53 protein-coding genes and 2 riboswitches (2 of these 55 running past the window's edge) are annotated in these 56,816 nt (G+C 61.3%); of the genes, 41 read left to right on the plus strand and 12 right to left on the minus strand.

Annotated elements, in window-relative coordinates; genetic code table 11:
* Positions 1–922, plus strand: the 3' portion of a protein-coding gene (locus D3F01_RS07740) for a phospho-N-acetylmuramoyl-pentapeptide-transferase (protein WP_005931988.1). Its footprint begins 23 nt before the window's first position; the window shows 922 of its 945 coding nt (coding positions 24–945); its start codon lies beyond the left edge, outside the window; its stop codon occupies positions 920–922.
* Between the two features lie 225 nt (positions 923–1,147).
* Positions 1,148–2,476 carry an MATE family efflux transporter gene (locus tag D3F01_RS07745; RefSeq protein ID WP_242887631.1) on the plus strand — a complete coding sequence of 443 codons (1,329 nt, stop codon included), beginning with the start codon at positions 1,148–1,150 and terminating at the stop codon, positions 2,474–2,476.
* Between the two features lie 50 nt (positions 2,477–2,526).
* Here D3F01_RS07745 and D3F01_RS07750 read toward each other — a convergent pair whose 3' ends face one another.
* Both D3F01_RS07750 and D3F01_RS07755 read right to left on the minus strand, forming a co-directional pair.
* Entirely contained in the window at positions 2,527–3,042 is a 516-nt protein-coding gene (locus D3F01_RS07750) for a cob(I)yrinic acid a,c-diamide adenosyltransferase (RefSeq protein ID WP_097773716.1), read from the minus strand.
* A complete protein-coding gene (locus D3F01_RS07755) occupies positions 3,039–3,635 on the minus strand; it encodes a histidine phosphatase family protein (RefSeq protein ID WP_242887633.1) in 597 nt (198 codons plus the stop codon). The genes D3F01_RS07750 and D3F01_RS07755 overlap by 4 nt, the downstream gene beginning before the upstream one ends.
* 133 nt (positions 3,636–3,768) lie before the next feature.
* On the opposite strand from D3F01_RS07755, the gene D3F01_RS07760 reads away from it, so the two are divergent.
* From D3F01_RS07760 to D3F01_RS07770, 3 genes are read left to right on the plus strand one after another with little or no spacing between them, the layout of a single operon-like run.
* Complete coding sequence (locus tag D3F01_RS07760) at positions 3,769–4,356, plus strand: 5-formyltetrahydrofolate cyclo-ligase (protein WP_242887634.1); 588 nt, start codon at positions 3,769–3,771, stop codon at positions 4,354–4,356.
* Positions 4,340–4,954: a cyclodeaminase/cyclohydrolase family protein gene (locus D3F01_RS07765; protein WP_242887691.1), complete on the plus strand. Its 615-nt coding sequence runs from the start codon at positions 4,340–4,342 to the stop codon at positions 4,952–4,954. The genes D3F01_RS07760 and D3F01_RS07765 overlap by 17 nt, the downstream gene beginning before the upstream one ends.
* Positions 4,955–4,966: 12 nt before the next feature.
* Positions 4,967–5,812, plus strand: a complete 846-nt coding sequence (locus D3F01_RS07770) for a bifunctional 5,10-methylenetetrahydrofolate dehydrogenase/5,10-methenyltetrahydrofolate cyclohydrolase (protein WP_117504874.1) — start codon at positions 4,967–4,969, stop codon at positions 5,810–5,812.
* Positions 5,813–5,862: 50 nt separating this feature from the next.
* Here D3F01_RS07770 and D3F01_RS07775 read toward each other — a convergent pair whose 3' ends face one another.
* The 3 genes from D3F01_RS07775 to D3F01_RS07785 form a co-directional block, all read right to left on the minus strand.
* Positions 5,863–6,600, minus strand: a complete 738-nt coding sequence (locus D3F01_RS07775) for a hypothetical protein (RefSeq protein WP_227613156.1) — start codon at positions 6,598–6,600, stop codon at positions 5,863–5,865.
* Between the two features lie 208 nt (positions 6,601–6,808).
* Positions 6,809–8,563 carry a hypothetical protein gene (locus D3F01_RS07780; RefSeq protein ID WP_097770549.1) on the minus strand — a complete coding sequence of 585 codons (1,755 nt, stop codon included), beginning with the start codon at positions 8,561–8,563 and terminating at the stop codon, positions 6,809–6,811.
* Positions 8,563–9,483 carry a MoxR family ATPase gene (locus tag D3F01_RS07785; RefSeq protein WP_097770548.1) on the minus strand — a complete coding sequence of 307 codons (921 nt, stop codon included), beginning with the start codon at positions 9,481–9,483 and terminating at the stop codon, positions 8,563–8,565. Before D3F01_RS07785 ends, D3F01_RS07780 begins: the two co-directional genes overlap by 1 nt.
* A gap of 465 nt (positions 9,484–9,948) precedes the next feature.
* Between D3F01_RS07785 and D3F01_RS07790 the strand changes: the two genes are divergently transcribed.
* The 4 genes from D3F01_RS07790 (at position 9,949) to D3F01_RS07805 (ending at position 13,600) form a co-directional block, all read left to right on the plus strand.
* On the plus strand, positions 9,949–10,191 hold the full coding sequence (locus tag D3F01_RS07790; protein WP_156070594.1) for a hypothetical protein: 243 nt from the start codon (positions 9,949–9,951) through the stop codon (positions 10,189–10,191).
* Between the two features lie 227 nt (positions 10,192–10,418).
* Positions 10,419–10,973 (plus strand): ECF-type riboflavin transporter substrate-binding protein, encoded by a 555-nt coding sequence (locus tag D3F01_RS07795; protein WP_117533212.1) that lies wholly within the window; start codon positions 10,419–10,421, stop codon positions 10,971–10,973.
* Positions 10,974–11,058: 85 nt separating this feature from the next.
* Positions 11,059–12,780 (plus strand): ABC transporter ATP-binding protein, encoded by a 1,722-nt coding sequence (locus D3F01_RS07800; protein ID WP_242887637.1) that lies wholly within the window; start codon positions 11,059–11,061, stop codon positions 12,778–12,780.
* The gene (locus tag D3F01_RS07805) at positions 12,770–13,600 is read left to right on the plus strand and encodes an energy-coupling factor transporter transmembrane component T (RefSeq protein WP_005931939.1); all 831 of its coding nucleotides are present in this window, start codon (positions 12,770–12,772) and stop codon (positions 13,598–13,600) included. The genes D3F01_RS07800 and D3F01_RS07805 overlap by 11 nt, the downstream gene beginning before the upstream one ends.
* 113 nt (positions 13,601–13,713) lie before the next feature.
* Here D3F01_RS07805 and D3F01_RS07810 read toward each other — a convergent pair whose 3' ends face one another.
* Positions 13,714–15,666 (minus strand): glycerophosphodiester phosphodiesterase family protein, encoded by a 1,953-nt coding sequence (locus D3F01_RS07810; protein WP_242887639.1) that lies wholly within the window; start codon positions 15,664–15,666, stop codon positions 13,714–13,716.
* A 181-nt stretch (positions 15,667–15,847) separates the two neighbouring features.
* On the opposite strand from D3F01_RS07810, the gene D3F01_RS07815 reads away from it, so the two are divergent.
* The 18 genes from D3F01_RS07815 (at position 15,848) to D3F01_RS07900 (ending at position 33,482) form a co-directional block, all read left to right on the plus strand.
* The gene (locus D3F01_RS07815; protein ID WP_242887642.1) at positions 15,848–16,585 is read left to right on the plus strand and encodes a formate dehydrogenase accessory sulfurtransferase FdhD; all 738 of its coding nucleotides are present in this window, start codon (positions 15,848–15,850) and stop codon (positions 16,583–16,585) included.
* Between the two features lie 181 nt (positions 16,586–16,766).
* On the plus strand, positions 16,767–17,687 hold the full coding sequence (locus tag D3F01_RS07820) for an FMN-binding protein (protein ID WP_242887644.1): 921 nt from the start codon (positions 16,767–16,769) through the stop codon (positions 17,685–17,687).
* 22 nt (positions 17,688–17,709) lie between these two features.
* Entirely contained in the window at positions 17,710–18,354 is a 645-nt protein-coding gene (locus D3F01_RS07825; protein WP_097770542.1) for a ferredoxin-like protein, read from the plus strand.
* Between the two features lie 12 nt (positions 18,355–18,366).
* Positions 18,367–20,523: an aldehyde ferredoxin oxidoreductase N-terminal domain-containing protein gene (locus D3F01_RS07830; protein ID WP_117535776.1), complete on the plus strand. Its 2,157-nt coding sequence runs from the start codon at positions 18,367–18,369 to the stop codon at positions 20,521–20,523.
* A gap of 26 nt (positions 20,524–20,549) precedes the next feature.
* Complete coding sequence (locus D3F01_RS07835) at positions 20,550–21,467, plus strand: hypothetical protein (protein WP_242887646.1); 918 nt, start codon at positions 20,550–20,552, stop codon at positions 21,465–21,467.
* Between the two features lie 429 nt (positions 21,468–21,896).
* Complete coding sequence (gene glp, locus D3F01_RS07840) at positions 21,897–23,135, plus strand: gephyrin-like molybdotransferase Glp (RefSeq protein ID WP_117533204.1); 1,239 nt, start codon at positions 21,897–21,899, stop codon at positions 23,133–23,135.
* The gene (gene mobB, locus D3F01_RS07845; protein WP_005931907.1) at positions 23,125–23,643 is read left to right on the plus strand and encodes a molybdopterin-guanine dinucleotide biosynthesis protein B; all 519 of its coding nucleotides are present in this window, start codon (positions 23,125–23,127) and stop codon (positions 23,641–23,643) included. The genes glp and mobB overlap by 11 nt, the downstream gene beginning before the upstream one ends.
* Before the next feature lie 18 nt (positions 23,644–23,661).
* Positions 23,662–24,681, plus strand: coding sequence for a molybdopterin-binding protein (locus D3F01_RS07850; RefSeq protein ID WP_154277329.1), 1,020 nt, complete (start codon positions 23,662–23,664; stop codon positions 24,679–24,681).
* A gap of 72 nt (positions 24,682–24,753) precedes the next feature.
* Positions 24,754–25,251, plus strand: a complete 498-nt coding sequence (gene moaC, locus D3F01_RS07855) for a cyclic pyranopterin monophosphate synthase MoaC (protein WP_117504897.1) — start codon at positions 24,754–24,756, stop codon at positions 25,249–25,251.
* Positions 25,244–26,224 (plus strand): GTP 3',8-cyclase MoaA, encoded by a 981-nt coding sequence (moaA, locus tag D3F01_RS07860; RefSeq protein ID WP_242887648.1) that lies wholly within the window; start codon positions 25,244–25,246, stop codon positions 26,222–26,224. The genes moaC and moaA overlap by 8 nt, the downstream gene beginning before the upstream one ends.
* Positions 26,225–26,228: 4 nt before the next feature.
* Positions 26,229–27,161: an MOSC domain-containing protein gene (locus D3F01_RS07865; RefSeq protein ID WP_097773733.1), complete on the plus strand. Its 933-nt coding sequence runs from the start codon at positions 26,229–26,231 to the stop codon at positions 27,159–27,161.
* An 88-nt stretch (positions 27,162–27,249) separates the two neighbouring features.
* Positions 27,250–28,137, plus strand: coding sequence for a molybdate ABC transporter substrate-binding protein (gene modA, locus D3F01_RS07870; RefSeq protein WP_242887650.1), 888 nt, complete (start codon positions 27,250–27,252; stop codon positions 28,135–28,137).
* Positions 28,138–28,157: 20 nt separating this feature from the next.
* Complete coding sequence (gene modB / locus D3F01_RS07875; RefSeq protein WP_097770533.1) at positions 28,158–28,832, plus strand: molybdate ABC transporter permease subunit; 675 nt, start codon at positions 28,158–28,160, stop codon at positions 28,830–28,832.
* Entirely contained in the window at positions 28,829–29,875 is a 1,047-nt protein-coding gene (locus tag D3F01_RS07880) for an ATP-binding cassette domain-containing protein (RefSeq protein WP_242887653.1), read from the plus strand. Before modB ends, D3F01_RS07880 begins: the two co-directional genes overlap by 4 nt.
* A gap of 123 nt (positions 29,876–29,998) precedes the next feature.
* Positions 29,999–30,424, plus strand: coding sequence for a bilirubin utilization transcriptional regulator BilQ (gene bilQ / locus D3F01_RS07885; protein WP_097770531.1), 426 nt, complete (start codon positions 29,999–30,001; stop codon positions 30,422–30,424).
* Position 30,425: 1 nt separating this feature from the next.
* Positions 30,426–31,553 carry a bilirubin reductase gene (gene bilR / locus D3F01_RS07890; protein ID WP_098925126.1) on the plus strand — a complete coding sequence of 376 codons (1,128 nt, stop codon included), beginning with the start codon at positions 30,426–30,428 and terminating at the stop codon, positions 31,551–31,553.
* 27 nt (positions 31,554–31,580) lie between these two features.
* Complete coding sequence (gene bilS, locus D3F01_RS07895; protein WP_117476952.1) at positions 31,581–32,084, plus strand: flavodoxin family protein BilS; 504 nt, start codon at positions 31,581–31,583, stop codon at positions 32,082–32,084.
* Between the two features lie 119 nt (positions 32,085–32,203).
* Positions 32,204–32,279: riboswitch (cyclic di-GMP riboswitch) on the plus strand.
* Positions 32,280–32,404: 125 nt separating this feature from the next.
* A riboswitch (cyclic di-GMP riboswitch) is annotated at positions 32,405–32,480 on the plus strand.
* 132 nt (positions 32,481–32,612) lie between these two features.
* The gene (locus tag D3F01_RS07900; RefSeq protein ID WP_242887656.1) at positions 32,613–33,482 is read left to right on the plus strand and encodes a CAP domain-containing protein; all 870 of its coding nucleotides are present in this window, start codon (positions 32,613–32,615) and stop codon (positions 33,480–33,482) included.
* Positions 33,483–33,592: 110 nt separating this feature from the next.
* Here D3F01_RS07900 and D3F01_RS07905 read toward each other — a convergent pair whose 3' ends face one another.
* Complete coding sequence (locus D3F01_RS07905) at positions 33,593–34,105, minus strand: hypothetical protein (RefSeq protein WP_242887659.1); 513 nt, start codon at positions 34,103–34,105, stop codon at positions 33,593–33,595.
* On the minus strand, positions 34,102–34,566 hold the full coding sequence (gene rnhA / locus D3F01_RS07910; RefSeq protein WP_035393761.1) for a ribonuclease HI: 465 nt from the start codon (positions 34,564–34,566) through the stop codon (positions 34,102–34,104). The genes D3F01_RS07905 and rnhA overlap by 4 nt, the downstream gene beginning before the upstream one ends.
* Before the next feature lie 403 nt (positions 34,567–34,969).
* On the opposite strand from rnhA, the gene D3F01_RS07915 reads away from it, so the two are divergent.
* The 11 genes from D3F01_RS07915 to D3F01_RS07965 all read left to right on the plus strand — a co-directional run bounded on the left by D3F01_RS07915 (position 34,970) and on the right by D3F01_RS07965 (position 49,102).
* The gene (locus D3F01_RS07915) at positions 34,970–36,772 is read left to right on the plus strand and encodes a ribonuclease J (RefSeq protein WP_098925128.1); all 1,803 of its coding nucleotides are present in this window, start codon (positions 34,970–34,972) and stop codon (positions 36,770–36,772) included.
* A 49-nt stretch (positions 36,773–36,821) separates the two neighbouring features.
* Positions 36,822–38,831: a DHH family phosphoesterase gene (locus tag D3F01_RS07920; RefSeq protein ID WP_242700830.1), complete on the plus strand. Its 2,010-nt coding sequence runs from the start codon at positions 36,822–36,824 to the stop codon at positions 38,829–38,831.
* Positions 38,828–39,931, plus strand: a complete 1,104-nt coding sequence (gene glf, locus D3F01_RS07925) for a UDP-galactopyranose mutase (protein ID WP_242887662.1) — start codon at positions 38,828–38,830, stop codon at positions 39,929–39,931. Before D3F01_RS07920 ends, glf begins: the two co-directional genes overlap by 4 nt.
* Positions 39,932–40,156: 225 nt before the next feature.
* A complete protein-coding gene (gene rplI / locus D3F01_RS07930) occupies positions 40,157–40,612 on the plus strand; it encodes a 50S ribosomal protein L9 (RefSeq protein ID WP_097770524.1) in 456 nt (151 codons plus the stop codon).
* A gap of 83 nt (positions 40,613–40,695) precedes the next feature.
* Positions 40,696–42,099 (plus strand): replicative DNA helicase, encoded by a 1,404-nt coding sequence (gene dnaB, locus D3F01_RS07935; RefSeq protein ID WP_005931854.1) that lies wholly within the window; start codon positions 40,696–40,698, stop codon positions 42,097–42,099.
* Positions 42,100–42,119: 20 nt separating this feature from the next.
* Complete coding sequence (tilS, locus tag D3F01_RS07940) at positions 42,120–43,562, plus strand: tRNA lysidine(34) synthetase TilS (RefSeq protein WP_242887665.1); 1,443 nt, start codon at positions 42,120–42,122, stop codon at positions 43,560–43,562.
* Positions 43,549–44,094: a hypoxanthine phosphoribosyltransferase gene (hpt, locus tag D3F01_RS07945; RefSeq protein WP_097770522.1), complete on the plus strand. Its 546-nt coding sequence runs from the start codon at positions 43,549–43,551 to the stop codon at positions 44,092–44,094. The genes tilS and hpt overlap by 14 nt, the downstream gene beginning before the upstream one ends.
* Positions 44,095–44,189: 95 nt before the next feature.
* A complete protein-coding gene (gene ftsH / locus D3F01_RS07950; protein WP_242887693.1) occupies positions 44,190–46,256 on the plus strand; it encodes an ATP-dependent zinc metalloprotease FtsH in 2,067 nt (688 codons plus the stop codon).
* A gap of 18 nt (positions 46,257–46,274) precedes the next feature.
* Positions 46,275–47,366 (plus strand): hypothetical protein, encoded by a 1,092-nt coding sequence (locus D3F01_RS07955; protein WP_242887668.1) that lies wholly within the window; start codon positions 46,275–46,277, stop codon positions 47,364–47,366.
* 59 nt (positions 47,367–47,425) lie between these two features.
* Positions 47,426–48,241, plus strand: a complete 816-nt coding sequence (locus tag D3F01_RS07960; RefSeq protein ID WP_242887671.1) for a hypothetical protein — start codon at positions 47,426–47,428, stop codon at positions 48,239–48,241.
* 15 nt (positions 48,242–48,256) lie between these two features.
* Entirely contained in the window at positions 48,257–49,102 is an 846-nt protein-coding gene (locus D3F01_RS07965; RefSeq protein ID WP_242887675.1) for an HAD family hydrolase, read from the plus strand.
* Positions 49,103–49,178: 76 nt separating this feature from the next.
* On the opposite strand, the gene D3F01_RS07970 is transcribed toward D3F01_RS07965, so the two are convergent.
* Positions 49,179–50,510, minus strand: coding sequence for an MATE family efflux transporter (locus D3F01_RS07970; RefSeq protein WP_242887676.1), 1,332 nt, complete (start codon positions 50,508–50,510; stop codon positions 49,179–49,181).
* 264 nt (positions 50,511–50,774) lie between these two features.
* On the opposite strand from D3F01_RS07970, the gene yfcE reads away from it, so the two are divergent.
* The 3 genes from yfcE to D3F01_RS07985 all read left to right on the plus strand — a co-directional run bounded on the left by yfcE (position 50,775) and on the right by D3F01_RS07985 (position 52,801).
* On the plus strand, positions 50,775–51,323 hold the full coding sequence (gene yfcE, locus D3F01_RS07975) for a phosphodiesterase (RefSeq protein ID WP_097770517.1): 549 nt from the start codon (positions 50,775–50,777) through the stop codon (positions 51,321–51,323).
* Positions 51,324–51,549: 226 nt separating this feature from the next.
* Positions 51,550–51,807 (plus strand): cation transporter, encoded by a 258-nt coding sequence (locus D3F01_RS07980; protein ID WP_154277343.1) that lies wholly within the window; start codon positions 51,550–51,552, stop codon positions 51,805–51,807.
* A 52-nt stretch (positions 51,808–51,859) separates the two neighbouring features.
* Complete coding sequence (locus D3F01_RS07985; protein ID WP_242887678.1) at positions 51,860–52,801, plus strand: 2-dehydropantoate 2-reductase N-terminal domain-containing protein; 942 nt, start codon at positions 51,860–51,862, stop codon at positions 52,799–52,801.
* Positions 52,802–52,864: 63 nt separating this feature from the next.
* Here the strand turns inward: D3F01_RS07985 and D3F01_RS07990 are convergent, their stop codons facing one another.
* From D3F01_RS07990 to D3F01_RS08000, 3 genes are all read right to left on the minus strand, one after another.
* Complete coding sequence (locus tag D3F01_RS07990; protein WP_242887680.1) at positions 52,865–55,369, minus strand: ATP-dependent DNA helicase; 2,505 nt, start codon at positions 55,367–55,369, stop codon at positions 52,865–52,867.
* Positions 55,370–55,428: 59 nt separating this feature from the next.
* Positions 55,429–56,514: a hypothetical protein gene (locus tag D3F01_RS07995; RefSeq protein ID WP_098925150.1), complete on the minus strand. Its 1,086-nt coding sequence runs from the start codon at positions 56,512–56,514 to the stop codon at positions 55,429–55,431.
* Positions 56,515–56,722: 208 nt separating this feature from the next.
* A protein-coding gene (locus D3F01_RS08000) for a uracil-DNA glycosylase (protein ID WP_242887682.1) crosses the window boundary here: on the minus strand, positions 56,723–56,816 show its end. It continues 473 nt past the right edge of the window; the window shows 94 of its 567 coding nt (coding positions 474–567); its start codon lies off the right edge, out of view; it ends in the stop codon at positions 56,723–56,725.

Raw genomic sequence — 56,816 nt, forward strand, 5'->3', positions numbered from 1 at the left:
CCCGCGCACCGTGGATGCGCTGGGCTTTCTGCTTGCATTTGCGCTGACCGCGCTGATGGACTCGGTGTTCCACGATAAGCTCCCCCACGACCATGGCCGCGCGTTTGCCGTGAACGGCGAACTCTCCAAGGGCAAGGCCCGGGGCTCCGGCCTCATCTTCGTGCTCTGCATCGCACTGGTCACGCTGGCCGTGGTGCCTTTTAAGGCAGAGTACGTCATCTACACCGTCCTGCTCATTGCGTCCATGCTCTCCGGCTATTTTGACGATGCCGCCGAGACCGCCTGGAACGAGTACAAAAAGGGCCTGATCGATCTGGTCATCGCCGTTGTGGCGGGCGTGACCTACCTGAACTTCAACGGCACGGAGGTCAACTTCCTGAGCTGGAGCTTCAGCCTGCCCTATGCCGTCTACCTCATCCTCATCATCGTCCTGATCTGGGCCAGCATCAATGTGGTCAACTGCACCGATGGCGTGGACGGCCTTTCCGCCAGCCTTGCCGTGGTCAGCATCGGCACCTTCCTGCTGGCCTACTGGGAAGAGCTGGGGGATTACGCCACCGCAGGCATCGTGTTCATTGGTGCCTTGCTGGCCTACCTGTGGCAGAACGCCAAGCCTTCCACCCTGCTGATGGGTGACGCGGGCAGCCGCGCCATGGGCTTCTTCCTGGCCGTTCTGGCCCTCAAGAGCAGCCATCCCTTCGCCTTCCTGCTGGCCGCGCTGGTGTTCATCGTGGACGGCAGTCTGGGCATCCTGAAGATCAGCTTCAAGCGGTTTTTGCACATCTCCATCCTCAAGAACACCCTGACCCCGCTGCACGACCATGTGCGCAAGCGTCTGGGCTGGAGCGATGAGCAGGTCGTGGCCCGCTGGCTCATCCTGCAGGCTGTGGCATCCGCCTGGCTGCTGCTGTTGGTGCGGTAAAGCACAAAAAGAGATGCAGCGCCCGCACAGGAAAGCTCCTGCGCGGGCGTTTTGCTGTTCTGGTCCGGGAGGAAAGTTCCAGCTTCCGGTACAGCGTTTCCAGACAGGCTGGGGCACGAATTTCCTGCATGAGTTCACCTCATTTCTTTTGTTTTATTGTGCCATGTGTCACAAACAAATGCAAGCAAAACCTTTATAATAGGGACGAAAGTGGAGGAAAAACCAATGGATTCTATTTTTGATCTCGATCATCTGTACCGCACCTATTTCAAGATGGCGCTGCCCTCGGTGTTCGGCCTGATGGTGAGCGTGGTGTATAACCTTGCCGATACCTTTTTCATTGCGCAGTCCAACGATACGGCGCTGATTGCGGGTGTTTCACTCTGTGCGCCGGTGTTCACAGCCCTCATGGCCTTTGGCAACATCTACGGCCAGGGCGGCAGCTCACTCATTTCCCGCCTGCTGGGACAGGACGACCGTGAGGGCACCGGCCGGGTCAGCTCGTTCTGCTTCTATGTGGCCCTGACCACGGGCGTGGTGTTGGCAGCCCTGATGATGCTGTTCCGCGTCCCGCTGCTGGGCATTCTGGGTGCGACTGCTGAGACGATGCCGCACGCACAGGCCTATTACACCGTGCTGGCCATTGGTGCCCCGGCCACGGTGCTGAACTTTATCCATTCCAACCTCGTCCGCTGCGAGGGTATGGCCACCCAGTCCATGATCGGCAGCATCGGCGGCACGGTCATCAACATCATCCTCGATCCCATCCTCATCACCACAGTGGGCTGGGGCGCAAGGGGCGCGGCCATTGCCACCATTGTGGGCTACCTGTGCAGCGACCTGTACTTCCTGTGGCTGCTCCACAAAAAGAGCCGCTGCCTGTCTGTCAAGCTATCCCAGTGCCACGTCACGGGCAGGGAGCTGCAGCAGATTTTGGGCGTGGGTGTTACTGCCGCGCTGAGCAACCTGATGCAGAGCCTGACTGTCATTGTGATGAACCAGTTCCTGTTGCCCTACGGCAACGACAAAATTGCCGCCATGGGCATTGCCAGCAAGGTGAGCATGATCGCCCAGCTGGTGCTGGTTGGCTTCTCGTTCGGCGGCATCCCACTGTTCGGTTACCTGTACGGCGCAAAAAAGCGGGACGTGATGCGCAAGCTCATCCGCTTCTGTCTGACCTTCCTCGTCTCCATTGCCGTGGTGCTGTCCCTCATCCTCTGCCTGAATTCCGGGGCGCTGATGCGGCTCTTCGTGCAGGATGCCGGGATGATCGCCACTGGTGCGCAGATGCTCCGCTGGCAGGTCTACACCGCAGCCTTTGGCGGCGTGGTACTCCTGCTCACGGTGCTGTTCCAGGCAACTGGTAAAATCATACCGTCCTTCCTGCTCTCCATCAGCCGTCAGGGCGTGGTGTTTCTGCTGGCACTGGTGGTCTGCGTACATCTGTTCCAGTATCAGGGCGTGCTGATGGCTCAGGCTGTGGCCGACATCCTGAGCGCTGCGCTGGCCCTTGGCCTGCTGGCGGCCAGCCGCGATATCATTGCAAAACAGTAAACACAAAAACGCCCGGAGGGCCGCTGAAAGCTGCGGTTCTCCGGGCATTTTTAGTATTCGATGCCTTTGCGCGCCTTGATGCCCTTCTGGTAGGGGTGGCGGCGGCATTTCATCTCAGTGGAGTAGTCGGCGGCATCCAGCATCCACTGCGGGGCCTTGTGGGCGGTCAGCACGCATTCCTGCGCGGCGGGACGCTCCAGAACGGCCCGCCGGAGCAGGTCTTTGTCCACCATGTCCAGCTCCCAGGCCGAACCGGCTTCATCTAAAATGAGCAGGTCGGCAGGCTCGGCCAGTGCGGCGGTCAGGTTTTCGTTCTGCACGGCCCGGGCAGCGGCCTTTTCCGCTTCGTTCATCTGGAACACGAACTTCTGCCCGCCCTTGCCCCGGAAAATTTTTGCCCCCAGCTGGGCCAGAAGAGGGATCTCGCCGCTCTGCCCGCCCTTGAGGAACTGCACGATGACAACCCGTTTGCCGCTGCCCAGTGCGCGGAGGGCAAGGCCCATGGCGGCGGTGGTCTTCCCCTTGCCGTCGCCCCAGTAAAGATGCAGCAGGCCCTGTTCCATCATCCGTTCTCCTTGGTGTACTGCACGGTCTCCACCAGGTGCAGGATGTGCTGTTCCGGCCAGTCCCGGGCATCCAGCACATAGCCGCCCGCGTTGGGGCCGCACCAGTTGTGAAAGCTGCGGCGGGGCACGCCAAACCGCTCCAGTGCGGCCATCTGGATGCCGCCATGGGCCACGATGACCAGCCGCTCCTGCCCTTCGGCAAGGGCCTTGTCAATGAGGTCAGCCAGCGTTTTGCACACCCTGTTGCAGAAATCGCTCCTGCGCTCCCCGTCCGGGTGGGCAGCGTGCTCGTTTTCCTGCACCCATGCCAGATATTCCGGGTCCTGCTCCACCTGTATGAAGGTCTGGCCCTCGAACCGGCCGAAGTTCATCTCCTTCAGCCCGTCCACCGGAATGAGCTTTGCCCCGGGAAAGAGCACCCGCGCCGTCTGGGCGGTGCGCTGCAGCGGGGTGACATAGACCACCTCCGGTGCAAAATCTGCCTGCCGCAGCTGGGCGATGCCTGCGGCGGAAAGGGGGATGTCCCGCTGGCCCTGATATCGTTTTTGCGCGTTGTACTCCGTCTGGCCGTGACGCAGCAGATAAATGAGCATAATCGTTCTCCTTTTTGGTTTGTTCTGCACCATTATAGCCTATTTTGCAGTTATTTTCCAGCCATGCTCTTGCAATTCTTCCGCATTTCAGATATATTGAGTGGGTATGAAATTTCAGGGGAGAGAAGTGTCAATGGAGATCCGGGACCGGAAAGCAGCGCAGCGCCGGGCGGGCATCATGGCCCGCAGGGGTCTGCCGCAGGCAGAAAGAGCGGCGGCCAATGCAGCCATCTGTGCCCGCCTTCTGGCCATGCCCTGCTTCCAAAAGGCAGAGAATCTGCTGCTCTACGCCGCTTTTGGCGGGGAGGTGGATCTTGCTGTGCTGGCAGAGCAGGCGGCCCGGCTGGGCAAAACGGTGGCCTATCCGGTCTGTGGGGAAAACTTTACCCTGACCGCCGCCGTACCGGGGCCGGACGGCTGGGAGGTGGGGGCTTACGGCATCCGCACACCGGTTCTGGAACGGGCGGCGCTCATCCGGCCGGAGGCGCTTGATCTGGTGCTGGTGCCCTGCACTGCCTTTGATGCGGCCTGCCGCCGGGTGGGCATGGGCAAGGGCTACTATGACCGCTATCTGCCCAGGTGCCGGAACGCCGTGGCGCTGGGCGTGGCCTTTGAGGCCCAGCGGGTGCCGGAAGCGGCTGCAGATGAACAGGACCGGCGGCTGGATGGATTTGTAACAGAGAGGAAAGTATATCGTGGAACTGATGAATTTGAGCTGTGAAGGTTTTCTGGAGGAACTGGCCAGCAAGGCGGCGGCTCCGGGCGGCGGCGGCGCTTCGGCGCTGGTGGGCGCGGCCGGTGTGGCGCTGGGCAGCATGGTGGGCAGCCTGACCGTGGGCAAAAAGAAATATGCTGCCGTGGAAGCGGACATCGCTGTCCTGAATGTCCGGGCCGAGGCCCTGCGCAAGCGGCTGGAAGCGCTGGTACAGGCCGACGCGGAGGCCTTTCTGCCTGTTGCGGCGGCCTACAAGCTGCCGAAAGAGACCCCGGAACAGCAGGCCCACAAGGCCGCGGTGCTGGAAAAGGCACTGGACAGAGCCTGCGCCGTGCCGCTGGAGGTGATGACTGCCTGCGGTGAGGGCATCGCACTGGCCGCAGAGTACGCCGAAAAGGGCAGCGTGCTGGCCCGTTCTGATGCCGGATGCGCGGCGCTGTTCTGCAAGGCAGCCATGCAGGCGGCGGGGCTGAACGTGAAGGTCAACACCCGCCTGATGGCAGACAAAGCCCATGCGGATGCGCTGGAGGCCAGAGCGGAACAGCTGCTGGCCGAGTTTGTGCCGCAGGCTGACAGGGTCTATCAGACTGTATCAAATGAGTGAGGGGAGAAGAAAATGGCTCAGATCTTGAAGGGTGCGCCCGTGGTGGCCGCCATGAACGAAGCAAACGCCGCGCGCTGTGCTGCGCTGAAGGAAAAGGGTATCGTGCCCACACTGGCTGTGGTACGGGTCGGCGCGCGGGAGGATGACATTTCTTATGAAAAAGGGATCGTCACCCGGTGCGGTAAGGTTGGCGTGGAGGTGCGGCAGTTCCATCTGGCGGAAGATGTTACGCAGGAGGAACTGCTGGATGTGATCCGGCAGATCAATGGGGATGCATCGGTTCACGGGTGCCTGATCTTCCGGCCCCTGCCAAAGCGGTTCGATGACCGCAGGGTCCAGGAGGCGCTTGCCCCGGAAAAGGACGTGGACGGCATCACGGACGGCTCGATGGCCGGTGTGTTTACCAACATGCCCATCGGTTATCCGCCCTGCACGGCGCAGGCCTGCCTTGAGATCCTGAAATACTACAATGTGCCGCTGTCCGGCAAACGGGCCGTGGTCGTGGGCCGCAGCCTGGTGGTGGGCAAGCCCGCTGCCATGATGCTGGACCGGGAAAACGCCACCGTGACCCTCTGCAATTCCCGCACCCGGGACCTGCCCGCCCTCTGCCGGGAGGCCGATGTGCTGGTGGTCGCCATGGGAAGGCGGGGAGCCATCGGGGCCGATTGCCTGCGGGAAGGTCAGGTCGTGGTGGATGTGGGCATCCATGTCAACGAAGAGGGCAAGCTCTGCGGCGATGTCCGCTTTGATGAGGCAGAACCCATCGTGGAGGCTGTCACCCCGGTGCCCGGCGGTGTGGGCACAGTGACCACCTCTGTGCTGGTGGGCCATGTGGTGGATGCCGCATCCGCACAGTAAAACAGAAAACAACAGGCGGTGCCGGAAGTTTCCGGCACCGCCTGTTGTTTTTATACGGTTGCAAGCACGGCAAGGATGCTCTGCCAGCGGGGGTTCTGCACCTGCTGCGCGGCACGGCGGGGCGCGGAAGGCGAAACCGTGCGGGCAGGACGCTGGACGCAGTCAGCCGGTTGTGCAAAGGGGGAGACGAGTTCGGCCTGCCAACGGGCGGCCAGTGCCATGGCTTCAGGGCTGGATTGCAGGGTGCGGCGCTCCGTTCCGGCCAGAAAATCGCCCAGCCAGCAGAGAATGGCCGCAATGGGCAGGCAGTCGGCGGCACGGGTGGACCAGTAGTTCCACTCGCCGCCCCGGCCCACAAAGCTCTCCACGGTGATCATGGCACCTTCCCGGGCAGACTGAGGCAGGCAGGAGCAGGAGGTGCCTGCCGCGCGGCGCAGCTCCCGCAGAATGATCTCAGTACGGCCTGCATCCAGGGCATCGTCCCGGATGCAGGCGGAAAAGTCCGCGCTGTCCAGCAGGTTTTCGGCCCGGGTGGGGAATTGCCCTGTCATCTCGCCGGATGCGTTGTGGCAGAGCTGCCAGCCCTTGCGGAACAGCTGGAAGTTCAGGTTGCGGCGGCCCATGGTGGAGTAAAACACCCGGGCGCGGCCATTGGGAGACTGCCGCAGCTCCAGATAGGCATCAGCGCCGCCCAGGTCCTGTACCTTGACGGTCAGGAGCAGGGAAGAATTGTTTTTTTGTGCGGACATGGCACGGTGCATCTCTTCAAAATAGCGGCTGGCATCCATAGCGGGTCTCCTCTCTGGTTTTGGATGATGTGTCGGAAACCATCCATCGGTTGTTCTCTGCCTGCATTATAACATATACGACAACAAAATACAACTATAAGTTTGACAAAAACCAAAATATTTTGGAAATTCGGGGATGCTGACAAACGGATTGGTTGTAAATGGAAAAGGCTTCTCCCGTTGGAGAAGCCTTTTGTGGTGGCAGGATTCAATCGCCCAGCTCCCGGATCTCATTCTGGATGAGCCGCCCAGCGGCGCGTGCCAGCTGATCCATGCCCCGGATGCGGGCGAGATTTTTGCCGTAGATGCGTTCTGCATCGTGGCTGGAGCTGTCCTCGCCCATGAACACGGCAGAGACACGCAGACCCCTGCGCTGCAGGTCGCGCACCTCAGCGGCGGCATCGTCCACGCCGTAGGAGCCGCCGTAATCACAACCCAGCGGTTGTTCCGGGCTGGGCGGCACACGGCGGCTGTCGTTGGGGGAAGCATCCGTCAGCAGGATGAGCAGATGCCGGGGCGCGGGACCGGGGTCAAAGCTGACCAGATCGCCTGCCGCCCGCAGGGCAAGGCCGTCACGGTTCCAGCCCGATGCAAAATACTGGTCGATCCCCTGCAGGCTTTTGTCCGCAAAGCCCTTGAGCACCCGCAGAACCGTATAGCCCCGCAGGCTGCAGAAGCTGCTGACCCGCACCGGGATGCCGCAGGCGGCAAGGCTCTGGGCCAGGATCGTGCCCTGCGCCGCAATGACCTCCTGACAGTGGAGCCGGGAAGCCGACGCGTCCAGCAGCAGGTCCACGGTGAAGGAGGGCTGATTCTCCTCCTCGGCACAGCGGAACACCCGGCTGTCGTTCAGAAGGGGAGCACGCCAGACCCGCTCCGGGTCCAGAGCGCCGCTGCGGGCGATCCGGGCATTGGGCTGCTGGTGGACCAGAATGCAGTTGCGGATCTGCTCGGTGAGCCGGAGCACCACGCTGCGGTGAAGCGCCCGGTTTTTGGCGTAGTAGGCGCGGTTGCGGTCGGCCTGCAGCTGAGCCTGCTCGGCCAGGTGCTTTGCCTCCGGTGTGGGGGCCTGTTCCGGGCTGGGCACGCCGGAGGCAAACCAGAGACGGCACCCGAGGTGCGCCCCGGTGCAGAGCGCCTGCTCGGCCTTGCGCAGACGCTCGGGCGGATAGAGGGAACGGCCAAAGCAGCTTTCAATGTAGGCGCGGTCCTCGGCGGCATTCTGCCGCAGGGTGATGTGGGCCAGCCGCTTGTCTGCCGTGGGGCCGGAGCCGCCCGCCTCCACGGAACCGGAGTGCTCCACGGTCAGACGGTCGGTCTTGATCATCTGGGTGGGCAGCGTTTTGGTGGCAAGAGAGGCCAGCAGCCCCTCCAGATGCAGATGAAGCCCCACTTTGTGCCGGATCCTGCCGTCAAACAGGGCAAACCTTGCAAACAGGCCCAGCAGCTCACCCTTGAGCTGGCCGGGCTGGGGCGGTTGGGAGGGAGAAAGTGCCTCTGCCAGTCGGCTCTCGTAGGGGGTCATCACAGGGGGATGCCTGCCCTGTACGGTGCGCCAGCGGTCAGCCTGCATGGTGTAGACCAGTTGATTTTTTGCCATCCACTCCTGCCGCGAAAGCTTGTACTGGATGCCGAAAAAATAGTCCGCGTGGGCCCGGCGCAGCTCGGAAAGGACCGGGCGGCGGGGCAGCTCCAGCAGATAGACCGCGCTTTCGAGGTAGAGCCATGTCAGATCGTCCAGCTGGCTCTCCCGGAGATCGCCGTCCCATGTGGCAAAAAGGTCGCGGAGCAGGTCGTCGCCATAGTATTTGTGCACCAGCCCCACGACACAGTTCATATAAAAATCGATCGTGCCGTCGGTGTTGCGGGCCAGGAAAAGCGGCTCAAAGCCGTAGGCTCCCGCCGCCGCCCACACCTGATTGGCGGCCCGCCGCTCCTCGGCGGTATAACTCCGGGCATCCATCAGCGGAACAGCTTTTCAGCCGTCAGGCTGGCCGGGATGCGGGCGGCGATCACGTCCCGGATCAGCCCCTGCTCGTAGGAATCAAAGGCCTTGTTGGTGATGCCCATGTCCAGCGCAGGCCCCGCAGCCACGCCCCGGCGCATCAGGCGCAGAGCGTCCAGCATTCCGCGCAGATCCAGCGCTTTGGTGGAAATTTCGGCGCTGTCGCATTTCTTTTGCAGGTCGAGGAAGAGCAGAGCAAACTGGTGCACATATTTGTCCGTCAGGTCGGCAAACTGGGCCCGCAGCAGCTTTTCAAGGTTTTCCTCCGTGATGGTGGGCATCTGGATGACTGCAAAGCGGGAAGTCAGGGCCTCGTTCAGCTCCCGGGTGCCCGCGTAGCCATAGTTCATGGTGGCGATGAAGCGGGTCTCTTCGGCCAGCGGGATGCGTTCGTAGCCGGGCACATCAATGGCGCGGCGGAAGTCCAGCACGGCGTGGAGGACGGCCAGGGCCTCGTTTTTGGCCATGTTGATCTCGTCTAGCACGCCGAAGCCGCCGCACTGGGCACAGCGGTAGACCGGCCCGGGCCGGAAGGTGACCGCCCCATCCACAAAGGTGTCCATGCCGATGAGGGAGGCTGCATCCATGTTCACATGGAATGAGATGTCCCATGCGGGGCGGCCAAAGGCGGCGGCAAGATTCTCGGCCAGCACATTTTTGCCGGTGGCCTTGCCGCCGGCCAGCAGCAGGTTTTCGCCGCAGAGCAGGGCCGCCAGTGCCTGCTCCCAGACCTCCCGGCCATAATAGGTAAAGCCGGAAGCCGGGATGCGGGGGCGCAGGGCCTCGGGCAGAGCGTGGGCGGCGCGGTATTCTTCCACAGCGCGCAGCAGGTCGGGGCTGATGCCCTCCTGCCGTAATGTTTCCATCAGATCAGACATCCAAGACATCTCCTTGCGGTTGGCTTTGCCAAACCGATTTTTCAGCCTTATCATAGCACAACCGCTCCGGTTTGTGTAGGGGGCGCGGGGGCATTTTTTGCCAGATTTTTGCCCGGGAAATGCCGCAGGGTGGAACGGATCTGTGTGCTGCCGTGCAGACGAAGGAGTTTTTCGTGCCCGGGGATCGTGCGGCAGCGGATATTTTGTGGAAAGCTGTCGAAATGGCAGGTGTTCCGCGTTGTGGGTATCCACTTTTGGCTCAGAATGGTAAAAATTCCGGAAATTCGATTGACAAATCCGAATATTTATCGTATAACCTATATATGGGAACAATTCCGGAGGGAATGCGGAACTCGTGCCCCTGCCCGTTCCTGTCGGAGGAACCACGGTCTGGTTCTGGTGCCGCGCACTTGGTTTGGTGCAGACGGTAAGTATAGATTGATTTGAAAGAGAGGAATCCCCGTTATGATGAACAATGAGATCAAAATGCCCGCTAACTTTGCTGCGATCGATGAGAACGAAATGGTGTACCTGCAGGGTGGTGCAGCCACCGAGGCTACCGCTTGGGACGTGTTCCTGAACGTTGGCAAGCTGTTCAACTACATCGCCCGCGTGTTCTCCGCAGGCAGCTCCATCGTCAACAATATCAATGTTATCGTGACCACCTTCCAGACCCTGAGCACCTTCAGCCTGACCGCTAAGAACTAAGGTTTGGGCCAAAACCGAATCAGCATTCACAGGGCATCCGCTCCGGCAGGCGCGGGTGCTCTTTTTTGCTGCACAGGGCGGGAAGGCATTCGCCCCCAAATGCAGGAAAGCAGCCTTTTTTCTGCAAAGCGGGCGGATTGTCCATTGACAAGGTTCAAGAGGGTGTCGTATACTAACGATGCCTTGCAAGAAACCCCGCATCCGCGGAATAAAAGAGGAGAGAGAATATGAAAAATAACAACAGCAGCATCAAGACCGTTGTCGCTGTCGGTATCGGCGCGGCATTGTTCTTTGTTCTGGGACGTTTTGTGGCCATTCCCAGCCCGGTGCCCAACACCAACATCAGCCTGCAGTACGCCGTTCTGGCCCTGCTGGCTGCCATGTACGGCCCCGTGGCCGGCGGCCTGATCGGCTTCATCGGCCACACCCTCATCGACCTGTCCTGGGGCGGCAGCCCCTGGTGGAGCTGGGTCATCGCCTCCGCCTTTGTGGGCGTTGTGGTGGGCCTGTTCTCCAAGAAGCTGAACCTGCAGGAAGGCGAGTTCAGCAAGAAGCAGGCAGCTTTGTTTGCGCTGGCCAATATCGTGGCCCATCTGCTGGCCTGGGTCCTGGTGGCCCCCGTGCTGGATATTGCCATCTACGCCGAGCCCGTCAAGAAGGTGTTTGCACAGGGTGCATTTGCCGCAGTGTCCAACAGTATCACCGCTGTGGTGGTGGGCGGCCTGCTGGTGCTGGCTTACACCAGAACCATCGCCAAGAAGGGCTCTCTGGATCAGGAGTGATCCCCGCATGAAACCCGGCCTTTCCATCTGCGCCGTCCGGCCCGTTGGAAAGGCTTTTTTGATGAACAGCTGAGGTACCATACCCATGGCAGAACGTAAACCCATCATCTCATTCCGCAACTTTTCCTTCCAGTACCGGGCCCAGAAGCGCCCCACCCTGACCGATATCGATCTGGAGATCTACCCGGGTGAACGGGTGCTCATTGCGGGCCCCTCCGGCAGCGGCAAGAGTACGCTGGCGGGGTGCATCAACGGCCTGAACCCGTTTTCCAACCCCGGCGCGTGCACCGGCACCCTGACCGTAGACGGTGTGGATGCGCCCCACAGCAGCCTCTTTGAGCTTTCGGCCCATGTGGGCACGGTGCTGCAGGACCCGGACGGCCAGTTCATCGGGCTGACCGTGGGCGAGGACATTGCCTTTGCACTGGAAAACAGCTGCACCCCGCAGGATGAGATGCACGCCATCACCCGCCATGCCGCCGAGCTGGTGGGCATCGAGAACCATCTCGGCTATGCACCGCACGAGCTTTCGGGCGGGCAGAAGCAGCGGGTGAGCCTGGCGGGCGTGATGGTGGATCAGGTCAGGATCCTGCTCTTCGATGAGCCGCTGGCCAACCTCGACCCCGCTACCGGCAAGCAGGCCATTGAATTGATCGACGAGATCCAGAAAAAGACTGACACCACAGTGCTCATCATTGAGCACCGACTGGAAGATGTGCTCTGGCGGAACGTGGACCGCATCGTGCTGGTGAACGGCGGCACCATTCTGGCAGACCTGCGCCCGGACGAGCTGCTCTCGGGCAGCCTGCTGGCGGAAAACGGCATCCGGGAGCCGCTGTATGTCACGGCTCTGCGCTATGCCGGGGTGGATATCACTCCGGACAAGCACCCCGCCCATGTGGACAGTCTTGTGCTGGACGATACCGACACCCAAAAGCTCCGGGACTGGTTCACGGCCCGGCCCCGGCCCGCCGCGCAGCCGGAACGGGAGCCGCTGCTGGAGGTAAAGGGCCTGAGCTTTGGTTATCAGAAGGGCCAGCAGACCCTGCGGGATGTCAGCTTCTCGATCGGCAAGGGGGAGATGGTGAGCATCGTGGGCCGGAACGGCGCGGGCAAATCCACCCTCTCCAAGCTCATCTGCGGCTTCGAGACCCCGGATGCGGGCGAGATCTTCCTGAACGGCAAATCGCTGGCTGAGGAGAACATCCGCCGCCGCGCCCAGCACATCGGCTATGTGATGCAGAACCCCAACCAGATGATCTCCAAGACCATGATCTACGAGGAGGTGGCTCTGGGTCTGCAGCGCTCCGGCCTGACCGAGGAACAGATCCGGGAAAAGGTGGAGGCGACCCTCAGGGTCTGCGGCCTGTATTCTTTCCGGAACTGGCCAATCTCGGCACTGAGCTTCGGCCAGAAAAAGCGGGTGACCATTGCCAGCGTGCTGGTGCTTGACCCGGAGCTCATCCTTCTGGATGAGCCCACCGCCGGGCAGGATTTCCGGCACTATACCGACATCATGGAGTTCCTGCGGGGCCTGAACGCCCGGGGCGTGACGGTGGTGATGATCACCCATGATATGCACCTGATGCTGGAATACACCCGCCGCGCGCTGGTGTTCTGCGACGGACGGCTCATTGCCGACCGCACCGCGGCCGCTGTTCTGTGTGACCCCGCGCTGGTGGAGCAGGCTGCCCTGAAGGAGACCAGCCTGTACACGCTGGCCAACCGCTGCGGCATTGCGCCCGCGCAGGAATTTGTAGAGAGATTTATTGAGCAGGACCGGGAGGTGAGAGAGGGTGGCCGCTAAGACTGTTTTGAATTATCTCCCCCGGGAGAGCGTCATCCATAAGATGACCGGAACCACCAAGCTGGCGTTCTTCCTGCTGTTCACCTTTGCCAGCATGATCACCTACAACACCTGGGTGCTGCTGGGCCTGTTGGTGGTCAGCCTGCTGGCCTTCAGGCTGAGCCGGATCAAATTCCGGGAAGTCCGGTTTATGATGACCTTCATGCTGGTGTTCCTGCTGCTGAACAACCTGTTCATCTTCCTGTTCGATCCCAATCAGGGTACCACCCTGTACGGCACCCGCACGGTGCTCTGCCACCTGTTCTGGCGGTATGACCTGACAGCGGAACAGCTGTTCTACATGGTCAACATCAGCCTGAAATATTTTGTGGCCCTGCCGGTGGCCATCCTCTTTATCTCTGCCACCGACCCCAGCGAGTTTGCTGCCAGCCTGAACAGCATCGGCATCTCGTATAAGGTCGGCTATTCGGTGGCCATTGCCCTGCGCTACATCCCCGATATCCAGCGCGACTACCACAGCATCAGCCAGGCCCAGCAGGCCCGCGGCGTGGAGCTGGGCAAAAAGGAGCCCTTCTTCAAGCGGATGAAGAACTCTGTCAACATCCTGCTGCCGCTCATTCTGACCAGTCTGAACCGCATCGACACCATTTCCAACGCGATGGAGCTGCGCGGCTTCGGCAAGAACAGCAAGCGCACCTGGTATACCCAGCGCCCCTTTGCCCGGCGGGACTTCATTGCCCTGGGCGTGGGCGCGGCCCTGCTGCTCATCAGCCTGACCGTGACCATCCGCTTTGGAAGATTCTATAACCCGTTCCTCTGAACCAAAAAACATCCCCGCACGGCCTGTCAAAACAGGAAGTGCGGGGATGTTCTGCATTCTGCGGCTTTTACAGACCGTTGGTTCAATGATGCCGCAAGAAAGAGGGGGCTGTGTCACGCCGCGTCCACGAACTCCTCCGGGTCTTCCACGGCATCGGTGATGGTCTCCTCCGCGTCATCGGAGGAGTCGGCAGGCTGCTCCGGGTGGAGCAGGGCGTTGAGCAGGTCACGGAAGTCGATCAGGCTGTCGTCCACCTGCTGATTCCGGGCCAGCAGGTCCTGCACCATGTCGGGCTTGTCGGTGATGAGGTCATCCACGCCCAGCTCCAGCATGTGGGTGGCGACCTTTTCGCGGTCGATGGTCCAGGCAGAGACGGTCTTGCCCCGCAGATGGACGGCGTTGACCATGCCGGAGGTGATAAAGGTGGTCTCCACGCTGAAAAAGTCGGCATCGGGCAGGTCGTAGTAGTTGCCTACGCCCAGAGCCAGAATGTAGCCGGTGGGGTACTCAGGGGCCAGCGCTTTGACCTTGTGCAGGGTCTCGTAGCTCTGGGAGGTGATGACGCAGTTGGAGCTGTCGAAGCCGTATTCCCGCAGCAGGCGCACGGTCTCAGCCTCCAGAGCAGGGGTGGCGGCGCTGGGCTTGATCTCCACATTCAGGCCGATGCGGCCCCGGCAGAGCTGCAGCACCTGTTCCAGGGAGGGGATCCGGGTGTCGGCAAAGCGGCTGCTGAACCAGCGGCCTGCGTCCAGCTGTGCCACCTCGGCGTAGGTCAGATCATAGACTTTTGCGTTTTTGCCGGTGCAGCGTTTCAGGTTGGAATCGTGGGTCACCACGACCACGCCGTCGCTGGTCATCTGCACATCCAGCTCGATGCGGTCGCCGCCCTTGAGGATGGCCGACCGGAAGGCGGGAAGGGTGTTTTCCGGGGCCACGGTGCAGTCGCCCCGGTGGAAGGTGACCAGTGGGGTCACGCCGCCCACGGCGGTGAGCAGGGCATCGTCCTGGGGCAGAGCGTAGAGGTAGACTGCCATCAGCCCGGTGACCAGCGTGACCCCGGCCACCGCAGCGGTGAGCAGGGGCCAGCCGCCAAAGCGGTGCGGTTTGCCCTCCGGCAGCGCTTCCGGCGGGCAGTCACGGCAGCGATCGTAGAGGAATGCGATGATGGTGCACTGGGCCGTGGTGACCTTGCAGTCCAGCAAAAAGCCGAAGAAGGGGATCTCCAACAGATACAGCGCACGGGTGAGCAGCAGCATGGCGCGGGTGCTCCGCAGTCCGATCAGCGCCGCCACACTGTAAACCAGCAGGGAGGCTCCGAAAAAGACCAGAACAGACCGGATCAGCGCACTGAGATCCCACCGCAGCAGCACACCGGCCAGCCGGGGCAGCTGTGCTTTGACATGGGCAGCGCTCTCCTGAACGGCATCCCACAGGCTTTTGCGTTCCAGCGTAAAGAGGGGGAGCACCAGGACCCAGAACAGGGTGAACAGGAACGCCGCACCCAGAATGAGAAGAAAAAGCACCAGATAGAGCGGCTTTGCCCGGACAAGCCCAAGGATGTACTCCGGCACGGCCAGCTGAGAGATATAGTTGTAGGTCACGAATACATCGGTAAAGGGGATGAGCAGGGCGCAGTAAAGCAGGGTGGGCCAGTTTTTGGGGAGCAGGATATGGCGGATATCCCCCAGCGACCGGACGAACAGGGAAACAGGACGCAGTGTTTCACCCCGGCGGGCCAGCGCAAACCCGTGCAGGAGGATGGAAAAGCCGTACAGGTTCCAGAACGCCGCCAGAAGGACGATGAGCACGATCCCGCCTAAAATGGTCGGTGAAGTAAAGATCTGATGCGCGTTGTTGTTGGTCAGGTAGTTCACCGGCGAACAGCGCAGTGTCAGCGACCAGATGCCATTCATGGCGGGCAGAAACAAAAGATAGGTCAGGGCTTTGTACACCAGCACGGCTGTCAGAACGGCAGCGGAGGCCCGGTGCAGCAGGGTCAGGGCATGGTTCCGGGTGTCCTTGTAGGCCCGGTGTGCCCGCGTGAGGGAGCGGAAGAGATGCTTCAATTTGGATTCCACCTCGGTACTGGGATATGGTTCTGTCATTTTACAGTAGTATATCACAAAGCCGGGAAAAATGGAAACGACACGGATCGACAGTTTGTTCCAGAGGGCACAGGCGCTTTTCAGCGGGGCAAAAGCGTGTTACAATAGGGGCAGAGTAAAACAGACAGGGGAGGAACACCCAATGCAGATCATGGATCAATTCGGTGCAGCACCGGGGGCAGAGAGCGTCCGGATGCCCGATGGCACCGAGCGGACACTGGCGGCAGAGCACGCCGCGGCCATTCTGGTCAACGAACAGCCAGCCTTCCGGGTGGTCTGCACGCCGGAGCTGCTGCCGCAGCTGGCGCTGGGCCGCCTGCTGACCGAGGGCTGGATCACCTCTGCTGACGAGGTGGAGCGGGTGGCCGTCTGCGCGCAGGGCCTCAAAATAAGCGTTCAGCTGCGCCACCCGCTGGCGGCAGCGGAACAGGCCGGGCAGGAGGTGCCCAGCTGCTGCACCGATAACCTGACGCTGGCCAGCCCGGTGCGGCTGCCGCCGCTGGCCCCGGTGCCTCAGCGGGAGATCCCTGCCGCATGGGTGGATGCGCTGGCCGATGCCATGGGGCAGGGCCTGCCGCTCTACCGTGCCACCCATGCCGTGCACAGCTGCCTGCTGCTACGTGCGGGCAAGATCTTGTACCGATGCGAGGATCTGGGCCGCCACAACGCGCTGGACAAGGCCGTGGGCTGCGCCCTGACAGAGGGGGTGCCGCTGGCGGAGTGCGTGCTCTTTACCAGCGGCCGGGTGCCGGTGGATATGGTGCGCAAGGCCATCCGGGCCGGTGTGCCCGCGCTGGTGAGCAAGAGTATGCCCACGGTACAGTCGCTGGAGCTGGCAGAGGAATATGGATTGAAACTGTTCATCCGGCAAAAGAAATGATTTCACCGGGAAGTGAGAGCTTTTGAGAGCAATTACGGGGCTTTGTTTGTGCGTATGCGTTGACTAACCGGTGGAAAAGATGTTATTCTTATAACGAAGAAACCGTTCCGCACTGTTGCAGCAGGTGGAACGGCTGTTTTCGTGCCCGGGAGTTCCGGGCACAGCTGAATCAAACAGGCAGGTGATACAATTGAAGCAGGCAAATCATGCGCCGCAGTCCTTGTGGCGCAGGCGGCTGCCCGGCTATGCGGCCATGGGTGCGGCAACGCTTGCCATGGCGCTTGGCCTTGGCGGGCTGATGCACAGCCGCACCACGGTGGCCGGAACGGCCCTGCCGCTGGCAGATGCCGACGCTGCCACCTATGGTGTGAGCGCGGTGTACCAGCTGGATGACACCACGTATTATGTGGTGGGCAGCAAGCAGGGCTTCCAGAGCGAGGTGCAGGCCGGTGTGACGCTGGACCGCGACGGCAATGTGCTGGATGTGAAGATCCTGGCACAGGCCGAGACCGACAGCCTGGGTGCCCAGTGTGAGAACCCGGAGTTCACGGCCCAGTACCAGGGCGCAGCTCCCTTCACGCTGGCAGGCAAGCGCTACACTGTGACCGACCCGGCCACCGGCACGGCTTTTGCTGCCGCAGGTAGCGCCGAGACCGACGCTGCCCCCGCTGAGGCCTTCGACCCCGCCGCATGGCGTGCGGGCGATACCTCCCCGGAGGCTGAGGCTACCCGGAAAATGTATGAAGCCGGGCTGACCCTCTCGGCCCTGAACGGCCAGCCGATGGACGATGCGCTCATCCCCCCGATGGACAACAGTGCTGAGGCTGTGGCACGGCGCAAGCTGTACGCGGCGTGTCTGAGCAAGAGCGCGCAGGACGGCGAGGAACAGGCAGTGCCTTATGCAGACTGGTCCGCTGAAAAGCAGGCCGAGTACAAGCTGCAGGCCGCTGATCTGACCACCCAGGGCAGTGCGGCCGACACGGTCAGCGCTGACATGACCCAGGTGGATGCGCTTTCCGGTGCAACCATTACGTCCACGGCGGTCACGGACATCGTCAACAATTCTTATTTCTATGTAACCGAGGTGCTCTGCGCAGAGTGACCTCACGGAGGAATGGAAACCTATGGCAAAAACTGATTTTCTGACGGCTGACATGACCCGCCGTCAATTTATGAAGATCTCGGGCAAGAGCCTTGCAGGACTCACCCTTTCCGCATCTATGCTGTCCCTCTTCGGCTGCTCTCAGAAGCAGGTGGATGCCGGTGCTGTGGCGACCTGGGCACTGCCCCAGGGTCTGCTGGTGGTCAACGCTGACCTGTGCACCGGCTGCCAGCGGTGCGAGATCAACTGCACCCTGACCAACGACGGCGTGTGCTCTTCCTACATCAGCCGCGTCAAGATCCAGCGCCGCCTGAATCTGGACGGCGACGGTAACGGTCTGCTGTCCGGCACCGACAACTGCTTTGTCTACTTCCCGGATACCTGCCGCCAGTGTGAGGATCCCGCCTGCGGCAATGCATGCCCCCAGAAGGCCATTATCACCAATGAGCAGGGCATCCGCGTGGTCGATACCGACAAGTGCATCGGCTGCGGTGCCTGCGTGGAGGCCTGCCCCTGGCACATGCCCACCGTCAACCCCGAGACCGGCAAGTCCTCCAAGTGCATCGCCTGCGGTGCCTGCGTGGCGGGCTGCCCGTCCGGCGCTCTGTCCATCGTGGACTGGGATGCCGTTACCAGCGCAGCACAGGCTGCTTACAAGGACCTGTAAGGAGGAACAACAATGGCTGAAACCTATGGCTGGGCAGGCAAGATCCTGCGCGTCAACCTGACTACCGGTGAGATCACCACCCAGGACGACGCAAAATACCATAAATATATCGGCGGTATGGGCATGGCCTACCGCATTATGTACGAGGAAGCTCCCATGGAGCTGGACCCCTATGACGAGAAGGCTCTGGTCATCTTTGGTGTCGGCCCCCTGACCGGTGCCGGCGTGCCCTGCTCCGGCCGTATGAACGTGACCTTCCGTTCTACCTGGTCCAAGGGCCACTCCATCATCGATGCACACATGGGCGGCCACATCGGCTCCATGCTGAAGTATGCCGGTTACGACGGCATCGTTGTCAGCGGCATCTCCGAAAAGCCCGTCTACCTGCGCATCGAGGACGGCGAGGTCTCTCTGGAGGACGCAAGCGAGATCTGGGGCAAGGGTACCTTTGCTTCCAACAAGTGGATGGTGGAGCAGAACGGCCGTGAGTTCGAGACTGCTTCCATCGGCCCCGCCGGTGAGAACCTGGTGGATTACTCCACCCTGAACACCAGCTTCGGCAACTCCGGCGGTGCCGGTCTGGGCGCTGCCATGGGCAACAAGAAGCTGAAGGGCCTGGCCATCCGCGGCACCGGCAGCGTCAAGGTGGCTGACCCCAAGAAGGTGCTGGAGCTGTCCAACTACATGATGGGCAACCTGATCGGCGGCAACAACAACCACAACGTGCCCGCACAGCCCCAGAGCTGGGCAGAGTACAGCGCCACCTCCGGCAAGAACCGCTGGTCCGGCGCTCCCGGCCGTATGTGGAAGAAGGCTCCCGGCGGCCCCGTGGATACCGGCGAGCAGCCCTACAACGATATCAACAAGGTGGCTCTGCGCTGCTTCAAGGGCTACTTCGACTTCGGCGCTCCGGCTGCCGAGTACACCGTGAAGAACGGCGGCTGCTCCTCCTGCCCCATCCGCTGCTACACTGAGTACGATGTGGATCCGCTGGCCGATTACGACCTGCCCACCCACAACTCCAACACCTGTATGCCCGTGCTGTACGGCACCCGCGTCTATCCGGACGGCGTGCACGATTTCAAGTACGAGGGCGACGGCACCATGGTCATCAACCTGGCATGGTCTCATGCTGTGGACGATATGGGCCTGTGGGACAACTACGGCAACCTGAACCGCGACCTGCTGTGGATCCTGCGGATGCCCCGCGAAGAGGCCACCAAGTACATCAGCGAGGCTGAGTACGACTCTCTGCCCTGGGAGTGGGAGAAGGCCGGCGATCCCCGCTGGGAGGTGGAGCTGATCCGCCGCATGGCTTACGGTGAGGGCGACCTGTCCGTGATCGCCAAGGGCACCCTGGCCATGATGGAGAAGTTCGGCCTGCCCAAGAGCTGGCTGGACCGCAACGATGGTGCCACCAACTCCAACCTGATCTACAACGGCTTCCCCAACCACCACGGCCCTGCTGAGGCATGGCAGGTTGGTATGCTGTACAACCTCGTCTACAACCGCGACTGCATGATCCACGAGATCGTCTGCGAGACCGGCTCCGGTGCTCCCTATGAGGTGACCAAGAAGGTCATGGAGGACTTCTTCGGCGAGGGCTGCTACGATAAGGCCAAGGCCTACACTCCCATCAACGAGAACAAGGCAAAGCTGGCTGCATACTGCGTCAACGACAAGAACTTCCACGACTCCGCCACCCTGTGCAACTGGATGTGGCCCATGACCCAGTCTCCCTCCAAGGAGCGCGAGTACCACGGCGACCTGGATCTGCAGGCAGACTTTATGACTGCTGTTACCGGCGAGACTTATACCCAGGCCGATCTGCAGGAGGACGGTGCCCGCATTACCCAGATGCTGCGCGCGATGACCGCCATCAGCTTCCAGCAGAACTGCGGCAGCGCAAACCTGCGTCAGGAGCACGATGCCATCTGTGATTGGGTGTTCGATAAGGACCCCGACTTCAAGGCATTCGAGGAAGGCACCACCAAGCTGGACCGCGCCGACATGGAGAAGGCAAAGGATCTGTTCTACGACATCTTCGGCTGGGACCGCACCACCGGTGTGCCCACCCGCGAGACGCTGGAGAAGTATGATCTGGCTGACATGGCCGATGATCTGGAAAAGCGCGGCATCTACGCCCAGAACACCGCAGCAGCTGAATAAATCCCATAGAAAGAGGAACGATCGTCATGTTGTTTGGCAGACGTAAACCCGGCTACACCACCACTGTGGACAGCAGCGTGGACCCGGAGCAGGCCGTTCTGGACCTGCAGAAGGCAGAGCTGGCCGCCAAGAAAAAGCCCAAGGCAGAGGTGTTCGACATCAATGCCGCCAGCGAGACGGCCCGCCGCCTGAAGGAAACGGGCAGCAGCTTTGACGGCAGCGCCGCCAAGACCGGCGAGGATGTGATTGCCGCCGTGGAGCGGGAGACCGCAGAGCTTGCAGCAATGCAGGCTGCCGGGGCCGCACCCGAAGCCGCCGAAACTGTGCAGGACGAGGCCGCAAAGCCTCAGCTGCTGGATTTTCTGGCCGGCGAGCCAGAGGCTGAAAACGATCCCTTTGCGGATCAGCCCACCCAGACCGCGCCGGAGCTGCCGGAGCTGACCCCCGCGCAGGAGCTGGCCGGTTACATCCGTTCCCGCAGCGCCGCCGCGCTTGTCACGCCCCACGCACTGCTGGTCAGTGAGGTGGAGAACGCCGACGAGCTGCTGGCTCAGATGCCGCAGGACCCCCAGTGTGAGGATATCGTTGTCCGTGCAGGCGCAAAGGATACCTACTATTACTCCAACGCCAACATGAGCGACAACTACGCCATGATCGCCCAGCTCATTGAGGACAAAGACCTCTGTGTCATGTTTGCTGAGATGGTGCGCTTCAACGCACGGGTCTACCCCAGTGCTACCCCGCTGAAGTACTTCCAGCGCTCCCCCTACGGCCTTGCGCCGGAGGAGATCGAGCAGACCTGGAAGACCATGCAGGGCAGGCCGGAGTTTGCCGACATCGAAGAGCTGACCAACAATCAGAACGAGCGGTTCCTCTTCTCCACCCAGCACCTCACCCGCCGCTATGCAAAAGCCATCAGCGACGTGGATGATTTCTGCGACTAAAAGATCATACACAATTGAATAGGGTACAAGAGCTTCTTTGAGCAAGGCTGTCTAAACCCCGCAGGGGGCAGGACACCGCGCCGCAATGCTAAGGGCCAACGCCGGCATTCAAGGGTGGCAGGGGAAACCCGGCCGCCTTCCCGCAGAAGAAACGCTGCAATTTGAAAAAAAGAACTCCTCCCATCCACCGTTCCGGAGCGTTGCCTCCTTCCCGTTGCTGCAACAGCGGAAAAGGAAGCGGCTCCCTCGGCGTGGCGGCCTGCAGGCTGCCGCTCCGGGCCATGTTCGGTTTTTTGCGGGGGCGTTTTGATTTTCGGTCAGAACGTCTCCGCTTTTTTTCACCTGCCGATCGAAAAGAGATCTCCCCGGGAGTTTGTCCGGGCCATAGCGGGCAAACTGTGCCCCGGGGAGCGATGGAGGATTTTTGCAATGAAACAGCCTTTTTGCACGCCAGCCCAGGCCCTGCGCCGGGTGCTGGATGCTGCTGCGGCTCTCCCGGTGCCTGCCACGGAGCGGGTGCCGCTGGATGATGCCTGTGGGCGGATCGCAGCCCGGGACCTGTGTGCCCGGATGGATCAGCCCCCTTTTGACCGGAGCCCTCTGGATGGCTATGCCCTTCACAGTGCCGACACGGCCGGGGCGGGGGAGAAGACCCCTGTCACCCTGCCGGTGGTGATGAAGCTCTACGCCGGGGATGCCCCCGCCGCTGCCCTGCCTGCCGGGTGTGCCGCCCGGATTATGACCGGTGCACCCCTGCCCCCGGGCGCGGACTGCGTTCTGATGCAGGAGCTGACCGACAGCGGGGAGGAGCAAGTGCGCATTTACGCCCGGCTCCAGCCCAACGCCAATGTGGTGTTCCGGGGTGAGGACATCGCCGCCGGTGCCCCCATTGCCGCCGCCGGAACTGTGCTGACCCCGGCGCACATCGGTGTGCTGGCCGGTCAGGGCATCCCGGATGCCGAGGTCTTCCGCCCCCTGACCGTGGGCGTGCTTGCTACCGGCAGTGAGCTGCTGGAAGCGGGTGAGGCCTGGGCTCCCGGCAAGATCTACGATGCCAACGGGATCCAGAATGCCGCCCGCCTGCGGCAGCTGGGCTTTGCCGTGGAGCGCACCCACTGCTCGGATGACCCGGAGGAGATCGCCGCCCGGATGAAAGAACTGCTCACCCGGTGTGATGCGGTGATCACCAGCGGCGGTGTTTCGGTGGGGCAGAAGGATTACCTGCCCACGGTGCTGGAAATGCTGCACGCGGAGCCTGTTTTTGCCGGGGTAGCCCAGAAGCCCGGCAGCCCCATGATCGCTGCACAGGTGGGAGAAAAGCTGGTGTTCTGCCTGTCCGGCAATCCCTTTGCCGCTGCTGCCACGCTGGAGCAGTATGCCGTTCCGGCCTTGCTGCGGGCCGCAGGGCGGCGGGAAGAGGACTGCATCCCGGTGCACACCCGGGGCAGGCTGACCACCGGCTTTTCCAAGCCCAGCAAGGGAACCCGCTTTCTGCGGGCCAGAGCGCTGGGCGGCCTGGTGGAGATCCCCGGCGAGGGCAACGCGGAGGCGCATTCCTCGGGCAGTCTGTCGGCCATGATGGGCTGCAACTGCCTGGTGGAGCTGCCTGCGGGCAGCGGCCCGGTGGCTCCGGGCGAAGAAGTGGAGGTACTGAACTTTGTACAGTGAAAAGAAACAGGCGCTTGCTGCCGAGCTGAGCCTGAAACGCCCGGCTGTGCTGGCCGTGAGCGGTGCGCACAACAGCGGCAAAACGACGTTATTGGAAAAACTCATCCCCCTGCTGCGGGCACGGGGCCTGAAGGTGGGTGTCATCAAGCATGACGGCCACGATTTCACCCCAGACGTGCCGGGCACCGACAGCTTCCGCCTGCGGGAGGCCGGGGCCGAGGGCGTGGCGGTCTTTTCGGGCAGCCGCTACCTGCTGACGGAGGAATTCCGCCTGAACGAGCAGGATCTGCTGGCCCTGTTTGAGCGCCACGGCTATGATCTGGTGCTGATGGAGGGCTTCAAGGAGAGCGGCTGGCCCAAGATCGAGGTGGTGCGCAAGGCTGTCTCGGAGGAGCCTGTTTCCTTTGAGCCGCTGGCCATCGTGGGGGATGTTCCGGGCGCGGATTTTGCGCTGGACGAGCCCGCAGCGCTGGCCGACTGGATCGCTGCACAGATGCCTGCATTGTAACAGGGGGAGGAAGAAACCATGAAACTGATCCGTACCGAAGACGCGGCAGGGCAGGTGCTCTGCCACGATATCACCCAGATCATCCCGGGTGAATTCAAGGGGGCCCGCTTCAAAAAGGGCCACATCATTCAGCCCGAGGATATTCCGGTGCTGCTGAGCATCGGCAAGGAAAACCTCTATGTCTGGGAGAAAAAGCCCGGCATCCTCCACGAGGACGAAGCTGCCGCCCTGCTCTACAAGGCCGCTGCCGGTCAGAATATCCACGGCACCGAGCCCCGGGAGGGCAAGATCGAACTGATCGCCGACTGCGACGGTTTGCTCAAGATCGACCGCAGGGCCCTGCTGGCAGTGAACAGCACCCCCCAGATGATGATCGCCACGATCCACGGCGACCTGCCTGTGAAAAAGGGAGCCAAGCTGGCTGGTACCCGCATCATCCCGCTGGTCATTGAGCAGGAGAAGATGGAGGCCATGCAGGCTGCTGCCGGGCCGAAGCCCATCCTGAACGTGCTGCCCTTCCACCAGAAGAAGTTTGCCGTTATCAACACCGGCAGCGAGGTGTTCAAGGGCCGTATTGAGGACAAGTTTACTCCCATCCTCGAGCAAAAGCTGGCGGTGTATGGCTGTGAGATGGCCTTCCACAAGGTCTGCGACGATGACCCGGCGGGCATTACGGCCGCCATTCTGGAAGCAAAGGCCGCAGGCTGTGAGCTGATCTTTACCACCGGCGGCATGAGCGTGGACCCGGACGACCGCACCCCGCTGGCCATCAGGAACACCGGGGCTGAAATTATTACCTACGGCGCGCCCGTGCTGCCCGGTGCCATGTTCCTGGTCAGCTATCTGGACGGTGTGCCGGTCTGCGGCCTGCCCGGCTGTGTGATGTACGCCAAGCGCACCATTTTTGACCTGCTGCTGCCCCGCCTGCTGGCCGATGACCCCATTACCGCCGAGGATATCGCCCGTCTGGGCGAGGGCGGCCTCTGCCTGGGCTGCGCCGAGTGCCACTGGCCCAATTGCGGCTTCGGACACTGCTGAAACCCTCTCAGCCAAAGCCTTTCGGCTTTGCCAGCTCCCCCGAAGGGGGAGCTTAACTAAGGTGAAAAAAATATGAGTGAAAATAATCTGACACATTTTGATGCCGCCGGAAACGCCGTGATGGTGGACGTGAGCGAAAAGCCCGTCACGGCCCGGGAGGCCACGGCCCACGGTATCATTACCATGAATGCGGAAGCCTTTGCCGCCGTGGAGAGCGGTACCGTGAAAAAAGGCGATGTGCTGGGCGTGGCCCGGGTGGCCGGCATTATGGCCACCAAGCGCACCAGCGAGCTGATCCCCCTGTGCCACCCGCTGCCGCTGACCAAGGTGCAGATCGAGTTTGACCTGCTGCCCGAGCGCCGGGCTGTGGAAGCACGCTGTACGGTCAAGACCAGCGGGGTGACCGGCGTGGAGATGGAGGCCCTGACCGGCGTTTCCACCGCCCTGCTCACCATTTATGACATGTGCAAGGCCGTGGATAAGGGCATGGAGCTGGGCGAGATCCATCTGGTGGAAAAGACCGGCGGCAAGAGCGGACATTATATCCGGGCGGAGGGCGGCTATGTTTGATTCCAAGGGCCGCAATATCCATTATCTCCGCCTTTCCGTGACCGACCTGTGCAACCTGCGCTGCCGCTACTGTATGCCGGATGGCGTGGACAAGCTGGAACGGGAGGATATCCTGACCTACGAAGAATTCCTGCGCCTTGCCGCCCTGTTTGCCCGGTGCGGGGTGGATACCGTGCGGGTCACCGGCGGCGAACCGCTGGTGCGCAAGGGCGTGGAGCAGCTGGTCAAGGGGCTGAAAGCCATCCCCGGCATCCGGAAGGTCACCATGACCACCAACGCCGTCCTGTTGGAACAGCAGCTGCCCGCCCTGCTGGAGGCCGGGCTGGACAGCGTGAACATCAGTCTGGATACGCTGGACCCCGCCCTGTTTGCAAAGATCACGGCCCGGGATGAATTTGCCGCCGTGCAGGCGGGCATCCATGCCGCGCTGGAAAGCGGCATCCCGGTCAAGCTGAACTGCGTGCCCCAGGTGGGCGTAAACGAGGGTGAGCTGGAAGCGCTGGCCGCTCTGGCACAGGACAAGCCCCTGCAGGTGCGGTTCATCGAGATGATGCCCATCGGCTACGGGGCGGCCATGCCCTGTATCTCCGGCCCGGAACTACTGACCCGCTTCCGCAGGCGCTGGCCGGAGCTGGCCCCGCTGCCCGGGGCAGCATGTGCCGCGCTGGGCGACGGCCCGGCGGTCTATTACACTGTGCCGGGCTGGAAAGGGGACATCGGCTTCATTGCCGCTGTCCACGGTAAGTTCTGCGCCTCCTGCAACCGGGTGCGGCTGACCAGTCAGGGCTTTTTGCGCCCCTGCCTTGCCAGTGAGACCGGATGTGACCTGAAAGCCCTGCTGCGCAGTGGCGCGTCTGACGAGGAGCTGCTGACTGCCATCCGTACCACCATCTGGGAAAAGCCCCAGGAACATCATTTTGAATTGAAACAGGACATCCCCGCGACCAGGGGCATGTACCGAATTGGAGGATAAATCTATGGGAAAACTTCTGGCGATCTGCACCAGCCCCCAGCGGGGCACGGTCAAGACCGAAGTGGAAAGCGCACGCCTGACCCCGGAATGGGGCATTGAGACCGATGCCCACGGCGGGAACTGGCACCGTCAGGTCAGCCTGCTGAGTGCAGAAAAGATCGAGAACTTCCGCAAGAAGATCTGGGTGGACTATGGTGCCTTTGGCGAGAATCTGGTGGTGGAGGGCTACGATTTCCGCAATCTGCCCGTGACCAGCCGCTTCGCCATCGGGGACGTGGTGCTGGAAATGACTCAGATCGGCAAAGAGTGCCACAACGACTGCGTCATCAAGCAGAAGACCGGCGAGTGCATCATGCCCCGGGAGGGCGTGTTTGCCCGGGTGCTGCAGGGTGGCGAGATCCACGTGGGGGACGAGGTGACCCTGCTGCCCCCGCCGGAAAACCCGCCCCTGCGCGCTGCCGTCATCACCCTTTCCGACAAGGGCAGCCGGGGTGAGCGGGAGGACAAGAGCGGCCCCCTGATCGTGGAGATGCTCACCGCTGCAGGCTATCAGGTGGAGGAGACCATGATCCTGCCCGATGAGGCAAAGGCCCTGAAAGCACAGCTCATCCGGCTGGCCGATGGCCGTCAGGTCAACCTGATCCTGACCACCGGCGGCACCGGCTTTGCCCCCCGGGATATCACCCCGGAAGCCACCTATGCCGTAGCGGACCGCAACGCCCCCGGCATTGCTGAGGCCATGCGTTACCACAGCCTGAGCATCACCCCGCGCGGAATGCTCAGCCGTGCCGCCAGTGTGCTGCGGGGCAAGACCCTCATCGTCAACCTGCCCGGCAGCCCCAAGGCCGTGAAGGAGAATCTGGAGTACATCCTGCCCAGCCTGGAGCACGGGGTACGCATTGCCGCCGGGCTGGACGGCGAGTGCGCCCGCAAATAAGTCTGTTTCACCGCCGCGGCGCTGCTTTTGGTGCCGGGCGTAAAAATAAAAGTACAACAAAAGCATACCCACTGTAAGGAGCAAGACTATGAAAACTATGATCTCCCGCCGCGGCTTCCTGTGCGCTGCCGGCATCGCATCCGCATCTGCTGTTCTGACCGCCTGCGGCGGCTCCTCCAGCAGCACTGCATCTTCCACCGCATCCTCCGCTGCCGCCTCCTCTGAGGCTGCCTCCGGCGAGAGCGTGGAGCTGATCGTTTTTGCTGCCGCCTCCCTGACCGAGACCCTGAACGCCATTGCCGAGACCTACTCCGCAGAGAACCCCGGCGTGACCTTCAGCTTCAACTTTGACTCTTCCGGAACCCTCAAGACCCAGATCCAGGAGGGTGCGGACTGCGACCTGTTCCTCTCCGCCGGTCAGAAGCAGATGAACCAGCTGGACAGCACCGCTTCCGCTGAGGGGAACACCGAGGGCCTGGACTTTGTGGATGCCGAAAGCCGTGTGGATCTGCTGGAGAACAAGGTCGTGCTCTGTGTACCCGAGGGCAGCGACAAGGGGATCGACAGCTTCGACAGCCTGGCTGAGCACCTGAAGGCAGAGGATATCCTGTTCTGCATGGGCAACAGCGATGTGCCCGTGGGTCAGTACACCCAGAAGATCCTGGCTTACTATGATCTGGATGAGGCAGCTCTGGCTGCTGCCGGTGTCATTACCTACGGCTCCAACGTCAAGGAAGTCACCACCCAGGTCAGCGAGGCCAGCGTGGATGCCGGTGTCGTTTACTGCACCGATGCGTACAGCGCCGGTCTGACCCCCGTGGACGAGGCCACCAAGGAGATGTGCGGCCAGGTCATCTACCCCGCCGCTGTGATGAAGAATGCCCTCCATGCCGAGGCTGCCAAGGAGTTCCTGGCTTACCTGCGCACCGACAAGGCTGCGACCGTGTTCGAGAGCGTCGGCTTCACCGCACTGTAAGCATCCGCTGGGGGGATGGTATGGACTGGTATCCCTTATGGAACAGCCTGCGCATTGCGCTGATCAGCTGCGCGGCAGTGTTCTTTTTAGGCATCTTTGCGGCCTACTACATTGCAAAGCTCCCGCGCGTGCTCAAGGGCGTGCTGGACGTGGTGCTCACCCTGCCCATGGTGCTGCCGCCCACGGTCGTGGGATATTTCCTGCTGCTGCTGTTCGGCGCAAAAAGGCCGCTGGGCATCTTTTTCATGGAACATTTCGGCGTGAAGCTGGTGATGAACTGGTACAGCGCCATTTTTGCTTCCATCGTGGTGGCCTTTCCGCTGATGTACCGCACGGCCCGCGGTGCCTTTGAGAGTTTTGACGAAACGCTGGCCTGGTCGGCACAGACGCTGGGACTTTCCAACACCTGGATCTTCTGGCGGGTGCGGATGCCCTGCTGCCGTCAGGGCATTCTGGCCGGTACGGTGCTGGCCTTTGCCCGTGCGCTGGGCGAATATGGTGCCACCAGCATGATCGCAGGCTACACGCCGGGCAAGACGGCCACCATTGCAACCACGGTCTACCAGCTCTGGCGCACCAACGATGAAGCCGGGGCCATGCAGTGGGTGCTGGTGGATATCGTTATCTCGGCGGTGGTGCTGCTGGCAGTGAACCTGCTGGAACGCAGGCAGAAGCAGGGAGGAAAGCGCACATGAGCCTGGAAGTAAATGTGACCAAGCGGTTTGATGGTTTTACCCTGCACGCTGCGTTCACGGCAGGGGACACTGCCACCGCCCTTCTGGGCGCGTCCGGCTGCGGCAAAAGCATGACCCTGCGCTGCATTGCAGGCATCGTCCGGCCGGACGAGGGGCGCATCGTGCTGGATGGCCGGGTGCTGTTCGACAGCGCTCAGGGCATCGACCTGCCGCCCCAGCAGCGCAATGTGGGCCTGCTGTTCCAGAACTACGCCCTGTTCCCCAACATGACCGTGGAGCAGAATATCCTCTGTGCCCTGAAGAAGGAAAAGGACCCTGCCGCCCGCAGGGCCGCCTGTGCCGAGGCATTGCGGGCCATGCGGCTGGAGGAACTGGCCAAGCGCCTGCCCGGCGCGCTTTCGGGCGGGCAGCAGCAGCGTGCCGCCCTGGCCCGCATCCTGGCGGCCAAACCCCGCATCCTGATGCTGGACGAGCCGTTCAGTGCGCTGGACAGCTATCTGCGCGAGGAGGTAGAGGGGGAAGTGGGCAGCCTGCTGGCCGGGTTTGCGGGCACGGCCCTGCTGGTGACCCACAACCGGGACGAGGCCTACCGCCTGTGCAGGGAGATGATCGTGATGGACAGCGGCGAGGTGCTCCGGGCAGGCACGACCAGGGAGGTCTTTGCCGACCCCCGCACCCGTGCCGCCGCCCGCCTGACCGGCTGCAAGAACATTCTGCCCTGCACCCGGGTGGGGGAGCATACCGTTCATCTGGCGGGCTGGGAACAGCCGCTGACCGTGGCTCTGCCGGTGCCCGAGGGCTGCCGCGCCGTGGGCATCCGCGCCCATGATCTTGCACCCTGCGCTCCCGGCACCCCCAACAGCCTGCCGGTGCAGGCTGTCTCCACCAGTGAGAATCCCTTTGACTGGAATATGATCTTCACCCTGCCCGGCGGTGAGGTCCGCCTGTGGTGGAAGGTGTCCAAGGAGACAATGGCGGCCCCGCCGCCAAAAGCACCCGCCTGCCTTGCTGCCGCCCCGGAAAATATCATGCCGCTGGTCTGAGGCAAAAGAATCGCTCTCTCCCTGCTCCCGAAACAGAAATACGGAGCAGGGAGAATTTTTTTGAAAAAAGTACTTGACTTTATCAAGTAATGCGATTATACTAGACCTTGTCAAGTAAAGGAGATGCAAAGAGTGATCCAATCGACCATATCCTTCTACGTGATGGAGTTTTACAAGCAGTTCGCAGCCTACACCACCCAGCAGCTGCAGGAGTTTGGCCTGAGCTTTGGCATGATGTATTTTGTGATCTACGTGGGCAAACATCCCGGCTGCACCCCGGCTGAGATGACCAAAAACCTGCACCTGGACTGGGGCCACTGCCAGCGCAGCGTGATCAAGCTGGTGGAAGATGGCTTTATGACCCGGGAAAAGCAGGGCCGCAGTTATCATTTGGGGCTGACCCCGGCGGGTGAGAGAGCATTCCGGACCTGCCACCAGGTATTTTTCGATTGGGATGCACAAAATCTGAGCGGGCTGACCGAAGAGGAACAGCACCAGCTCCTGAGCCTGCTGCAAAAGGCAGCACGGACGAGAAAAGAGAGTGTGTAACATGTACGACACCATCCTGAGCCCCATTGATTACGGTGGATTGCAGCTGAAGAACCGCATCATCTTTGCCCCCACCACCTTCGGCCTTTCGGACGAGGAATATCTGGCAGAGATGGAGCGGCTGGCCAAGGGCGGCTGCGCCATGATCATCATCGGCGACGTGCCGGTGGCCAAGAGCCGGTTTGAGAAGTCCCTGTTTGACAAAAAGGGCTTTGCCTTCTATCAGCAGATCTGCGAGACTGCCCACAAGTACGGCTGCAAGGTCTGCGCCCAGCTCCACCAGACCGATACCGACATGATGTCCATCATCAAGTGCATCCCGGGGATGCTGATGAAAAAGATCACCCCCGACCAGCTGCGGGAGCGGATGAACGATGCCGTGGGCCCCTACATCACCAAGATGTCCCAGAAAAAGATCCATCAGATCATCGATGGCTTTGGTAAGGCCGCTGTGCTGGCAAAGCAGGCGGGCTTTGACATGGTGCAGGTGCACGGCGACCGGATGTGCGGCAGCTTCTCTTCCGCCATCTTCAACCACCGCACCGATGAATACGGCGGCAGTGCCGAGCGCCGCGCCCGCTTTGCCGTGGAAGCTGTCAAGGCAGTGCACGCCGCTGTGCCCGGCATGGCCATTGACTACAAGCTGGCTGTCCGGCAGGAGAACCCCCATTACGGCAACGCCGGTGTGGTGGAGGAGGAACTGGCCGTGTTCGTGCCCCTGCTGGTGCAGGCAGGCGTGACCAGCTTCCATGTGACACTGGCCAACCACTCTGCGCTGGAAAACACCATCCCGCCGGCCAGCCACCCCGAGTTCAAGGAGACCGGCTGCTTCCTCAAGTTCTGCGATGAGGTGCGCCGGTATACCAGTGTGCCGCTCTGCGGTGTGGGCGGCCTGAACGACCCCGATTTTGTGGAGCAGCAGCTTGCCAGCGGCCGCATCCAGTGTGCGGCAATGTGCCGCCAGCTGCTGGCCGACCCCAACTGGGTCAACAAACTGCAGAGCGGCAATGCGGCAAAGATCCACCGCTGTGTCCGCTGCAACAAGAAGTGCCTGGGCGGCCTGATCGCCCATCAGGGCACCCGCTGTATCTATGATGCCCTGAACGCAAAAGAACAGGGCAGCATCTGATATCAAAGAGAACAAAGGAGAATGACCATGAGCTACGCCATCGTTTTCAGCAGCAAGACCGGCAACACCCGCCTGCTGGCCGACACCCTTCGCGCAAGCTTGCCCCAGAATGAGTGCACCTACTTCGGAGCACCGGCCCCGGAGGCACTGGAGGCTGAGACCCTTTACATCGGCTTCTGGACGGACAAGGGCCATGCCGATGACACCCTCACCGCCTTTTTGCAGACCCTGAAGGGGAAGCAGGTCTTTTTGTTCGGCACCGCAGGCTTTGGCGGCAGTGCGGAATATTTTGAGCAGATCCTGGCAGCGGTGCAGAAGTCGCTGGATGAGAGCAACACGGTCATTGGAACTTATATGTGCCAGGGCAAGATGCCCATGACCGTGCGCCAGCAGTACGAAAAGATGCTGCAGCAGCCCAACCATGCACCCAACCTCGAGATGCTGATCGAGAATTTTGACAAGGCACTGGCTCACCCGGATGCCGCAGACCTCGACCAGCTGCGCAAAAAGGCGGCAGAGGTGCAGGCATAACGGAAGAACGCTTCAAAAAAGCAGATTTTTTGAGAAGGCTGCTCCAAAACAGTTGACAGGTTCTGCCCGATGTGGTAGGATAATGTCGAGGAAATGGGAACAGTTCCTCAAGGTGAATTGAATATTCTCGGCAAAACAGTCGAAAGGCTGTGACGCAAAGCTACAGGGCCTGTAAAATGGCAGCCAGCTGCTTCTCAAAGAAATCTTTCTTTGGGCGACCTGCTTAGATTTTCTGGGTGTTGTTTTGCTGAGTGTATTGCAGAACAACACCTTTTTTCGTTCTCAAATTTCTTCCCAAAAGAAGAAAGGCACGCAAAACTGAATATCCTCGGCAAAGCAGTCGAAAGGCTGTGACGCAAAGCTATAGGGCCTGTAAAATGGCAGCCAGTTGCTTCTCATCACCTGAGGGTCTCCACAGCGGAGATTGGGTGTTGAGTGACCTTCATCTGAAGCATCAGGTGTCGATTGCCGAGTATACCAGCAATCGACACCTTTTTTCATGGGGCAACACAAAAGAGGTTCAACACCATGCGTAACGCTTCGATGAAAGTCCTGAAGAATCTGGTCTGCTGCGCCGCATTCATCTGCCTGATGTTTGTTCTGGCAATGCCCGCACACGCAGCTTCCAAGGCCGATGAGCTGCTGCAGCTCGTCAACGCAGAGCGTGCACAGGCCGGTGTGGCTCCTCTGAGCATGGGCAGCAGCGCACTGAATGCTGCCGCACAGGCCCGTGCAGAAGAACTTACCGTCAATTACTCCTACAACCGCCCCAATGGCAGCCGTGAGTTCACCATCCTGCCGGAGTACGGTGTGGACGATGTTTCTGTGGGCGAGAACTACTGGGCAGCTGCTGAGGATGCTTCGGATGTGGTCGCCGCCTGGAATCGCTACGATTTCTTCAAGGAGCGGATGCTGGACAAGGATGCCACCTCCGTTGGCATTGGCTACTACGAGGGCGGCGAGTACGGCAATTACTGGGTGATGATCTTCACCTACGCCCGCGGTACCAGTGAGAACGGCTTTGCACAGGAAGTGCTGGCGCTGGTCAACGCTGAGCGTGCAAAGGAAAATCTGGCACCTCTGGCCATGGGCGATGCCAAGCTGCAGGCCGCCGCCGATGAGCGCGCAAAGGAAGTGGCAAAGGTCGCTTCCCACACCCGCCCCGATGGCACCAACTGCTTCACCGTGCTGAAGGAGTACGGCGTGTCTGATACCGCCACCGGCGAGAATGCCGCCTGGGGCGAGACCACGCCCGAAAAGGTCGTTGCAGACTGGATGGCTTCGGAAGGCCACCGTGTCAATATCATGGACCCCGCCGCCAAGTATATGTGCCTTGGCTACAACTACGATGCCAATTCTCAGTGGGGCCACAACTGGATCCAGATTTTCGCAAAGTAAGCGGATGACTTCCATTGAGCGTTGTACGATGAAATAAAACAGAGCAAAAAGAGATGCACCCCGCTCCCTGAACCGGTTTCAGAAAGGCGGGGTGCATCTCTTTTGTTTTTTTATTCTGCTGCCATCTCAGCCACATCCTCGGGGCTGAAGTCGCCCAGGGGCAGGATGAGCCGGCCCAGCGTCTCCTGCGGCAGGGCGGCAAGCCGGGCACTCTCGTCCGCAATTTCGGCAGGGCAGAGGACGTGCACGCCGTCCGCCCCGGTCTCCACCCGGGCGCGGTGGCCGGTGGCAATGTACTGGATGCCCAGCCGGTCAGCCGCCGCCAGCAGGGCGGGGAAGCGCAGGTCGGCCGGGGCAACGGTCTCCTCGGCCAGCTGGCTGGCCAGTTCGCTGGCATTCAGGGTGATGCACTCGATGCCCAGAGCCTTGGCGGCTTCCTTGGCGGCATCCACAACGGGGTCATCGGTGCACAGACGCACCACAGCGCCCATCACCGCAAAGCCCTGCTGCTGTAAAATGCGGACAGCTGCTTTGCAGCCCGTGCCGCCGCACAGGCCCACCAGCACCTTGTCCTGCTGTTCATAGGTATCGAACCCGCTGCCGGGCAGAAATGTATCGCTCATCGTCCCTGTCTCCCTCCGTGTGCCTGACTTTGTGCCACGGCCAGCTGGTCGCAGCGCTCATTTTCCGGGTGGCCTGCATGGCCCTTGACCCAGACATAAGTGATCTTGTGCCGGGCTTCCTGCTCCAATGCCTGTTCCCACAGGTCGGGGTTCAGGGCAGGGGAGCCGTCGGACTTTTTCCAGCCCCGGCGCTTCCAGCCCCTGGCCCAGCCCTTTTCCAGCCCATTGATGACGTACTGGCTGTCAGAGCACAGCCGCACCTCACAGGGCTCCTTGAGCTGGCGCAGGGCCTCGATAAAGGCGGTCAGCTCCATCCGGTTGTTGGTGGTGGAAGCATCGCCGCCGCTGAGCTCTTTTTCGTAGACCTTGCCGTTGAAGCGGTAGCGCAACACTGCACCCCAGCCGCCCGGGCCGGGGTTGCCGCTGCACGCGCCATCGGTGTAAACTTCGACTTGTTTCATCTGTTTCTCCCGGAACTTGAATTTTTGGATACTTCTATTTAGAGCTATTTTTCCGGTTCTGTCAAGAGGAAAACGTATCATCCCCGGCTTTTCCGGCAAAGCTTTGAATTGACAAAGTGGACAAGAAATACTATACTGTTTGTAACAAAATGCGTATAGGGGCGCACCGGTGCGGTGTGTCCGGCCGGAACAGGGCAGTGCCGCGGTCGCATCGAACAGATGGACTGACAGGGCAGAAATTACTCCGTTCCGGCCATCCCAGTGCCGAAAACGGGCATGGAAGCGAAAAATTCTATACGATGGTTTCGATGGGAGCGGCGGTGCGTTTGCTGCTCCTTCACAGCAGACAGGCCGCTCGCAAAGGGGTGTGCCTGCGTTTTGTAATTGATTTTGGAGGTACCGCATGGCACAGGTCAAAGAACAGAACCCGGCTCAGGCTCAGAACAATCCGAACAGAAACAGTGAATCCGGTGGGGAAAAGCGTACCCGCACCCGCCGCCCTTATTATAACCGGCGGCCCCGCCGTACTCAGCAGCCCAAGGAGGCCGCTGTGCCCATCCACATCTACCCGCTGGGCGGTCTGGGTGAAGTGGGCAAGAACATGACCGTGTATGAGTGCAACGGGGATATGATCATTGTGGACTGCGGCCTTGTATTCCCGGACAGTGAGATGTACGGCGTGGACATGGTCATCCCCGACTTTACCTTTGTGGTGCAGAATAAGGACAAGATCAAGGGCCTGCTCATCACCCACGGCCACGAAGACCACATCGGCAGCATTCCCTACCTGCTGCAGAAGTTTGATCTGCCCATCTACGGCACCCGGCTGACCTGCGGCCTCATCCGAAACAAGCTGGAGGAGTTCGGCCTGGCAGGCAAGACCAAGTTCGTGGAGATCACCCCCAAACAGAAGATCAAGCTGGGCTGCTTTACCGTGGAGCCCATCCATGTCAACCACTCCATCCCCGATTCCGTGGCATTTGCCATTGACAGCCCTGCCGGAACGATCATCCAGACCGGCGACTTCAAGATCGATTACACCCCGCTGGCCTGCGGCGTGACCGACCTGACCACCCTTTCGGAGTATGGTCAGAAGGGTGTGCTGGCTCTGCTGAGCGATTCCACCAACGCCGAGCGCCCGGGCTTTACCGCCACGGAGCAGAAGGTGGCCGCCGGTGTCCGCAACCTGTTTGCCCGTGCCCGGAACAAGCGTATCATCATTGCGACCTTTGCGTCCAATATCTACCGCGTCCAGCAGATCATTGATCTGGCCGTGGAGGATGGCCGCAAGGTGGCGTTCAGCGGCCGCAGCATGGTCAATAACACTGCCATGGCGCAGGAGCTGGGTTATATGCACATCCCCGAGGGCACCCTTATCAGCGTGGATGAGCTGAACCAGTACCCGCCGGAGCAGGTGGTGCTGATCACCACCGGCAGCCAGGGCGAGCCCCTGAGCGCTCTTTCCCGCATGGCCTCCTGCAGCCACCGTCAGGTGCGGGTGGGCCCCGGCGACTTCATCATCATCTCCGCCAACCCCATTCCCGGCAACGAGAAGAGCGTGACCAAGATCGTCAACGGTCTGCTCCTGCTGGGCGCGGAGGTCATCTACGAGAGCATGTATGATGTCCATGTTTCCGGCCACGCCTGCCAGGAAGAGCAGAAGCTGATGCTCACCCTGACCAGACCTAAGTATTTCCTGCCCGTGCACGGCGAGTACAAGCAGCTGAAAAAGCATGCCCTGACCGCCGCGTCTCTGGGCATTCCCACCAGCAACATCCTCATTGCCGAAAACGGCTCCAACGTTATCCTGAGCCGGGACGAGATCAAGCTGGGCGAGCCTGTCACCGCCGGTGCTGTGATGGTGGACGGCCTGGGCGTGGGCGATGTGGGCAATGTGGTCCTGCGTGACCGCAAGCATCTCTCTGAGGATGGTCTGGTCATCATTGTGGCCACCGTGGACAGCAAGACCGGCAAGGTGCTGGCGGGGCCTGACCTTGTGAGCCGCGGCTTTGTCTATGTGCGCGAGAACGAGAGCCTGATGGACGGGGCCCAGAGCATTGTGGAAAACGCGCTGGATCGCTGCGTGGAAGAGCATGTGCGCGACTGGAACAGCGTCAAGACCCGGGTGCGTGAGGCGCTGAGCAGCTATATCTACCGCCGCACCAAGCGCAGCCCGATGATCCTCCCCATTCTGATGGAGGTATAAGCCGGAAGCCGCCCCGCCGGGGCAGGCAGACCAGGAGGCAGAAGATTCCATGAAACAAAAACCGAGATGGACGTTAGAAATGCTGATCGCCGCGCTGGCAGTGCTGTGTGCACTGCTGACACTGGCGCTTCTGGTGCAGCGGCCCGCGGGCTGGCCTGCGCTGGCAGTGCTGGTGGTGCTGTGGGGCATCGGCATCTGCGTTTTCCGGTATCAGCTGCGGCGCTGGACCGCCAAGTGGGTGGCTGGCGGCAGCTTTGAAAATTCCAGGACCCAATACAGCCTGGAATCCCTCTCTCAGCCGGCAGCTCTGCTTTCTGGCGAGACGGTGCTGTGGTATAACAGCCGCTTCCGCACGGCGCTGCTGGGCGGCGAGGACCGGCTTGCAGGCAGGGCACAGAAGCTGCTGCCAGGCCTGGACACCGCACAGGCCCGCACCCCGGAGGGGCAGCAGCTCAATCTGGCCGATGGTGTGTGGAATGTGCACAGCAGTACCGTGCCGGGCGGCAGCGAGAGTATGACGCTGCTTGTGTTCAATGAGGAGACCGCCCTGCGCAGGATCGAAACGGAGTACAAGGCCAGCCGCCCGGGGTACATGGTGTTCCTGGTGGATGGCTACGACGATGTATTCAGCGATATGCTGGACAGTGAGCGCGCCCGCCTGCTGGAGGGCATCAACCGGGTGCTGGAGGATATGATCGGCCGGGGCACAGGCTTTCTGCGCCGCGTTGCCAGCGGCCGCTATATCGCCGTGGTGGAAGAGCGCCATCTGGAGCAGTATGCCCAGCGCGGCTACGATGTGCTGGATAAGATCCGTGCTCTGGACCCCAGCGTGAACCTGTCCATCTCCATTGGCATCGGGCGCGGAGCCAAGACCCTGCGGGAAGCCCAGGATATGGCCGTGCAGGCGCTGGATATGGCGCAGGGCCGCGGCGGCGATCAGGCCGCTGAGATGACCCCGGACGGCTTCACCTTTTACGGCGGCGTGAGCCACGGCGTGGAAAAGCGCAGCAAGGTGCGCAGCCGCATCGTGGCCGACCAGCTGGTCAGGCTTGTCAAGGAGGCGGACCATGTGGTCATCATGGGCCACCGGATGAGCGATCTGGATGCCATCGGCGCTGCCGAGGGCGTGCTGCGCATCTGCAAGATCTGCGATGTCCCGGCGGTGATCGCCGTCAGGCGGGATGCCACGCTGGCGGGCAGCCTGATCGATGCCCTGTGCCGGGCCGGGCAGGCGGATGATTTCATCGACCCCAAGGCGGCGCTGCCCATTATCTCCAAGAAAACGCTCTGCGTGGTGGTGGATACATACCAGCTGGGCCTTGTGGAAAGTAAGGAGATCCTGGAAAGGTGCGGCAAGGTGGCCGTTATCGACCACCACCGCAAGGGCGTGGGCTTCATCGAGCACGCAGACCTTGTCTGCCACGAGCCCTATTCCTCCTCGGCCAGTGAGCTGGTCACGGAGCTTTTGCAGTATGTGGGCGACCGGGATGACAAGCCCAGCCGGGTGGAGGCAGAGGGCCTGCTCTCGGGCATTATGCTGGATACCCGGGACTTCACCCTGCACACCGGTGTGCGCACGTTTGAAGCCGCCGCCGCTCTGCGCCGTTACGGTGCGGAGACGGAGCGGGTGCGCCAGCTCTTTGATGTGACCATGGTGGAGTACAACGCCAAGGCAGACCTTGTGGAGGCTGCCCAGATGTACCGCAGCTGTGCCATTTCGGTGAGCGGCGAGGTACCCCCCGAGGCCCGTGTGGCCATTGCGCAGGCTGCCAACGACCTGCTGACCATCCAGAATGTGGAGGCCAGCTTTGTGGCTGTGCAGGTGGGGAACGGCGTGAATATTTCCGCCCGCAGTCTGGGAGCGGTCAATGTTCAGGTCATCATGGAAAGTCTGGGCGGCGGCGGCCACCAGACCATGGCGGCCGCCCAGCTCAAGCATATTACCCCCGAGGCAGCCCGGGCACGCATCCAGACCGCCATTGACCAGTACCGTGAGAGCCAGAAGAAGCCGCTCTCCAAAAATGAACCTGAATCCAGAAAAAAGGAGAAGCAGGGATGAACCATTACGATTATCTCATCGTAGGCGCAGGCCTTTACGGTGCGGTGTTTGCCCAGCAAGCAAAAAAGGCGGGCAAAACATGCCTTGTGATTGATAAGCGCGGCCACATTGCCGGGAATATCTACACCGAGGAAGTGGAGGGCATACAGGTCCACCGCTATGGTGCCCACATCTTCCACACCAGCAGCAAGGCAGTGTGGCAGTATGTGAACCAGTTCGCGGAATTCAACCGCTACACCAACAGCCCCGTTGCCAACTATCACGGCGAGATCTACAATCTGCCCTTCAATATGAACACCTTCAATAAGATGTGGGGGGTGGTGACCCCCGCCGAGGCCAAGGCAAAGATCGAGGAGCAGAAGCGGGAAGCGGGCATCACCGACCCGAAAAATCTTGAGGAGCAGGCCATCAGTCTGGTGGGTACGGACATTTACGAAAAGCTCATCAAGGGCTACACCGGCAAGCAGTGGGGCCGCCCCTGCACCGAACTGCCGGCTTTCATCATCAAACGCCTGCCGGTCCGCTTTACCTACGACAACAACTATTTCAACGCGCTGTATCAGGGCATCCCCGATGGCGGCTATACCGCCATGGTGGAAAAGATGTTGGAGGGCATCGAGGTGCGGCTGAATGTGGATTATCTGGCCGACCGGGAGAACCTGAACGCACTGGCCGACAAGGTGGTCTATACCGGCCCGGTGGATGCCTACTTCGGCTACCGTCTGGGGGCCCTGCAATACCGCAGTGTCCGCTTTGAGACGGAGGTGCTGGACACCGACAACTACCAGGGCAACGCCGTGGTGAACTATACCGATGCCGAGACCCCGTACACCCGCATCATCGAGCATAAGCACTTTGAGTTCGGCACCCAGCCCAAAACGGTGATCAGCCGGGAATACAGCGCCGAGTGGAAGCCGGGCGATGAGCCGTATTATCCCGTCAACGACGAGAAGAACGGTGCCCTGTACGCCCGCTACAAGCAGTTGGCCGATGCCGAGACAAACGTCATTTTCGGCGGCCGGTTGGGCGAGTACAAGTATTATGATATGGATAAGGTGATTGAAGCTGCGCTGGACGTGGCGGGGAAAGAGTTGGCGTGAACTGCTGATCGCCGCACGAGGGGAGTTTCTCCGGCAAGTGTCCGCTGGGGTGGGACCCTGTTGCCGCGCAGCGGCAATAGGGCGGGCGATGGAATGGCCCGTTTCACTTGCGGGAGAAAGCTCCCGGAGATGCGGCAGCCCCCGACCGTTGACGGAAACGCGCAATTGCTGTATACTAGCCATAGAAATCCACCGGTTCCCCGGTGAGAAGTGAGGGATAACACCATGAAAGTGATTCTGAAGCAGGACGTAAAGGGCATTGGCAAGAAGGATGAGATCCATGAGGTCTCCGACGGCTACGCCCGCAACTTTCTGTTCCCGCGCAAGCTGGCCGCTGTGGCCGATGCTTCTGCGGTGAATATCGCACGCGGCAAGGAGGCCGCTGCGGATTTCCACGAGGCTGAAACTGTGGCCGCCGCACAGGCTGTGGCTGCAAAGATCGAGGGCAAGACCGTGACCATCAAGGCCAAGGGCGGCGCATCCGGCCGCCTGCACGGCAAGGTCACCGGCAAGGAAGTTGCCGAGGCTCTGGCCCAGCTGGCCGGTTCTCCCATTGATAAAAAGAAGATCGAGCTGGAGACCAAGGACATCAAGGATGCCGGTGTGTTCAACGCAAAGGTGCGCCTGCATGTCGGTGTCGTGGCTTCCTTCAAGATCATGGTGGAAGTAGAACAGGCCTGATTGAAACGCCATCTGCGCCCCCTGCCTTCAGGGGGCGTTTTTGGCGTTTTGGGAAGCTGGCCCAGTATGGAGGGGGATGAACCATGCCCAACGAACAACGACATTATTCCAATGAACTGAATCTGGAGAGCGTGGGCATCAATCTGCCCTACAATATGCAGGCCGAGCAGAGCGTGCTGGGCGCGGTGCTGCTCAAGCCTGAGACATTGACCGATCTGGTGGAGATCATCCGGCCGGAAATGTTCTACACCCGGCAGAATGCCCAGATCTACTCCGAGATGCTGCGCCTGTTCACAGCGGACCAGACCATCGACTTTGTCACCCTGCTGGATGCCGTCATCTCTGATGGCGTCTTCCCCAGCGCGGACGAGGCAAAAGTCTACCTGACCGGTCTGGCCGAGACAGTGCCCAGCATCTCCAATGTGAAGGCCTATGCCCAGATCGTGCAGGAAAAGTATCTGGTGCGCCAGCTGATGGGCGTTGCCAAGGACATTCTGCAGGACGCGGGCGATGAGCCGGACGCTGACCTGCTGCTGGAAAACGCCGAGCAGCGCATCTACGAGATCCGCTCCGGGCGGGATTCCAGCGCATTGACCCCGCTTTCCTCCAGCATGGTGGAGACGTTGACCAACCTGCAGAAGATCAGCGGCCCGGATGCCGACAAGTACAAGGGCATCCCCACCGGCTTCCGTCTGCTGGATACCGTCCTGACCGGCCTGGGCCGCGGCGACCTCATCATTCTGGCCGCCCGCCCCGGTATGGGCAAGACCAGTTTTGCGCTGAACATTGCCACCCGCGTTGCCATGCAGCAAAAGGTGCCGGTGGCCATTTTCAGCCTGGAAATGACCAAGGAGCAGCTGACCAACCGCATCCTTTCGGCGGAAGCAGGCATCGACAGCCAGGCTTTCCGCACCGGTGCCCTTCGCAGTGAGGACTGGGAGTATCTGGCACTGGCAACGGAAAAGCTCCACGATGCGCCCATCTATATGGACGACACCTCAGGCATCACCATCACCGAGATGAAGGCGAAGATCCGCCGGGTCAATCAGGACCCCACACGCCCCAATGTGGGCCTGATCGTTATCGACTACCTGCAGCTGATGACCACCGGCCAGCGCAGCGAGAACCGTGTGCAGGAGATCAGCTCCATCACCCGAAACCTGAAAATCATGGCTAAGGAAATGAATGTGCCCATCATCGCACTTTCTCAGCTGTCCCGTGCGGTGGAGAAGCAGGGCAACAACTCTTCTCACCGGCCCCAGCTGTCGGACCTGCGTGACTCCGGTTCCATCGAGCAGGATGCCGACTGCGTCCTCTTCCTTTACCGTGATTCCTACTACGCCAGCCAAAACCCCGATGGGGCAGAGGTGGATGCCGATACCGCGGAGTGCATCGTGGCAAAGAACCGCCACGGCGAGACCAGCACGGTGCCGCTGGGCTGGGATGGCGCACACACCCGCTTTATGGATGTGGACTTCAAACGCTGATGAACGACGAAACATCAAAATTGATCGCAAAAGTAGAACGCTTTGCCCGGCAGGAGCAGCTGTTTGCGCCTGCGGAGCCGGGCCGGGCTCTGCACCTGTGCGCCGCCGTTTCGGGCGGAGCCGACAGCATGGCGCTGCTGCAGGTGCTGCTGGAACTGCAGGAAGTTTTTGGGTATCCCCTTACGGCCTGCCACGTCAACCACGGCCTGCGGGGTGAAACTGCGGACCGGGACGAAGCCTTTGTCCGGGCAGAGTGTGCCCGGCTGGGAGTGCCGCTGACAGTTTTCCACCCGGCAGATGTGGGAATGGCTGTGCCGTCCCATGCCGGGGAGGACTGGGCCCGCAGACTCCGCTATGCCTGCTTTGCCCAACTGCTGGCAGGCGGGATAGACTGCATTGCAACGGCCCATACTGCTACTGACCAGGCCGAGACCCTGCTGTTCCGGCTGGCCCGGGGCACCGGGCTGCACGGGGCAGGGGGCATCCGGCCCAGGCGGCCCGGCTACTGCCGCCCGCTGTTGGGCCTGACCCGGGCCGAGACCGAAGCGCTCTGCGCCGCCTTCGGGCAGAGCTGGGTGACGGACGAGACGAACGAGTCTGATATCTACGCCCGCAACCGCCTGCGCCATGGGGCCGTTCCGGCCTTGCGCAGCGTCAACGATGCGGCAGAGGAAAATCTGGCCCGCTTCTGTGAAAAGGCGGCCCGCGCGGATGCCTACTTTGCCAGGCAGGCAGAACAGCTGCTTTCCATCGCGCGTCTGGATGCAGCCCAGACTGCCCGCAAGGCCCCGGAAGCCAAGGCAGCATGGCGGCTGGAGCCGCTGCAGGGCGCTGATCCGCTCATTCTGGAAGCGGCGCTCCACAGCCTTGTTGCTCCGGTGCGGGATGCCGAGGAAAAATACATCCGCCTGCTGGCAGAGCTGGTGGAGCAGGGGAGCGGGGCGGTGCAATTGACCGATATGGTCCGCTTCTGCGCAGGCAGCGGGATGCTCTGGCAGGAAGAGGGCCGGCCGGAAGCGGCTGCGGCCCCTGCGTTTTCGCTGCCGTTTGCCCCTGCCGATGGGGCGGAATTTGCCCTGCCCGGGGGCCAAACCCTGAAAACACGGCTTTTTGTAAGCGGTTTTCGAGAAAAAACACAGGGTGTTCATAAAAAAGACTTAAAAAATCGGGCGGATTATGCTAGAATAACCTTGTTATATTCTGCCCTTACGCTGCGCACCCGTCAACCGGGAGACCGGTTCCGGCCTGCGGGGCGGGGGCTGAGCAAGCCCCTGCGCAAATGGATGAATGAGGCAGGCATTCCTGCCGGAATACGAGAGGGCCTGCCGCTGCTGGCGGCGGGCAGTGAGATCCTGTGGGTCTGTGGGGAGGGCTTTGCCGAGGGGCTGGCCCCGGACGAGGAGACTGTACAGATCTTGCAGTTGGAATTGGAAAATGGAGGAACAACCCATGAGCATGAATGACGATATCAAGAACATCCTGGTCAGTGAGGAAGCACTGAAAGCCAAGGTTGCCGAACTGGGTGCACAGATCAGCAGGGATTACGAGGGCAGAAACCTTGTCCTCGTCTCCATCCTCAAGGGTTCGGTGGTCTTTATGGCCGACCTGATGCGGGCTGTGACCATCCCCTGCAGCATTGATTTTATGGTCGTGTCCAGCTACGGCGGCAGCAATACCACCACCAGCGGTCTGGTCAAGATCATCAAGGATCTGGACGGCGACCTTTCCGGCAAGGACGTGCTGATCGTGGAGGACATTCTGGATACCGGTGTCACCCTTTCCAAGCTGGTGCCCATGCTCAAGATGCGCAACCCGAATTCCGTGAAGATCTGCACCATTCTCGACAAGCCCAGCCGCCGCAAGGCCGACATCCAGCCCGATTACGAGGGCTTCCAGGTGCCGGACGAGTTTGTGGTGGGCTATGGTCTGGACTACGATGAGAAATACCGCAACCTGCCCTATGTGGGTGTGCTGAAACCGGAAATCTACGCATAACAAAAACGAATTAGAACTGGAGTTGATCCCTTTTGCAACCGAAACGACCTCGCTTTAATCCCCTGATCCTGGCGCTGGCACTGGCCGGTGTCCTGATGATCTGGTCGGTGCTGGGCACCAGCGACAGCAGTACCGGCGGCTCCACCATGAGCTACTCGACTGTGGTGCACTACTTTGAGAACAATCAGGTCACAGCCTTTACGCTGGACCGCAACACCAGCATCATCACCCTGACGCTGAAGGAGGGCAAGCAGGAGCTGCCCGAAACCACAGGTGCCACCGCTGCCACACAGGCCTCCGGCGGTCTGCTGAGCAATATGTTCTCCCCCTCTGCCTCTTCCGTGGGGGCAACCAGAAACGATGACGGTACGGTGACGGTGCGCTACAAGCTGCCCTACGCCTATGTGTTCATCGAGAACGTCCAGCAGTATATCGATTCCTACGACGCAGCCAACCCGACCGCGCCCATGGAGTACGATTACACCACCCTGAAGGAGTCCATCCCCTGGATGGAGATCCTGTTCTACCTGGGAATGCTGGGCTGCACCGGCTTCCTGCTCTTCTCCATGATGCGCGGCGGCGCTGGCGGCGGCGGTATTATGAACGTGGGCAAGGCCAAGGTGAAGGACGAGCATGAGAACAAAAAGACCGCGACCTTTGCCGACGTTGCCGGTGAGGACGAGGAAAAGGAAGAGCTGAAGGAGGTCGTGGAGTTCCTCAAGAGCCCTGACAAGTTCAACACGCTGGGTGCCCGCATCCCCCACGGCGTTCTGCTGGTGGGCCCTCCGGGTACTGGTAAGACCCTGCTGGCCCGTGCCTGCGCCGGTGAGGCGGGGGTGCCCTTCTACTCCATTTCCGGCTCCGACTTCGTGGAAATGTATGTCGGTGTCGGCGCGTCCCGTGTGCGTGATCTGTTTGATAAGGCCAAAAAGACCATGCCCTGCATCATCTTCATCGATGAGATCGATGCCGTGGGCCGTCAGCGCGGCGCGGGTCTGGGCGGCGGCCACGACGAGCGGGAGCAGACCCTGAACCAGCTGCTGGTCGAGATGGACGGCTTTGAGGCCAACGATGGTGTCATTGTGATGGCAGCCACCAACCGTGCCGACATTCTGGATAAGGCCCTGCTCCGTCCGGGCCGCTTTGACCGTCAGGTCTATGTGGGCCTGCCCGATGTCAAGGGCCGCGAGGAGATCCTCAAGGTCCACACCAAGAACAAGCCTCTGGCTCCCGATGTCTCCCTCAGAGTCATCGCACAGCGCACCGCAGGCTTTGCGGGTGCTGACCTGGAGAACCTGGTCAATGAGGCCGCTCTGCTGGCTGCCCGCCGCAGCCGTAAGGCCATCACCATGGAGGATATCGAGGAAGCTTCCATGAAGGTCATGGCAGGCCCTGAGAAGAAGAGCCGTGTTGTGACTGCCGAGGAAAAGAAGCTGACCGCCTACCATGAGGCGGGCCACGCCGTGGCAGGCTTCTATTGCAAGCACCACCCCCGCGTGCACGAGATCACCATCATTCCCCGCGGCCAGGCTGGCGGCTACACCATGTATCTGCCTGAAAAGGATCGCAGCTACGTGACCAAGGGCGAGATGTTCGAGGATATCGTTTCCAGCCTGGGCGGCCGTGTGGCCGAGCAGCTGATCCTGGAGGATATCTCCACCGGTGCCTCTAACGACCTGCAACAGGCAACCAACATTGCCCGCCAGATGATCACCAAGTACGGTTTCTCCGAGCGCCTGGGCCCTGTGGTCTACGGCACCTCGCAGGAGGAGACCTTCCTGGGCCGTGATTTCACCCAGGGCAAGGGCTACAGCGAGAGCACCGCTGCCGAGATCGATGGCGAGATGCGGGATATCATCGATGAGGCTTACGAGACCTGCCGCCGCACCCTGACGGAGCACATCGACCAGCTCCATGCGCTGGCACAGGCTCTGATGGAACGCGAAAAGCTGAACGAGAAGGAGTTCAACACTGTGATGGCCGGCGGCAAGCTGCCCCCGCGTGACGGTGACGAGCCTGCACAGGAACCCGCCGCACCGGCGGCCCCGGTGGAGACCGCAGAGCCTGCCGAGAGCGCAGAGCCCGCTGAACAGGCGGAGCAGGCCGTGCTGGGCGAGGAAATGCCCGACCCGGCGCAGGATGCCCTGCAGGAAAACGAATGATCGAAGGGAGCGAGTGTCGTGGAGGAAAATTTTAACCCGGTCGCACGCACCCGGGCCAACTATTATACCCCGGGCAGCCCGGTGCAGTTCGTCTGTGTGGAACTGCTCAAGGGCGAACTCAGCGGCGAGAACGCAGTCTGCCTGACCTTCAAGAACATCTCCAAGGTCACCCTGACTGCACTGGAGATCCACTTCAAGTGCAAGGGTGTAGATGGTATCATCCTGTGTGAGGATGCCTTTGAGTACCGCGAGATCGAGGTCAAGCCCGGTGAGAGCTTTGGCATGGACGATGCCGTGTTTGTGACCCAGAAGGCCATCACCAGCGTGGATGTGGTCCTGAAGAACGTATACAGCGGCAAAAAGGTCGTGCATCTGGATGCCATCAAGCGCGTCCGCCTGCCTGCCCCGCGCCGCCTGAGTCCGGAGCTGGAAAAGGCACTGGAAAGCCGGATGAACCGCAGCGGCCTCAAGTATATGCCGCAGGTGTTCGAGAACGGCTGGTATTGTGCCTGCGGTTCCTTCCACCCGAAGGAAGAGGACACAGTCTACTGCACCGAGTGCGGTTGTGACCGCATCCTGCTGCAGAACGCCCTGAACACCCTGCTGCAGCCCGGCCAGAAGGCCGCCACTGCAGAGCCGGCCCCGGCGGCGGAGGCCACCCGCGTGGCGAGCGCCGCTCCGCAGGAAGAGCCGACCCGCATCGTGGCCAGCGCGCCGGTGCAGGCAGAGCCTACCCGGGTCATCCCGACGGCCCGCCCGGCAGAGCCTGTCGGCGCTCCGACCAGCTTTGCACCGCCGGTGGAACACACCCCTGCTCCGGAAGCAGAGCCTACCCGGGTGCTGGATGCCGCCACTCGCGCGGCGTTCCCCGGCAGCGGTGCAGCGGCTGTGGATGACGAGGGCACCCGTGTGATGCCTGCTGCTGCCCGCCGTGCCGCCCCGGCCCGCCAGCCGGAACCCGAGGTGGAGCAGTACGATGAGGAGGACGATGCGGAAGAGAGCCGTGACGGCATTGCCGAGACCCTCGTCCGCTGGGTCCCGCCCATCACCGCCATCGTCTGCGCAGGCATTGCGCTGTGGGGCTTCGTCTATTATCAGTTTATGATGTAAATGAATGACGGAGGAGGCTGCGCTTCCTCCGTTTTTTGGTTGTACGAAGGAGAAACGTTATGCCCGACGAAGCACTGCAAACCGCTTTTGAGATCAAAACTACCTGCGATGAGATCAGCCGCAAGCTACTGCGCTGGCACTGGGAGAACAAGCCCGGGGAGCACAGCCTGGGAGCCCTGCTGGATCACATCCGTACCCGCCAGCAGGAGAGCCCCGAATATTATGACCGTCTGCCCGATCTGGCGGGCCGAAACAGCTGGCAGCAGCTGGATACCACCCTGTGTATGCGGGTGCTGCTGGACCCTGAAAAGGATGCTGCGCACCAGCTGGATCTGCTGGGCAATACGGAGCACCCCGCTGCTGCCCGCCGGGCCTGCAACGCGGTGCGCACTGCCCGCAATGAAGCGGCCCATGCTTCTGACCGCACGGCGGCTGCGCAGGCGGCGATCCTCTTCAACGAGGCCGTGGAAGCACTGGAAGAGGGCTATGCGGGCGCACCCCTGCGCACCAGTGAGCTGGGCCAGTATTACCGGCTGGCTGAGGATTATCTGAGCCGCTGCGGGGCCAAAAAGCCCATTGCGTCGGCGGCCCCGGAAGAGAAAGCACCCCGCGCGGCAAAGTCCGGCCAGAGCACTGCGGGCAGGAAAAAAGAGGGGACTTCCGGCAGTGCTTCCCGCCGCAGCAGCACAAAGCAGAACACGAGCGGCCGCAGTTCCGGCAGCAGACCCCAGAACCGGAAGCAGGGCAGCGGCCGGAACAGCCGTGCCCGGGCCAGGCAGAAGCAGAAACAGGCCAACCGCACCGTTCTGCTGGTGCTGCTGGCGATCCTGGCTGTGGGTCTGCTGATTCGCGGCTTTACCATGAACTGGCAGTGAAAGAGTGAGGAAACCATGAAGCAAAAACTGATTTTTCTGGATATTGACGGTACTTTGCTGCCTCCCGGTGAGATGACCGTTCCGGCCAGTGCCGTGGAGGCCATCCGGCAGGCCCGGACCAACGGCCACAAGGTGTTTCTGTGCACCGGGCGTAACCTGCGCATGACGAAACCGCTGCTTGCCTACGGTTTCGATGGCTTTGTCTGCTCTGCAGGCGGCTATGTAGGCTGTGATGGGAAAATTCTCGTGGATCTTCCCATGGAGCCTGCGCAGGTCGAGGGCCTGCGGGAGGTGCTGGGGCGTGCCGGTGCCGAGTGCACACTGGAAGCCCGGGATGATACTTACGGCGGCATCAGGATGATCGAGCGGTTCGCCCATTTGTTCCCCCACAAGCCGGGGCAGCTGAACAGCGAGGCCGAGCGCTGGCGCAAAACGATGGAGTATGGCTTGACCATCCGGCCCATTGAGGAATACCACGGGGAGCCGGTTTACAAGGTGGTGTTCATCGCCCCCAACGAAGCCTGCCTTGCTGAAGCGAAGCAGCTGTATGAGGATCAGTTCATCTTCTGCGAGTCCCGGCTGGGGGATAACCCGTCAGCCATCGTCAACGGGGAGCTCATCAACCGCAAGTTCAACAAGGGCACCGGCATCAAGGCCATCTGTGATGATCTGGGGTGTTCGCTGGCCGATACCATCGGCTTTGGCGACAGCGACAATGACCTGCAGATGACCGATGTGGTAGGCATCAGCGTCTGCATGGCCAATGGCTCTGACAACCTGAAAAAGCTCTGCGACCGCATCTGCCCGGCTGTGACGGAGGACGGCGTGGCAAGGGAGCTCAAAACTCTGGGCCTGATCTGAGAGCAGCCTTCCACAAAAGAAGAGATGATAACAAAAAATTCCCGCTCCATCGAGCGGGAATTTTTGTTAGAGAGGGTTATTTCTGATGGACTGCCTTGTGATATACCGCGTAGGCGATCACGGCAGAGAGGGCCTCTGTGATCCAGAAGGCGTGCCAGACACCGGTAGGGCCCATGCGGCCGCACAGCACCCACGCAATGGGCATGATGAAGATGATGTAGCGGCAGAGGGATATGACCAGCGAGGGCACGCCCTTGCCCAGACCCTCCAGCGCGCCGGAGGAGGTGGTAGACACTGCAGAGACGATGAATCCCAGGCAGATGACCCGCAGGGCGGTCTGGCCGATGGCGATGGTCTCGGGGTTAGAGGTGAACAGACCCATCAGCGGGCCTGCAATGGTCAGGCAGAGCAGGGTGCCAATGGCCATGATCCCGGCGCTCAGGCCCAGTGTCAGGTTGTAGAGCCTGGACACACGGCCATGCTCCCGGGCACCGTAGTTGTAGCCCACCAGCGGGCGCATCCCCTGCACGATGCCGTTGGCCGGCAGGTAAAGGAAGGTCTGGAGTTTGTAGTAGATGCCCAGCACCGTGACATAGCTCTGGGAGTAGACCGCCAGCAGGCCGTTCAGGAAGGTGACCAGCAGGCTGGGCAGGGCCAGATTCAGGATGGCCGGTACACCGATGGCATAGAGCTTGCCGTCAAGGGCGGCATCGAACCGCAGGCAGCGGCGGGAGAAGCGGACGGCGACTTCGGTGGTGCAGTAGACATAGAGGTAGACCACAAGGGAAACGGCCTGCCCGATGCCGGTGGCAAGGGCCGCACCGGCAATGCCCAGGGCGGGCACCGGCCCAAGGCCGAAGATGAGGACCGGGTCGAGGGCGATGTTGGTCACGCAGCCGGTGATCAGCGCCACCATGGCAACGTTCATCCGGCCCACGGACTGGAAGATCTTCTCAAAGGCGAGGTCTGCCATGTTGACCAGCGAAAACAGGAACACGATGGTGGAGTAGGTCACGCCCATGTTCACCAGAGCGGGATCGGTAGTGAAGCGGCGCAGGAAGCCGGGCATGATGGCAATGCAGAGGACCATGCCCACCACGCCGTGCAGCAGGGAGAACATCATGCCGTGGGTGGCGGCCCGGTTGGCGTTCTCGTGGTCGCCTGCGCCGAGGTAGAGCGCGATCTGGGCGTTGATGCCGATGCCGAAGCCGATGGCCACTGCATTGACAAAGTTCTGGATGGGAAACACCAGCGAAAGCGCCGTCATGGCCTGCTCGCTGATCTGGGCCACAAAGAGGCTGTCCACGATGTTGTACAGGCTGTTCACCAGCATCGAGATGACGTTGGGCAGGGCCATGGAGAGCAGCAGCGGGAATACCGGTCTGGTTTTCATAAAAGTATCGTTCATTTTCATTGCTCCTGAGGGTCAGATTTGGATTTGAAGGCAAAGCAAAAGCCACACAATGGCTTTTGTACCATTGTGTGGCGAAAAGTTGCAGAATGCTGTAAAAATCCACACGATATTTTATTGGTTCAAAGATACCACATCACAGGGATACTTGTCAAGGACTTTTTGAAATAAAAGTATGACTTTTTACAGTGGGCCCTTGCCCTTGACAAGGGGCGCGGCGGCGGTAAAATAAGAACAGAACGCACAAAAGGAGGATCTGCCATGAAATGGATGATCGCGTCGGACCTGCACGGGTCGGCTTACTACTGCCGCAAAATGCTGGAGGCCTTTGAGCGGGAGGGAGCCGACCGGCTGTTCCTGTTGGGCGACCTGCTCTACCACGGCCCCCGCAACGACCTGCCCCGAGAGTACGCCCCCAAGGAGGTCATCCCCCTGCTGAACGGGAAAAAGGAGAAGCTGCTCTGCGTGCGGGGCAACTGTGATGCCGAGGTGGACCAGATGGTGCTGGAATTCCCCGTGCTAGCCGATTATGCGGTGCTTCCGGTGGGGCAGCGGCTCATTTATGCGACCCACGGGCATATCTATCATGTAAAAAATCTGCCGCCGCTGGCCCCGGGAGATGTGCTGCTGCACGGGCATACCCATGTTCCGGCCTGGACAGAGTTCGGGCAGGGAAATCTTTACCTGAACCCGGGTTCAGTGAGCATCCCCAAGGAGAACAGCCCCCACAGCTACATGACCCTGGAAGGAAACACGATGCAATGGAAAGAGCTGGAAAGCAGCGCTGTTTTCCATGAACTGACCCTTTGATAAAGTCCCCCGGCCGGTTTTGCGGGCAGCTTGAAATTTGCCCACCGGTATGGTATGATAAAACTGAAAACAGATCGGCAAAGTTCCGCAGAGCAGTGCTGTGTGGGGCAGGAGCCTTTTTGTTTCTGCAATGAGTTAGCTAAAACTAACAAAATGACGAAAACAGCGGGCTGGACTTGTGCAGTTTGACAGGGGGGCCTGCAGATACAGTATGGAGGGAACAACAATGGTAGAAACGATCCTGAGGGTCGATGGTATGATGTGCGGTATGTGCGAGAGCCACATCAATGATGTGGTGCGCAAGACCGCCCGGGTGAACAAGGTGACTTCTTCCCACACCAAGGGCGAAACGGTCATCGTCTCGGAGCAGCCGGTAGATGTGGAGGCGCTGAAGGCTGCCATTGCCGAAACGGGCTACACCGTGACCGGCGTGCAGACCCGGCCCTATGAGAAAAAGGGCTTCTTCTCGTTCCTGAAAAAGTAACAGCCCGGTGTTTCTGGCCGGGCTGATCATGCAAAACAGGAGGTATCTCGTTATGAGGATTATGGTGTACGGCGCAGGCGTTCAGGGCTGTCAGCTGGCCCACAGTCTGGCACAGAACAAGAAAAATGTGGTCACCCTGCTGGCCCGGGGCGAGTGGAAGGAGGTCATTGACCAGAAGGGCCTGACCATCCGCCACATGCTCCAGCGGAAAACAACGGTGGATCGGATGCAGACAACAGATGTGCTGGCCCCCGAGGATGTGTATGACCTTGTGTTTGTCACGGTGCAGGCCAGGCAGCTGGCCGATGTGCTGCCCATCCTCAAAGCAAACCGGAGCCAGTACTTCATCTTTGTGGGCAATGATCCCTATGCGCAGGAGATGCTGCAGGCCATGCAGCGCCCGGTGGATAAGATCGCCTTTGGCTTCCAGAACAATGCGGGCCGCCGGGAGCATGACCGGCTGGTCAGTGTGCACATGGGGATGGGGATGACTGTCGGCGGCGCAACCGCACCCCTGTCCGGCGCATTTCGCCTGCGGCTGCAGGCTGCCTTTGAGGGGACTCATTACAAGCTGACCTATTACAGCGATATGGACGAGTGGCTCAAGAGCCACATCGCCTTTATCCTGCCCTGCGCCTATGCCTGCTATGCGGTGGATGGGGAACTTTCCCGCACCACAGTGGAACAGCGCAGGATGATCGTGGATGCCGCCTGGGAGTGCTGTGAGATGCTGAAAGCGGCAGGTGTTCCCGTGAACGATGCGGAGAACACCGACCGCTACCGCGAGGGCGCCAAACAGCGGAAAAAGACCGAGCGGATGGTCTACTGGATGGCGCAGACGGTCGTTGGGAAGTGGTGCATTTCGGATCACGCCATGCGTGCGGTGAGCGAGATGCAGTATCTGGATGAAGCGTTTGCCGCCTTGCGCGCCACTACATTGGTGGAGATGACTGCCTGGGATGAACTGCGCAGATCCCTGCCCAGAAAGAAGTAAGAGCCGGAAAATGTCCGGAGCATGAGAAAAAGCCTGTCGGTTTTTGCGCTGACAGGCTTTTTTCTATTGGTTCAGTGCCCAGAAGGCGGCAAGCTGCTGCTCCAGCTCTGTGGTGCTGCGCAGGTATTGGAGCTGGTGCCAGTGGCGGGGAAACAGGCGGGTGTATTCACCGCGGGCAAAGCGGTCGTCCAGCAGAAGCACCACGCCCCTGTCCTCCTGCGTGCGGATGACCCGGCCCGCCGCCTGCAGCACCTTGTTCATGCCCGGAAAGCGGTAGGCGTAGTCGAAACCGGTGCCGCCCGCCTCGTCATAGTAGCGGCGCAGGATCTCCTGACGGGGGTTCACCTGAGGCAGGCCTACCCCCACGATGGCACACCCGATGAGCCGGTCACCCACCAGATCTACACCCTCGCCGAAGATGCCGCCCATGACCCCGAAGCCCAGCAGCGTTTTTGCGGGGCTTGGGCCGAACTGTTCCAGAAAGGCCGCCCGGGCCGCGTCGTCCAGACCGCTCTCCTGGGCCAGCGTCCCGATGTCCGGGTAACGGGCGGTGAAGTCTTCATATACCTGCCGCAGATAGGCGTAGCTGGGAAAAAAGGCCAGATAGTTGCCCACCTTGGCCCGGGCCAGTGCGGCCAGCGCATCTGAGACGGCCTGAACACTGGCCTCCCGGTCCCGGTAGCGGGTGGAGATGCCGGGCAGGCAGTAGAGCCCCAGATGTTCGGGCGGAAACGGGCTTTCCAGTGCCACAGCCCGGGCATCGGGACAGCCCAGCACGGAGCGGTAGTAGCCCGGCGGGGTGAGTGTTGCGCTGAACAGTACCGCGGCCCGTCCAGCGGCAAGGCTGGCATCCACAAAGGGGGCAGGGTCAAGGCAGAGCAGCTCCCATTCCAGCTCGCTGCCCCGGGCTGTCAGCTGGGTGACAAAATGCGCATCGTACCGTTCTGCTGCCCGGGTGATATCCTGCAACGCAAAGTAGAGCTCCAGCAGCTGGGCGTGGGCATCGGCCTCCGGGTTGGCCTCCAGCCAGTCCTGCAGGGGGGCCTGCAGGCTGAACAGCAGTCGGAGCAGCTCCTTCGGCAGCTCTTGCAAAAAGACCGTGCCATCCCGCGCCAGCAAAGGCTCCGGCAGCGAGAAGACGGCTTCTGCCGGTTCGGTGTCCAGAAGGCTGGTCTGTTGGGTGAGATCCTCTGCCGGCGATTCGGTGGGCGATGGACCCCGGCGGGGGGCCAGCTTCGTTACCGCCCGGCGCGCTTCCAGAAAGCCTTTGTCTGCCTTTGTCAACGCAGTTTTCAGTGCGCTCTTTCCTTTGCCGATGGCCCGTCTGGCATCGGTCAGGCTGCTCTTGCAGAACCGTGCTGAGTACATGGCTCTGGCCCGGTCCGGCAGGTTGTGGGCCTCGTCGATGAGAAAAATGTAGTCGCCCGCCGCATCGAAAAAGCGCCGCAGGTGCACGGTGGGGTCGAACAGATAGTTGTAGTCTCCGATGACCACATCACACCACTCGCTCAAGTCCAGCCCCAGCTCAAAAGGGCAGACCCTGTGCCGCCGGGCAGTCTCGGTCAGGGCGACCCGGTCATAGGGGACGGCGCTGTCCAGCAGGTCGGCCAGCGCATCCTTCAGCCGCTCGTAGTAGCCGTTGGCGTAGGGACAGGCTTCCGGCAGGCAGGCGGGACGGCCCTCAGCATCCTTGCACAGGCAGGCCTTCTCCTTGGCGGTCAGGGTCACGCTGCGCAGGGAAAGCGCCGGGTCTGCCGCCCGCAGACGGGCCAGTGCATCCTCAGCAGCGGCCTGTGTCGTGTTGCGGGCGGTCAGGTAGAAGATCTTTTCCCCCTTGCCCTCGCCCATGGCTTTCAGGGCAGGGAAGAGGGCGCTCATCGTTTTGCCGATGCCGGTGGGTGCCTGGCAGAACAGCCGGGTACCGCCCTTCTGCTCTGCCTTGCCCGCAGCACAGGCGCGATAGACCTCCCCGGCAAGGGCACGCTGCCCGGGACGGTAGGCCGGAAACGGAAATTGCAGGGCCCCAAGGCTCCGGTCCCGGGCTTCCACCCAGTCCAGCTGCCGCCGTGCCCAGGGAAGATACTGCTGCAGCAGGTCGTTGAGAAACGCATCCAGCTCAGCGGCAGAGAAGTGCCGGGTATAGCGGATGATCTCATCGGTGTCGATCTGGTAATAGGTCAGCCGGACATCCAGTGTTTCCAGCTCCCGCTGCTCGGCGCAGATGGCCCCGTAGACCATGCCCTGCGCCCAGTGGCAGGGGTTCATGTCCTCCGTGATGGCATCGGTGGGCGCGGCGGTGGTCTTGATCTCGTCGATGACCACCGTGCCGTCCTCATCGGTAAAAATGCCGTCGGCACGGCCCTCGATGGTGAACCCGATTCCCTCCATCGTCCGCTCTGCCGTGAGGAACACCTCGGCGGCGTAGCCTTCACCCGCCGCCTTCTGGAGCCTGCGGTGGATGCGTGCGCCCTCGTTGGCCCGGTCAAAGCCGGTAAAGCGGCTGTCGATACTGCCGGTGCGGAGCAGGAACTCCACCAGCTCCCGGACAGAGAGACGGATGGTTGGCATGGGGTTCACTTCCTTTCTCTTGAAATTCTGCGCTTCGGTCAGGTTGTACAGAGCAGGGCCTACCCGAGACCCAGGATCTTTTGACAATTTGCTGCAACAGCATTCACCTGGTCAAAATCCACGGCGGCCCGGTAATAAGTCTCCAGCTCATCATGGCAGTTCTTGGCCTGAGCCATCAGGGCTACAGCCTGGTCGATGAGCTCGGAGGCGGCACGGTCATTGAAGCGCAGGCGGGCGCGGAAGCCGGACAGGTTCTCCCGGTCCACAAAGCGGGTGCAGCGCACGGCCTGCACGCCGGGCAGCTGGATGGGATGCCAGAGGTTGTCGGTCAAAAAAGCCAGCCGCAGGGCCGGGATGAAGATATGGTCGATCTGATCTTCAGGGTGCATAGCACAGGGGCAGGTGATGATGTGGTAGCCCCGGGCCAGTGCTTCGGCCCGGATGAGTTCCAGCAGCAGGCGGGAGACCGCCCCGTAATCATCCCGGAATACCACATACCGGTCGGCCAGCGCTTCCACCGTGCCCCGGTAGAATACCATCCCCTTGGGGGTGATGGCTGAGAGCAGCCGCAGCTCCTCACTGGCGGTGCCCTCGGTGCGGGGAAGCAGCCGGGTGCAGAGACGCTTGACGTAGCGGCGCACCTTTTCAAAGTTGGCGCTGCAGGCTTCGGCCCGGCGGCTGTCCAGCATCAGGCTGCCCGCCGATGCGATATACCGGGCCGCCCGGCCCCGCAGAGCGGCATTCCGGGCAAACAGGGCCTTGACCTCGTCCCGGTGGGGAGCCAGCTTTCCGGCATCGATGGTGTGGTACAGGCTCACCACCAGCTCATCAGCCCCGGGCGCGTCCGGCTCCACCACATGGGGCGCGGTGGCATCGATGATGGCGCGTTTCTGGTCGAGGAAGATGACCCCGTCCAGACTGTCCGGGTCGCTGGCACAGTGGATCTTTTCGATGCGCTGGCCCTGCTGCTCGGCGGCCTGGGCCAGATGCTTCATCAGGGTGGATTTGCCGCATCCCGGCCCGCTTTTGATGAGAAGCATCTGCATCCCGGGCTCCCGGCGCAGCGGCTCAAAATAACCCTTGAAGCCCGCCGGTGTGGTGGCCCCCAGAAAGAAATCGGGGGAACGGCTTTGGATCGTTTTCATATCAGAACACCTCACTTTTGCTTTAGGGTATGCAAAAATGAAGGAAGATGATACTTGGAAACGGCCTTGCCCTCTCAGTCTCGCTCCGCTCGCCAGCTCCCCCAAAGTGGGAGCCCTTGGCAGTTTTTGTGAGCTTCATCTTTCTGCCAAGGCCTCTCCCTTCGGGAGAGGTGGCATTGCGACAGCAATGACGGAGAGGGTGAGCTTGTTAATATGTGTGCCCGCACACCTCGTGGATCTTCTCCCGCAGAGCCACAAAATCCGCAAAGGCGGCGGGTTTGTTCTGCGCCTGCCGGAGCAGG

It is taken from the genome of Faecalibacterium sp. BCRC 81149 (assembly GCF_022750605.1).
GTDB classification, from domain to species: domain Bacteria; phylum Bacillota; class Clostridia; order Oscillospirales; family Ruminococcaceae; genus Faecalibacterium; species Faecalibacterium duncaniae.

Coding starts and splice junctions, on each gene's coding strand:
- D3F01_RS07745 (WP_242887631.1), top strand. CDS start 1,148: ATGGATTCTATTTTTGATCTCGATCATCTGTACCGCACCTATTTCAAG.
- D3F01_RS07750 (WP_097773716.1), bottom strand. CDS start 3,042: ATGATGGAACAGGGCCTGCTGCATCTTTACTGGGGCGACGGCAAGGGG.
- D3F01_RS07755 (WP_242887633.1), bottom strand. CDS start 3,635: ATGCTCATTTATCTGCTGCGTCACGGCCAGACGGAGTACAACGCGCAA.
- D3F01_RS07760 (WP_242887634.1), top strand. CDS start 3,769: ATGGAGATCCGGGACCGGAAAGCAGCGCAGCGCCGGGCGGGCATCATG.
- D3F01_RS07765 (WP_242887691.1), top strand. CDS start 4,340: ATGAATTTGAGCTGTGAAGGTTTTCTGGAGGAACTGGCCAGCAAGGCG.
- D3F01_RS07770 (WP_117504874.1), top strand. CDS start 4,967: ATGGCTCAGATCTTGAAGGGTGCGCCCGTGGTGGCCGCCATGAACGAA.
- D3F01_RS07775 (WP_227613156.1), bottom strand. CDS start 6,600: ATGGATGCCAGCCGCTATTTTGAAGAGATGCACCGTGCCATGTCCGCA.
- D3F01_RS07780 (WP_097770549.1), bottom strand. CDS start 8,563: ATGGATGCCCGGAGTTATACCGCCGAGGAGCGGCGGGCCGCCAATCAG.
- D3F01_RS07785 (WP_097770548.1), bottom strand. CDS start 9,483: ATGTCTGATCTGATGGAAACATTACGGCAGGAGGGCATCAGCCCCGAC.
- D3F01_RS07790 (WP_156070594.1), top strand. CDS start 9,949: ATGATGAACAATGAGATCAAAATGCCCGCTAACTTTGCTGCGATCGAT.
- D3F01_RS07795 (WP_117533212.1), top strand. CDS start 10,419: ATGAAAAATAACAACAGCAGCATCAAGACCGTTGTCGCTGTCGGTATC.
- D3F01_RS07800 (WP_242887637.1), top strand. CDS start 11,059: ATGGCAGAACGTAAACCCATCATCTCATTCCGCAACTTTTCCTTCCAG.
- D3F01_RS07815 (WP_242887642.1), top strand. CDS start 15,848: ATGCAGATCATGGATCAATTCGGTGCAGCACCGGGGGCAGAGAGCGTC.
- D3F01_RS07825 (WP_097770542.1), top strand. CDS start 17,710: ATGGCAAAAACTGATTTTCTGACGGCTGACATGACCCGCCGTCAATTT.
- D3F01_RS07830 (WP_117535776.1), top strand. CDS start 18,367: ATGGCTGAAACCTATGGCTGGGCAGGCAAGATCCTGCGCGTCAACCTG.
- D3F01_RS07835 (WP_242887646.1), top strand. CDS start 20,550: ATGTTGTTTGGCAGACGTAAACCCGGCTACACCACCACTGTGGACAGC.
- glp (WP_117533204.1), top strand. CDS start 21,897: ATGAAACAGCCTTTTTGCACGCCAGCCCAGGCCCTGCGCCGGGTGCTG.
- D3F01_RS07850 (WP_154277329.1), top strand. CDS start 23,662: ATGAAACTGATCCGTACCGAAGACGCGGCAGGGCAGGTGCTCTGCCAC.
- moaC (WP_117504897.1), top strand. CDS start 24,754: ATGAGTGAAAATAATCTGACACATTTTGATGCCGCCGGAAACGCCGTG.
- moaA (WP_242887648.1), top strand. CDS start 25,244: ATGTTTGATTCCAAGGGCCGCAATATCCATTATCTCCGCCTTTCCGTG.
- D3F01_RS07865 (WP_097773733.1), top strand. CDS start 26,229: ATGGGAAAACTTCTGGCGATCTGCACCAGCCCCCAGCGGGGCACGGTC.
- modA (WP_242887650.1), top strand. CDS start 27,250: ATGAAAACTATGATCTCCCGCCGCGGCTTCCTGTGCGCTGCCGGCATC.
- modB (WP_097770533.1), top strand. CDS start 28,158: ATGGACTGGTATCCCTTATGGAACAGCCTGCGCATTGCGCTGATCAGC.
- D3F01_RS07880 (WP_242887653.1), top strand. CDS start 28,829: ATGAGCCTGGAAGTAAATGTGACCAAGCGGTTTGATGGTTTTACCCTG.
- bilQ (WP_097770531.1), top strand. CDS start 29,999: ATGCAAAGAGTGATCCAATCGACCATATCCTTCTACGTGATGGAGTTT.
- bilR (WP_098925126.1), top strand. CDS start 30,426: ATGTACGACACCATCCTGAGCCCCATTGATTACGGTGGATTGCAGCTG.
- bilS (WP_117476952.1), top strand. CDS start 31,581: ATGAGCTACGCCATCGTTTTCAGCAGCAAGACCGGCAACACCCGCCTG.
- D3F01_RS07900 (WP_242887656.1), top strand. CDS start 32,613: ATGCGTAACGCTTCGATGAAAGTCCTGAAGAATCTGGTCTGCTGCGCC.
- D3F01_RS07905 (WP_242887659.1), bottom strand. CDS start 34,105: ATGAGCGATACATTTCTGCCCGGCAGCGGGTTCGATACCTATGAACAG.
- rnhA (WP_035393761.1), bottom strand. CDS start 34,566: ATGAAACAAGTCGAAGTTTACACCGATGGCGCGTGCAGCGGCAACCCC.
- D3F01_RS07915 (WP_098925128.1), top strand. CDS start 34,970: ATGGCACAGGTCAAAGAACAGAACCCGGCTCAGGCTCAGAACAATCCG.
- D3F01_RS07920 (WP_242700830.1), top strand. CDS start 36,822: ATGAAACAAAAACCGAGATGGACGTTAGAAATGCTGATCGCCGCGCTG.
- glf (WP_242887662.1), top strand. CDS start 38,828: ATGAACCATTACGATTATCTCATCGTAGGCGCAGGCCTTTACGGTGCG.
- rplI (WP_097770524.1), top strand. CDS start 40,157: ATGAAAGTGATTCTGAAGCAGGACGTAAAGGGCATTGGCAAGAAGGAT.
- dnaB (WP_005931854.1), top strand. CDS start 40,696: ATGCCCAACGAACAACGACATTATTCCAATGAACTGAATCTGGAGAGC.
- hpt (WP_097770522.1), top strand. CDS start 43,549: ATGAGCATGAATGACGATATCAAGAACATCCTGGTCAGTGAGGAAGCA.
- ftsH (WP_242887693.1), top strand. CDS start 44,190: ATGATCTGGTCGGTGCTGGGCACCAGCGACAGCAGTACCGGCGGCTCC.
- D3F01_RS07960 (WP_242887671.1), top strand. CDS start 47,426: ATGCCCGACGAAGCACTGCAAACCGCTTTTGAGATCAAAACTACCTGC.
- D3F01_RS07965 (WP_242887675.1), top strand. CDS start 48,257: ATGAAGCAAAAACTGATTTTTCTGGATATTGACGGTACTTTGCTGCCT.
- D3F01_RS07970 (WP_242887676.1), bottom strand. CDS start 50,510: ATGAACGATACTTTTATGAAAACCAGACCGGTATTCCCGCTGCTGCTC.
- yfcE (WP_097770517.1), top strand. CDS start 50,775: ATGAAATGGATGATCGCGTCGGACCTGCACGGGTCGGCTTACTACTGC.
- D3F01_RS07980 (WP_154277343.1), top strand. CDS start 51,550: ATGGTAGAAACGATCCTGAGGGTCGATGGTATGATGTGCGGTATGTGC.
- D3F01_RS07985 (WP_242887678.1), top strand. CDS start 51,860: ATGAGGATTATGGTGTACGGCGCAGGCGTTCAGGGCTGTCAGCTGGCC.
- D3F01_RS07990 (WP_242887680.1), bottom strand. CDS start 55,369: ATGCCAACCATCCGTCTCTCTGTCCGGGAGCTGGTGGAGTTCCTGCTC.
- D3F01_RS07995 (WP_098925150.1), bottom strand. CDS start 56,514: ATGAAAACGATCCAAAGCCGTTCCCCCGATTTCTTTCTGGGGGCCACC.